Annotated in this window: 40 protein-coding genes and 4 tRNA genes; 20 read left to right on the top strand and 24 right to left on the bottom strand. The window is 42.1% G+C overall.

The features are described 5' to 3' along the window. The first annotated feature begins 296 nt into the window (after positions 1-296). The 4 genes from N473_RS05850 to N473_RS05865 all read left to right on the top strand — a co-directional run bounded on the left by N473_RS05850 (position 297) and on the right by N473_RS05865 (position 4,221). The gene (locus tag N473_RS05850) at positions 297-1,877 is read left to right on the top strand and encodes a PAS domain-containing methyl-accepting chemotaxis protein (RefSeq protein WP_063367113.1); all 1,581 of its coding nucleotides are present in this window, start codon (positions 297-299) and stop codon (positions 1,875-1,877) included. Positions 1,878-2,048: 171 nt separating this feature from the next. After that, entirely contained in the window at positions 2,049-2,384 is a 336-nt protein-coding gene (locus N473_RS05855) for a DUF3703 domain-containing protein (protein ID WP_063367114.1), read from the top strand. 67 nt (positions 2,385-2,451) lie between these two features. Continuing rightward, positions 2,452-3,198 carry a helix-turn-helix transcriptional regulator gene (locus N473_RS05860; protein ID WP_063367115.1) on the top strand — a complete coding sequence of 249 codons (747 nt, stop codon included), beginning with the start codon at positions 2,452-2,454 and terminating at the stop codon, positions 3,196-3,198. 348 nt (positions 3,199-3,546) lie between these two features. Next, positions 3,547-4,221, top strand: a complete 675-nt coding sequence (locus tag N473_RS05865) for a hypothetical protein (RefSeq protein WP_063367116.1) — start codon at positions 3,547-3,549, stop codon at positions 4,219-4,221. 124 nt (positions 4,222-4,345) lie between these two features. Here N473_RS05865 and N473_RS05870 read toward each other — a convergent pair whose 3' ends face one another. Further along, complete coding sequence (locus N473_RS05870) at positions 4,346-5,392, bottom strand: helix-turn-helix domain-containing protein (protein WP_081220976.1); 1,047 nt, start codon at positions 5,390-5,392, stop codon at positions 4,346-4,348. A 164-nt stretch (positions 5,393-5,556) separates the two neighbouring features. Between N473_RS05870 and N473_RS05875 the strand changes: the two genes are divergently transcribed. Next, positions 5,557-6,057: a hypothetical protein gene (locus N473_RS05875; RefSeq protein ID WP_063367118.1), complete on the top strand. Its 501-nt coding sequence runs from the start codon at positions 5,557-5,559 to the stop codon at positions 6,055-6,057. 180 nt (positions 6,058-6,237) lie between these two features. Here N473_RS05875 and nth read toward each other — a convergent pair whose 3' ends face one another. The 12 genes from nth to N473_RS05935 form a co-directional block, all read right to left on the bottom strand. Continuing rightward, a complete protein-coding gene (nth, locus tag N473_RS05880) occupies positions 6,238-6,873 on the bottom strand; it encodes an endonuclease III (protein WP_063367119.1) in 636 nt (211 codons plus the stop codon). Positions 6,874-6,989: 116 nt separating this feature from the next. Further along, positions 6,990-7,688 carry an electron transport complex subunit E gene (locus N473_RS05885; RefSeq protein WP_063362248.1) on the bottom strand — a complete coding sequence of 233 codons (699 nt, stop codon included), beginning with the start codon at positions 7,686-7,688 and terminating at the stop codon, positions 6,990-6,992. Beyond that, complete coding sequence (gene rsxG, locus N473_RS05890; protein WP_063367120.1) at positions 7,685-8,323, bottom strand: electron transport complex subunit RsxG; 639 nt, start codon at positions 8,321-8,323, stop codon at positions 7,685-7,687. Before rsxG ends, N473_RS05885 begins: the two co-directional genes overlap by 4 nt. Further along, positions 8,320-9,372 carry an electron transport complex subunit RsxD gene (gene rsxD / locus N473_RS05895; RefSeq protein WP_063367121.1) on the bottom strand — a complete coding sequence of 351 codons (1,053 nt, stop codon included), beginning with the start codon at positions 9,370-9,372 and terminating at the stop codon, positions 8,320-8,322. The genes rsxG and rsxD overlap by 4 nt, the downstream gene beginning before the upstream one ends. Then, positions 9,369-12,344, bottom strand: coding sequence for an electron transport complex subunit RsxC (gene rsxC, locus N473_RS05900; protein ID WP_063367122.1), 2,976 nt, complete (start codon positions 12,342-12,344; stop codon positions 9,369-9,371). Before rsxC ends, rsxD begins: the two co-directional genes overlap by 4 nt. Positions 12,345-12,353: 9 nt before the next feature. Beyond that, the gene (rsxB, locus tag N473_RS05905) at positions 12,354-12,908 is read right to left on the bottom strand and encodes an electron transport complex subunit RsxB (RefSeq protein ID WP_063367123.1); all 555 of its coding nucleotides are present in this window, start codon (positions 12,906-12,908) and stop codon (positions 12,354-12,356) included. A gap of 1 nt (position 12,909) precedes the next feature. Beyond that, on the bottom strand, positions 12,910-13,491 hold the full coding sequence (rsxA, locus tag N473_RS05910) for an electron transport complex subunit RsxA (protein ID WP_039608430.1): 582 nt from the start codon (positions 13,489-13,491) through the stop codon (positions 12,910-12,912). Between the two features lie 177 nt (positions 13,492-13,668). Then, positions 13,669-15,612: an EAL domain-containing protein gene (locus N473_RS05915; RefSeq protein ID WP_063367124.1), complete on the bottom strand. Its 1,944-nt coding sequence runs from the start codon at positions 15,610-15,612 to the stop codon at positions 13,669-13,671. 224 nt (positions 15,613-15,836) lie between these two features. Next, a tRNA-Asn gene (locus N473_RS05920) sits at positions 15,837-15,913 on the bottom strand. Between the two features lie 22 nt (positions 15,914-15,935). After that, positions 15,936-16,012: transfer RNA gene (locus N473_RS05925), tRNA-Asn, on the bottom strand. A 19-nt stretch (positions 16,013-16,031) separates the two neighbouring features. Then, positions 16,032-16,108 (bottom strand) — tRNA-Asn (locus N473_RS05930). Between the two features lie 21 nt (positions 16,109-16,129). Continuing rightward, positions 16,130-16,206 (bottom strand) — tRNA-Asn (locus tag N473_RS05935). Positions 16,207-17,281: 1,075 nt separating this feature from the next. On the opposite strand from N473_RS05935, the gene N473_RS05940 reads away from it, so the two are divergent. The 3 genes from N473_RS05940 (at position 17,282) to N473_RS05950 (ending at position 23,068) form a co-directional block, all read left to right on the top strand. Further along, positions 17,282-18,661 (top strand): MATE family efflux transporter, encoded by a 1,380-nt coding sequence (locus tag N473_RS05940; RefSeq protein WP_063367125.1) that lies wholly within the window; start codon positions 17,282-17,284, stop codon positions 18,659-18,661. After that, entirely contained in the window at positions 18,658-20,673 is a 2,016-nt protein-coding gene (uvrB, locus tag N473_RS05945) for an excinuclease ABC subunit UvrB (RefSeq protein WP_063367126.1), read from the top strand. Before N473_RS05940 ends, uvrB begins: the two co-directional genes overlap by 4 nt. A gap of 232 nt (positions 20,674-20,905) precedes the next feature. Next, the gene (locus tag N473_RS05950; protein WP_155735534.1) at positions 20,906-23,068 is read left to right on the top strand and encodes an ATP-binding protein; all 2,163 of its coding nucleotides are present in this window, start codon (positions 20,906-20,908) and stop codon (positions 23,066-23,068) included. Here N473_RS05950 and N473_RS05955 read toward each other — a convergent pair. Further along, positions 23,065-23,661, bottom strand: coding sequence for a porin family protein (locus N473_RS05955; RefSeq protein ID WP_063367127.1), 597 nt, complete (start codon positions 23,659-23,661; stop codon positions 23,065-23,067). The two genes, N473_RS05950 and N473_RS05955, sit on opposite strands and share 4 nt — an antisense overlap. A 115-nt stretch (positions 23,662-23,776) precedes the next feature. Then, complete coding sequence (locus N473_RS05960) at positions 23,777-24,625, bottom strand: LysR family transcriptional regulator (protein ID WP_063367128.1); 849 nt, start codon at positions 24,623-24,625, stop codon at positions 23,777-23,779. A gap of 109 nt (positions 24,626-24,734) precedes the next feature. Here N473_RS05960 and N473_RS05965 point away from each other — a divergent pair, with 109 nt between their 5' ends. Together N473_RS05965 and N473_RS05970 are read left to right on the top strand one after the other, a co-directional pair. Then, positions 24,735-25,388, top strand: a complete 654-nt coding sequence (locus N473_RS05965; protein WP_063367129.1) for a glutathione S-transferase family protein — start codon at positions 24,735-24,737, stop codon at positions 25,386-25,388. A gap of 75 nt (positions 25,389-25,463) precedes the next feature. Beyond that, on the top strand, positions 25,464-25,943 hold the full coding sequence (locus N473_RS05970; protein ID WP_063367130.1) for a GNAT family N-acetyltransferase: 480 nt from the start codon (positions 25,464-25,466) through the stop codon (positions 25,941-25,943). 54 nt (positions 25,944-25,997) lie between these two features. Here N473_RS05970 and N473_RS05975 read toward each other — a convergent pair whose 3' ends face one another. From N473_RS05975 to N473_RS05985, 3 genes are all read right to left on the bottom strand, one after another. Then, positions 25,998-26,372 carry a hypothetical protein gene (locus tag N473_RS05975; protein WP_063367131.1) on the bottom strand — a complete coding sequence of 125 codons (375 nt, stop codon included), beginning with the start codon at positions 26,370-26,372 and terminating at the stop codon, positions 25,998-26,000. Between the two features lie 161 nt (positions 26,373-26,533). Further along, positions 26,534-27,298: a YdcF family protein gene (locus N473_RS05980; protein ID WP_063367132.1), complete on the bottom strand. Its 765-nt coding sequence runs from the start codon at positions 27,296-27,298 to the stop codon at positions 26,534-26,536. Between the two features lie 36 nt (positions 27,299-27,334). Beyond that, positions 27,335-28,222 carry a LysR substrate-binding domain-containing protein gene (locus N473_RS05985; RefSeq protein ID WP_039608832.1) on the bottom strand — a complete coding sequence of 296 codons (888 nt, stop codon included), beginning with the start codon at positions 28,220-28,222 and terminating at the stop codon, positions 27,335-27,337. 300 nt (positions 28,223-28,522) lie between these two features. Here N473_RS05985 and N473_RS26970 point away from each other — a divergent pair, with 300 nt between their 5' ends. Next, positions 28,523-28,612, top strand: coding sequence for a hypothetical protein (locus tag N473_RS26970; protein WP_419555140.1), 90 nt, complete (start codon positions 28,523-28,525; stop codon positions 28,610-28,612). A 145-nt stretch (positions 28,613-28,757) separates the two neighbouring features. On the opposite strand, the gene N473_RS05990 is transcribed toward N473_RS26970, so the two are convergent. Further along, on the bottom strand, positions 28,758-31,127 hold the full coding sequence (locus N473_RS05990) for an EAL domain-containing protein (RefSeq protein ID WP_063367133.1): 2,370 nt from the start codon (positions 31,125-31,127) through the stop codon (positions 28,758-28,760). A 308-nt stretch (positions 31,128-31,435) separates the two neighbouring features. Between N473_RS05990 and pyrC the strand changes: the two genes are divergently transcribed. From pyrC to N473_RS06005, 3 genes are all read left to right on the top strand, one after another. After that, positions 31,436-32,476 (top strand): dihydroorotase, encoded by a 1,041-nt coding sequence (gene pyrC, locus N473_RS05995; RefSeq protein WP_063367144.1) that lies wholly within the window; start codon positions 31,436-31,438, stop codon positions 32,474-32,476. A gap of 785 nt (positions 32,477-33,261) precedes the next feature. Further along, positions 33,262-33,567 (top strand): H-NS histone family protein, encoded by a 306-nt coding sequence (locus N473_RS06000; protein WP_046358530.1) that lies wholly within the window; start codon positions 33,262-33,264, stop codon positions 33,565-33,567. A 333-nt stretch (positions 33,568-33,900) separates the two neighbouring features. Further along, the gene (locus N473_RS06005; RefSeq protein ID WP_231099529.1) at positions 33,901-35,652 is read left to right on the top strand and encodes a DEAD/DEAH box helicase; all 1,752 of its coding nucleotides are present in this window, start codon (positions 33,901-33,903) and stop codon (positions 35,650-35,652) included. A gap of 50 nt (positions 35,653-35,702) precedes the next feature. Here N473_RS06005 and N473_RS06010 read toward each other — a convergent pair whose 3' ends face one another. Continuing rightward, entirely contained in the window at positions 35,703-36,035 is a 333-nt protein-coding gene (locus tag N473_RS06010) for a ribonuclease E inhibitor RraB (RefSeq protein ID WP_063367135.1), read from the bottom strand. A 169-nt stretch (positions 36,036-36,204) separates the two neighbouring features. Here N473_RS06010 and N473_RS06015 point away from each other — a divergent pair, with 169 nt between their 5' ends. From N473_RS06015 to N473_RS06030, 4 genes are all read left to right on the top strand, one after another. Beyond that, entirely contained in the window at positions 36,205-37,926 is a 1,722-nt protein-coding gene (locus N473_RS06015; protein WP_063367136.1) for an autotransporter assembly complex protein TamA, read from the top strand. 83 nt (positions 37,927-38,009) lie between these two features. Further along, on the top strand, positions 38,010-41,657 hold the full coding sequence (locus tag N473_RS06020) for a translocation/assembly module TamB domain-containing protein (RefSeq protein WP_155735535.1): 3,648 nt from the start codon (positions 38,010-38,012) through the stop codon (positions 41,655-41,657). Then, entirely contained in the window at positions 41,657-42,475 is an 819-nt protein-coding gene (locus tag N473_RS06025) for a transporter substrate-binding domain-containing protein (RefSeq protein WP_063367138.1), read from the top strand. The genes N473_RS06020 and N473_RS06025 overlap by 1 nt, the downstream gene beginning before the upstream one ends. A 1-nt stretch (position 42,476) precedes the next feature. Beyond that, on the top strand, positions 42,477-43,355 hold the full coding sequence (locus N473_RS06030) for a peptidylprolyl isomerase (RefSeq protein WP_196766369.1): 879 nt from the start codon (positions 42,477-42,479) through the stop codon (positions 43,353-43,355). 37 nt (positions 43,356-43,392) lie between these two features. On the opposite strand, the gene queF is transcribed toward N473_RS06030, so the two are convergent. Continuing rightward, positions 43,393-44,238, bottom strand: a complete 846-nt coding sequence (queF, locus tag N473_RS06035; protein WP_063367139.1) for an NADPH-dependent 7-cyano-7-deazaguanine reductase QueF — start codon at positions 44,236-44,238, stop codon at positions 43,393-43,395. 60 nt (positions 44,239-44,298) lie between these two features. On the opposite strand from queF, the gene syd reads away from it, so the two are divergent. Then, positions 44,299-44,847 carry a SecY-interacting protein gene (gene syd / locus N473_RS06040; protein ID WP_063367140.1) on the top strand — a complete coding sequence of 183 codons (549 nt, stop codon included), beginning with the start codon at positions 44,299-44,301 and terminating at the stop codon, positions 44,845-44,847. Here the strand turns inward: syd and N473_RS06045 are convergent. From N473_RS06045 to N473_RS06055, 3 genes are all read right to left on the bottom strand, one after another. After that, positions 44,841-45,614: a Zn-ribbon-containing protein gene (locus N473_RS06045; RefSeq protein WP_063367141.1), complete on the bottom strand. Its 774-nt coding sequence runs from the start codon at positions 45,612-45,614 to the stop codon at positions 44,841-44,843. The genes syd and N473_RS06045 overlap by 7 nt on opposite strands. A 4-nt stretch (positions 45,615-45,618) precedes the next feature. Further along, the gene (locus N473_RS06050) at positions 45,619-45,879 is read right to left on the bottom strand and encodes a hypothetical protein (RefSeq protein ID WP_063367142.1); all 261 of its coding nucleotides are present in this window, start codon (positions 45,877-45,879) and stop codon (positions 45,619-45,621) included. Between the two features lie 67 nt (positions 45,880-45,946). After that, complete coding sequence (locus N473_RS06055) at positions 45,947-46,174, bottom strand: DUF2789 domain-containing protein (RefSeq protein WP_063367143.1); 228 nt, start codon at positions 46,172-46,174, stop codon at positions 45,947-45,949. A 130-nt stretch (positions 46,175-46,304) separates the two neighbouring features. Here N473_RS06055 and N473_RS06060 point away from each other — a divergent pair, with 130 nt between their 5' ends. Then, positions 46,305-46,970 carry a GNAT family N-acetyltransferase gene (locus N473_RS06060; protein WP_063367146.1) on the top strand — a complete coding sequence of 222 codons (666 nt, stop codon included), beginning with the start codon at positions 46,305-46,307 and terminating at the stop codon, positions 46,968-46,970. Positions 46,971-47,466: the final 496 nt, after the last annotated feature.

Here is a 47,466-nt window from a genome sequence, read left to right on the forward strand (position 1 = left end):
ATCCCCTAGGGGACGCCACTTTCTTTGTTATCCTTCAGCAGTTCTTGCTAATTTAATTCCCTTTGCTAAGTTTAAATTTATTATTGCAGTGCGCAATTGACTCTCGTGCTTTATGACTTTGATTAGTATTCTGTGTTTTACTGTCTATTTCGTGATGAATTAAGTTTTAGATATTGGATAAATTCAAACTTCCATTTATCTCCATAAGCTTGATTTAGAACAATTTTTAGTCATTTTTGTCATGCTCGCATTGGCGTAATCACTTACTATTGTTTTTTAATTTAGAGTGAGTTGCTATGGCTAAAGGAAGATCAACGGTAACCAACCGCGAATACGACTATCCCAGTTCTTATAATTTGCTATCTACAACCAACACCAAAGGGCAAATTAAATATGCTAATCGTCAGTTTTGTGAAGTAGCAGGGTTTGAACTACATGAACTAGAAGGTAAACCACACAATATTGTGCGCCACCCCAGTATGCCTAAACCCGCATTTCAAAATATGTGGAATTATATCGAGTCTGGTAAGCCCTGGATGGGGATGGTAAAAAACCGTTGTAAAAATGGTGATCACTACTGGGTTAATGCCTATGTAACACCGATTACCAATAATAGCGGCCAAACGGTTGAATACCAATCGGTTAGAACAAAACCAGATCGTGCAGTGGTTAATCGGGCAGAAAAAATATATCAAAAACTTAATGATGGCGCAGCGGTAGAGAGCTTTACGAGAGCTTCAATGTCCTTGTCAACGCAGATGATGTTGATCATTGGTGCATTTTATATACTAAGCATGATTTTTGCGTCTTTGCCGTCCCCTTGGTCTTATATTTTAGAGACCGTGTTAGTGGTGGTTGCTTTATTTTTGACTTTTCAGCGACTTTCACCGGTGCGGGAGTTAAGCCAAAAAGCACGAAAGGTCTACGATAACCCTCTGATGCAAAAGATTTATATTAATAAGGTCAATGACATTGCGGCGATTGAGTTGGCCTTATTAGCCAGAGAGTCAGAGCTACGCGCTGTACTTGGTAGAGTAAAAGATGCCAGTGACACGGTACGAGGTCATGCCAAAGAAACCGTTGATGAGTGCGATAAAAGTGCACAGTTGCTGAATAATCAACAAGCACAGACAGGCTCGCTTGCTACCGCGATTAACCAAATGACGGCGACAATCCAAGAAATCGCTTCGAATACCAATAACGCTGCATCTCAGTCAGAAGCCGCACTTAAATCTGTGAAAGAGGGCAGTTTAGCGGTCAATGAAAATATGGAAAATAATTACACCTTGTCAGAAGAGTTAACGCAGACTCAATCAGATATTGAAGATCTCAATGCACAAACGGTCAATATTGGCGGTGTTGTGGATGTGATCCGTGGTATATCTGAACAAACGAATTTACTGGCGTTAAATGCGGCCATTGAAGCGGCACGAGCAGGAGAGCAAGGCAGAGGCTTTGCGGTTGTTGCCGATGAAGTAAGGGCACTTGCGCAGCGGACTCAAGATTCAACTAAGGAAATTGACGATATTGTCGCTAATCTAAGACAACGTGCCGAGCGTGCTGTACAGGCGATCCAAAACGGAGTGGAAAAGTCAGGGCAATGTGTTGAAAAAGCCGAAGGCACCAAAGCCTCTTTAGATAGTATCAACTCAATCGTGAATGATATTTCAAGTCTGAATTATCAAATAGCAACTTCAACGGAAGAGATGTCAGGGGTTAGTAACGAGCTCAATAATAATGCGGTGACCATATCTCAACTTGCAACCGATTCGCTACAAAGCTCGGATAGGTCACTAGAGACCATGTCAAATACTCAAAAAGCGCTGTCAGATCAAAAATCTTTAGTTGATCAATTTATCGCTAAGTTCCAAAGTTAAGCGTGACTAAGTAGCGTGGGTGATATGCCTTACTTTTTTATGCATAGTGTGTTTATATAACGCACTATGCATATCTAGCCAGTTTATTCAATTTATTTCGTATCGCTTTATTTAATATCAAACGAACAGCCTGTAAATAATTGATATATGTATAAGCTAGAGAGGTATAGTATGAACAGCGCACAAAAGCATGCGTATGAACGAGAGTTGATGATGGCAAAAACTCTGTATCATAATGCGCATTATACGGCGTGTTTCGGGCATCTTGAAAGAGCACATATTTTAGGACAGCGGTCTATATTCAAACACACCACAGTGCATTGGTGGATGCTCAAAGTGGGGGTGAAGTTTGTAGATAAAAAAGCGGTGCTGGGTCAAGTCATGAGGTTAATTGCCTCAATTATTTTTTCACGAATTTGGGTACCTGTTGGTAATACAGGTGGCACAAATGTGAATGCATTTAAATCCATGCCCATACCTCAAGATCTCAAAAAATATTTAGAATAGCCAGGTTAAGGGTATGATTTAATTACATGATAAGCATTGAAAATCAAGTCACTTTAGCAGCGTATTCATGACAGAGAGAGAAATTGATAAGCCTAATATTTGGATAACAACGGGATGTTTGCTGACTTACGGAGGCTGTATTGATGCCTCTGATCATCGCCATATTGCTATGCAGGTTGTGTTACCTGATAGCAATACTGTGAGCACACTAAATGGACAAGCATTTCAAGGCGCTATGATCATTGACTCTAATGTCCCGCATTGTTTAAAAATGCAAAAAGGCTGGGTATTACTAGCAGAGCCGCACAGTACGTTAGGGGCATATCTGAAAGACAAGTTAAATGGCCAGAAGCAAATGCCCATTCCTGCTACGGCTAACTTAAGATTACCGCAGACAGATCCGTTTGCGCACTTTTTTACAATATTCTCAGATATTCAATTATCAGATAAGATGGGAGATAACCACTCAAACTTCGTGACAGATGCTCGAATATACAGTGTACTAGATGAGCTAAACCGATGTTTTAATGGGGAGTGCATGACGCCCCAACATTGGCGTGCGAAATATATAGCGAGAAAACTTCACTTATCAGAGAGCCGTTTTTTGCATCTTTTTTCTGAACAAGTAGGGGTTGCATGGCGACCGTACTTGTTATGGAGAAGAATGTTGTGTGCATTGCAAGCGATGCAGCGAGGTCAAAACGCAACGAAAGCAGCGTATGAAGCTGGTTTTTCTGATAGCGCCCATTTAAGTCGAACTTTTAAAAGTACTTTTGGCATGACCATTAGACAGGCGAGGTGTTTATTTACATAAACAAGTTTTATGGCTAACCCTGAACTGATAATCTTCGTCGAATACATCACACTTTCTTCACAGACATTGACTCTATGATGCGAATAATATTTTTCTTGATATGAATACGCCCGGTATTTGGAAATACTTTTGTCATTAAATGACTAAAATCTCAAGATATAATTATTTTTCTGTTATATGTTCATGTTTTGTAACACTTCTAAGGTGTCTATTACGTCACTGGTATGCCAACTTAATAAAAGCTGTAAAGTATAAAAATTAACCACGTATGGGTATGTAACAGTCGTCAGTCCGGATGGTTATTAAATTTAACCAGAGAAACCACACACAAAAACAAAAGGAGGCGTAATGCTTACAGTGCATATTGTGGCCGGTTCATTTTTACTGCTGTTTGGTATTGGTGCTTTGAGCTTTGCAAAAGGAAAGCTTAGACATAGATGGTCAGGTAACCTATTTTTCCTTGCCATGTTAATAATGACAGGAACTGCTGCTTTTTTTAATGGTGGTGCAACTATGTCACTGATGACATTTTATTACGGTGTCACGGCTTGGGCCATTGTGCTGAGAAAAGAACAAACAACCGGTATTTTTGAAATACTGGCAATGTGCTTAATCCTCTATATCAGCATATCTTTGTTCTATTTTGTACATACCGCAGTTGACTTGGATCCGACCTTCAAAGTTATTTTCACCATTCATGCCTCAGTCGCCTTGTTAGCCGCCGGCATGGACCTTAGAATGATCCTAAACGGTGGCCTCTCGGGTAAGCACCGTATCGCTCGACATACATGGCGGTCCTGTTTTGCTATGCTGGGGGCTGTGATGTCGTTTTCGGCCAATACATCAGATAGGTGGCCTGACTTTATTGATAGCAATGCGTTAATTTATCTGATGATAGGTGTACTTTTTTACTGGGTAATACGAGTGTTATTCACCGGTTGGTCAAAACGACTACACAGTATTGTTGGTGATAGCTTACTTACTAAGTGGCTACCTGTTTTTAAGCGAGAGATAAAAGAGTAATAGCGCTATTTTATATAAATTGTGATGGGCGAGAGAGTGCTCATCACAGGTTTGAGCCCGTTCAAAATTAAAATAGCGCTAGCTTTATAGTGTGATTATTTAAGCTGTTCCTGATTAAATGGGCTTACGATGCCAATTGTTGCTTACGGTATTGCCCTGGAGTGCAGCCTGTAAACTCTTTAAACGCACGACTAAATGGGGCAGCAGATGCGAAGCCACTTTCAATACCAACGACAAGCACCGGCCAATCACGTTTATCAGGTGCGCTTAATATTGATTTGGCATACTCGATACGCATTTGGTTCACATAGTGATTAAAGTTCTTTGCTTTGAAGCCGTCGAGCATAATAGCGCGGATACGATACTCGGGAAGAGCTAGCTCACGAGCAATATCGGCAACACGTAAATTTGCGTCTAAAAAGCGTTTTTCTTCAACCAACAGGTGTTGAATTTTCTGAGCGAGTAGGCGCTCACTTTGGAGAGTGCTCTCCTTTTTTACCGGCTGTTGCATGAACTGTTGTTGACGAAATTGTATCAACCAATGTGTACTGATAAAGATTAAAATATATGCGAACACGACCAACCATTCTCGTCCTCCGCTCATCGCTAACTCTTTGGGCAGAGCGACAGCAACCAACATAACACTGATGATACTCACCAAAAATGAAGACAGGTAGATCATCGTCACTTTACGCAGAGTCACATTTGCGCTTTGCAATACCCGATAGCCCTCCCAAAACGCAAGAATAAGCATGCCTGATGATAATATTGCAATTGCTTCGGATAAAACGGTTATTGAAGTTGATAGCCAATCGGTATGGAGTTGCCACATTTTTTCTGAAAATCGGAAGAGGTGCCTTAATATCAGGCATATCCCCAGTACACCTGCAAACAGGAGGTGATGGTGATTAATGGGATTGGTTTTTCGAAAAAATGCACGTGAAAAAAGCCAGTATCCACTACAGGTCGCAAACCCGAATATTCCTATCAGGTGATGATAAGGGGTCAAGTAAGTGCTTGTTAGTTGATAGGCAAGATACATCGACGAGGAAACACAAAACCCTGCAAAAGCTAAATGTAAAATGTGCTTGTGTCGAAGGCGATAATGATTGAAAGCTAATGCCAGACTTAGCAAGACGGTAAGTGATTGCGCGATTTTTAGTGGATCCAATTTTGATTCCCTCCCACTTTTATACCGATTCTACATTAATCTTGTTCTTTTTCGATAATATTCTGATTTATCGGCTTTTATTAGCATCGATTTTGAAATTCGATGCGCTTTAAAGCCTTCATATTGGCAGTATGGAGGTGAAATTTAGAAGACAAGGTATGGTTATGAAAAATAAATCTGTCAATGATAACAAGAGTGCTTGTGAAAAAAACAAGCCAGCTAACGATTACGAGTCAATACAAAATGGTGCTCCAACGGTTGCATTATGGAAAACATGGGGACTTAGACTCATATTTGCTGCAATGGTGATTGTTCTAGGCTCTAAGCAATTAAATTATATCTTAGAAGGCGCCACTGAATGGGAGCGATGGAGAGGCCTTGGGCATTCAATGTTGTTCGCGCTGGCTTTATTTGCAATAGGCGGTGTTTTTCGTCCTTTAATTTTTTTACCTATTATGCTCTATGAAATCGTTTGGAAATTGGTTTGGCTGACTGTCGTTGCATTGCCTCCATTTCTGGCAGGCCAAGATGTCCCGAACATCGTAAACGCAAAAGCATCGATAATTGGCATTGCTGTATTAATGGTTCTGATCCCGTGGCGTTATGTTTGGTGGCAGTATTTCACTCAGCCGATTGAACCATGGAGACGCAAGAAAATCGTTTGAAATAAATAAGCTGTAATTTTGATGAAGGCTGCTAGGCAATAATTACTAGCAGCTTTACATCAGCAAAACGCTCGCCTTCAAAATAAAAGTATTTAAAGCAGTTGTTTATCTTTTATTGAATAACCAGTTTAGCGAAAAGAGCAGCCTGTCCATGATAGGTTTGAACTGTAAATTGCCAATTTATGCGTCTGTTTTTTCTTTAAATTCACACAAATCTTCAATAATACAGCTGCCACATTTTGGTTTTCGAGCAGTACATACATAGCGACCATGTAAAATAAGCCAATGATGCACATCCACTTTAAACTCTTTTGGCACGACTTTTTCTAGCTTCTCTTCTACCGCGACGACATCTTTACCCATCGCAAACTTAGTACGGTTAGAGACTCTAAAAATATGAGTATCGACTGCAATGGTCGGCCAGCCAAACGCGCAATTAAGCACAACGTTTGCAGTTTTACGACCAACCCCGGGTAAGGCTTCTAGCGCTTTGCGGTCTTGAGGGACTTCTGAGCCATGTTTTTCGATTAAAATTTGGCACAGTTTAAAGACATTGTTAGCTTTTGAATTATATAAGCCAATGGTCTTTATGTACTCCTTTAAACCTTCAACACCTAAATCGACAATTGTTTCTGGCGTATTGGCAACGGGAAACAACTTGCGAGTTGCTTTGTTAACGCCCACATCAGTCGCCTGTGCTGACAAGGTGACGGCAACCAATAATTCAAACGGGGTGGTGTACTCAAGATCGGATTCCGGGTTTGGATTGTCTTCTCGCAGTCGAGTTAAAATCTCTAAACGTTTTGCTTTATTCATGACGGTTTTAAATAGTTAGCTAAGAGGGGCTAAGTGTGATTGCATCTTATGTGCCCCTGCAATCACACTTAGGGTTTACGCAGTCTAAGTGACGGCTTAGGCTGCATTTAATTGCATTAAGTTAGGCTAGTAACCCTTGCTCTTTCTGCTTTTTCAGCTGGTGCGGCTGGCTGAGCTTGTGCTTTTTGGCGCTCATCAAAGTAGTTTTTAGCTGCAATGATAAGGCCCAACCCCAAGAAAGCACCCGGCGGTAAAATCGCCACTAGGAATTGGCTATCAAAGCTCAACACTTCAATTCGCAATGCTGTGGCCCAGTCTCCAAGTAATAGCTCTGCGCCATCAAATAAGGTGCCTTGCCCGATAAGTTCACGCATTGCGCCTAAAATGACCAACACGGCAGCAAAGCCAAGACCCATCATCACGCCATCCCATGCAGACAGTATAGGGGTGTTTTTTGATGCATAAGCTTCTGCGCGACCAATAATGGCGCAGTTGGTCACTATCAAGGGAATGAAGATCCCCAGAGATTGATAGAGCCCAAAGGTATATGCATTCATCAACAACTGAATGATGGTGACAAACGCGGCAATGATCATCACAAATACCGGGATACGAATATCTTTGGGTACCCAATTTCTGACGATAGAAACGGTGACGTTAGAGCCAACTAATACAAGTAAGGTTGCGATCCCAAGGCCTAAAGCATTGGTAACAGTGCTGGTGACAGCAAGCAGGGGACATAAGCCAAGCAGCTGTACCAAGGCGGCATTGTTTTTCCAAAGTCCCTCATGGGCTAGTGTTTTGTACTCGCTCATAGCTGCTCCTCTTGGCAAACATTGCTTTGTGCAAATAGGCTGTCAAAGTTTTGATGGGCAAACCAAGTCGCCGCATTCACTGAGTGGACAACCGCTCTAGGTGTGATAGTTGCCCCAGTAAATTGATCGAACACACCGCCTTCTTTTTTAACATTAAAGGCTTGATCGTCTGCTGATTGTACTGTCATACCTGCAAAAGAGTGTACCCAGTCTGACTTTTTAACTTCGACTTTGTCACCCAAGCCAGGGGTTTCTTTATGCTGAGTAATACGCACGCCAGCAATTTCAGCATTGGCGTATACTGCGGTTAGCATGTCGATATTGCCACTATATCCCTCAGGAGTAATATGCTGCACTAATAAAGCGACAGGCTGACCATTTTGCTTAGCACGATAGATTCGATGTGGTCCATTAGGACCAAGCTCTGGTGCATCGCTCTCAATGCAATCTAAATACAGTTCATTGTTGTATTTGTCAGCGGGGAGTACCTGCGTCAAGGTACGCATGAGATGTTTCTTTTCTTGCGCTTCGATACGAGGTGCTGTGAGCTGCTGAACGAGCGCAACGCTACCTGTTGTGGCAAGGGCAAAGGCGGTGAGGATCGCGCCATTTTTTTTCATTGATGCGAGGATCATTTCTTTGCTCCATGTCCATAGGTGCGTGGCTGGGTGTAATGGTCTATTAAAGGCACCGCCATATTGAGCAGCAGCACAGAAAATGCGACGGCATCTGGATATCCGCCAAATTGCCTGATCAGATAGACAAGCAAGCCAATCAGCGCACCGTAGATAAGTCTGCCTTTATTTGTGGTCGATGCTGAGACCGGATCCGTTGCGATGAAAAATGCCCCGATCATGGTTGCACCGCTCAATAAATGGAATGCAACGCCAGCTTGTCCACCTAAAAGATAACCAAATAAGCTGCAAACAGCTAAAGAGGCGAGCATAGCCACAGGGATATGCCAATTTATAACTTTAGCTTTAAGCAGATAAAGTCCACCAAGGAGATAAGCTAAATTCACCCATTGCCAGCCCTCACCAGCAAATCGAGTAAATGCGTTATTATCCATAGCTTCTTGCACTGTCAGGCTTTGCCCCGTAGCTGTTTTAACATGATCCAAAGGCGTCGCACCGGTCGCACCATCAATGACTTGTCTTGCTTGTTCTAGTGATAAGCCGGAATAAGTTGCTTCTGTAAAAATTAATGCGATTTGATCAAATAGTGTGATAGGCGCATTCAGCAGTGATTGAACTGGCAACCATGCAGTCATTTGCACAGGGAATGAAATGAGTAGCAGGACGTATGCGGCCATAGCAGGATTGAACAGGTTAAAACCAAGACCACCATAAAGCTGCTTTACAATCACAATCGCAAAACATGCACCAATCACGACTACCCACCAAGGTGCTAAAGGCGGTACACTGACGGCGATTAAAACGCCTGTGAGCCATGCGCTTCCATCACTGAGCGTTGGCCAAATTGGACGACCTCGCAGTTTCAGCATAGCTGCTTCTGCAAGACTCACCGTCGTGAGTGCCAATACCAGTTGAATAAATACGCCGATACCAAAAAAATAGCCTTGCACCAAGATCCCAGGTATACAGGCTAACATCACGCAAATCATGAGTTTGTTAACCGATTTAAGGCTGTGGTTATGGGGCGATGAGGCCATGGTTAATTTCATGACAGATCATTTCCTTCTTGTTCTTGGGCTTTCTTTTTAGCTTTCGCACGCTCAACTGCGGCACGTATGGCGGCTTTGCGCTTGTCTTCTGGACTGAGTGTTTCGGTCTGTGTGTCTGAACTTGATGACGCATCTTCTGCATCTTTGTTATCAACGATAGGTTCTTCCACTTGCTCAGCTTCTTTGGCGGCTTTTTTTGCTTTAGCACGCGCTATGGCGGCAGCAACAGCGGCTTTGCGCGGATCTTCCGATTCGGTATCAACGACTGGCTCTTCCACTTGCTCAGCTTCTTTGGCGGCTTTTTTCGCTTTGGCACGGGCTATTGCAGCCGCAACAGCAGCTTTGCGCGGATCTTCCGGTTCGTCATCAACGACTGGCTCTTCCACTTGCTCAGCTTCTTTAGCGGCTTTCTTCGCTTTGGCACGCGCAATTGCAGCCGCAACAGCAGCTTTGCGCGGATCTTCCGGTTCGTCATCAGCGACTGGCTCTTCCACTTGCTCAGCTTCTTTGGCGGCTTTTTTCGCTTTGGCACGCGCTATAGCGGCAGCAACAGCAGCTTTGCGCGGATCTTCAGGCTTGTCATCAACAACTGGCTCTTCCGCTTGCTCAGCTTCTTTGGCGGCTTTTTTCGCTTTGGCACGGGCTATTGCAGCCGCAACAGCAGCTTTGCGCGGATCTTCAGGCTCGTCATCAACAGCTGGCTCTTCCACTTGCTCAGCTTCTTTGGCGGCTTTCTTCGCTTTGGCACGCGCAATTGCAGCCGCAACAGCAGCTTTGCGCGGATCTTCCGGTTCGTCATCAGCGACTGGCTCTTCCACTTGCTTAGCTTCTTTAGCGGCTTTTTTCGCTTTGGCACGCGCAATTGCAGCAGCAACAGCAGTTTTTCGTGGATCTACTGAATCATCTTCAACGACGGCATCTGGTGCTGCTTCATCACCCTTAGTCGCTTTTTTCGCTTTCGCACGAGCAATGGCTGCTGCCACAGCTGCTTTTCTTGGGTCATCCGTATTCACTTCATCTGAAGCACTTGCGCTATTATGCTCAGGATCTTGCTCTGCCTTCTTTGCTTTAGCTCGGGCAATCGCAGCAGCGACAGCAGCTTTACGAGGATCATCTTCTGCTCCTTGTTTTGGCTCGTCACCCGACTTTTTCGCTTTGGCGCGCGCAATGGCAGCGGCGACGGCTGCTTTGCGTGGATCTTGCTCTTGCGATTCTACGTTGTTAGCTGCTTGGGCTGCTTTTTTCGCCTTGGCACGTGCAATGGCTGCAGCAACCGCATCTTTGGGTGCACTGCCTTTATCTGAGCCGGCTTTTTCTTCTTTGTACTTTCTGGCTTGCTCTTTTCTTTTTGCTCGCTCTAACGCTACTGCGCTGTTATCAGGCTCAAGCGCAGAGGTATCGCCCTCAGCTTTTTTCGCTTTAGCACGCTCAATGGCGGCCTGTACCGCTGACTGTTCAGGGCGTTTTTGTTTAACTCGCTCAAGTGCCTCAGATACCTTAGCTTTATCTTTGGCTGGCGCACTACGAGCGGGTCGCTTATGACGGTTTTGTCTTTCTTCTTGTTCTCTTTCAAGGCGAGCTTTACGTGCTTCAAAGCGCTCTTTAGCACGTTCAGCTTTTACTTTTTCAAGTTTCTGCTCGCGGATCTCCGCTTTAGCAACTCGATAGTATTGTACCAGTGGAATTTCACTTGGGCAGACATAAGAGCAAGCGCCACACTCTATACAATCAAATAGGTTGTACTCTTCGAGTTTGTCGTATTCTTGGCCTTTCGCAAACCATTGTAATTGCTGTGGTAACAAGGTTTGTGGACAGGCATCAGCACAGGCACTACAGCGAATACAAGCTTGCTCTTGACCAGCGACTGCTAACTCTTGGTTATCGGGCGCTAAGATACAGTTTGTTGTCTTAACAACTGGTATTCTCACTGTGGGTAGTGTGAAGCCCATCATGGGGCCGCCCATGATCACGCGCTGATCATCAACCGGTGAGAACCCTTGGCTATAAACAAGGTGCTTGACTTCAGTACCAAGTAAAGCCCACACGTTTTGTGGCTTGTGTATTGTGTTACCGGTTACGGTGACAACCCGCTCTATCAGAGGCTTGCCTTCATAAACGGCTTCGCTGACAGCAAACAGTGTACCTACGTTTTGCACTAAGACACCAACATCCGCAGGGATCCCGCCGCTGGGTACTTCTTTTGAGGTCAGCACTTTGATCAGTTGTTTTTCACCACCTGAAGGGTATTTAGTTGGAATTGATCGAACTAATATCTTGCTATTGTGCTTGGCGGCTTGTTGCATCGCAGTAAGCGCTTCTGGTTTGTTATCTTCTATGCCAACCAGCGCGTATTGCGGTGATAAAATAGACATCATCACTTCCATACCGCGGATAATGTCTTGGGCACGCTCTCTCATAAGCATGTCGTCAGCAGTGATATAAGGTTCACATTCAACACCATTGACGACTAAATACTCGATGGTTTTTGCACTATCTGCTTTGACATAGGTCGGGAAGCCTGCGCCGCCCATACCTGCAATACCGGCATGATGAATAATGTCAATGAGTGCTTTGTTATCTAAGCCATCAAGGGATGAGCGAGTCTCTAATTCGCACCAAGCATCATCGCCATCTGGTGTTAAGACGATGCTTAATTCTGGCATCGCAGATGGATGCGCTGAAGGCATTGGCTTGATATCGGTAATAGTGCCTGAAGTCGGCGCATGAATTGGCAGAGACCAGTTTGTACCAGGTTGCGTTAATACTTGTCCTTTTAAAACATGATCGCCTTTATTCACAAGGAGTTGACCATTTGCGCCAATATGCTGTTTTAATGGTAAGACTAAATACTCTGGCAGGGGAAGTGAGCCAATAGCAGCCTGATTTGACAAAGACTTTTGCTCTGGTGGGTGAATACCACCAGGAAATTGCCACAGTTTGCCGCTTTCAATTTGTTCAAGTAATGTTTCCACTTAAACCTCTCAATCTAATTGTTTCACTGGAATAGCATCAATTTGCCACTTCCAAGATTGTTTTGTTTCAGCGACTGGGATCATATCTATACAGTCAACAGGGCAGGGCTCTACACATAAGTCACAGCCAGTACATTCATCTGCAATGACAGTGTGCATTTGGCGTGTCGCGCCGACAATGGCATCCACAGGACAGGCTTGGATACATTTAGTGCAACCAATACATTCATCTTCTCGGATATAGGCCACTTTTTTGATGGGTTCTGCTTCTTCACCACCGGCAAGAGGCTTGGCTTCAACACCCATTAGATCTGCAAGTTTTTTAACCGTGGCTTCGCCGCCAGGGGGACACTTATTTACTTCATCGCCATTGGCGATGGCTTCAGCATAGGGACGACAACCAGGGTAGCCACATTGACCACATTGTGTTTGCGGAAGAATAGCATCCACTTGATCAACAATAGGATTACTTTCAACACGATATTTAATGGCTGCGTAGCCTAATATCAAACCGAATACGAGTGCGAGTGCACCGACCGCTATCAGAGCATACAGTAATGTCATATTACAACTTCACCAATCCAGAGAAACCCATAAATGCAAGCGACATTAGGCCTGCGGTGATCATGGCAATAGAAGCGCCTTTGAATGGGGTAGGGACGTCAGCTACTGCTAAGCGCTCTCGAAGCGCTGCAAATAATACTAACACCATGGAAAAGCCCACTGCTGCACCAAAACCATATACGGCTGAACTAATGAAAGTGTGCTCTTTGGTGATATTTAATAATGCGACACCGAGTACAGCACAGTTGGTGGTGATCAGTGGTAAGAAAATACCGAGTAGACGATATAAAGTCGGGCTGGTTTTTCTCACCACCATCTCGGTAAACTGCACAACAACAGCAATGACGAGGATAAAGCTCATAGTGCGAAGGAAAGTCAGCTCTAATGGCAATAAAATATACTGATTAACCAAATAACTGGTGACAGAAGCGAGTGTTAAAACAAAGGTGGTTGCCAGTGACATTCCGATGGCAGTTTCAAGTTTGCTTGAAACCCCCATAAACGGACAAAGTCCGAGGAATTGCACTAACACAAAGTTGTTTACCAGCACTGTGCCGATAAGCAACAACATATACTCTGTCATTCATGCCCCTTAACTATCTATCTTCGTTTCGCAACGTGTCATAAGACTGGAAATTCTAACAATTTTCCACGCTGAGATCACAACATTTAGCAGACTTTATTTGCATTGAAATCAAAAATTGGTAGGGAATGTTGACAATTATAGGAGGGATATAAAACCCCTCCAAATTACAGGGATTTAGACTTCTTTTGGCTTTTCTATATAGTAGCCTTGTACGCCATCTAAACAAAGCGTTTCGACGATGTGTTTTTCTTCTTGGCTTTCAACACCTTCAGCAAATACACTGACGCCGATACGGTGTGCTAAATCGACCATTAAGCGCATAAAGTACTGGTTGTTTTTATCTTCTTCTAAGCCACGAGTGTAACTTGCATCCATTTTTATGAAGTCGGGTTTTAAATCTCTGAAAAATTTAAATGAAGTTAAACCAACACCAAAACGTTCTACAGTAATGCGTGCACCAACGCGGTGTACCATATCAATGAAGCGTTTACTTGCTTTAATATTTTGCTGTAAGCCAAACTCGCTGACCTCGAATATTAGCTTAGAGGCAAGATTGCCATCTTTTAATAAGCGTCGCTCAAGCCAAATCACGAACTGGTCGCTGTGTGCGCTGGATGCCGTGACATTAATACCGAAAAACTTTTCATTGAAGTTTCTGGTTTTAATTAACTCCAGTGAGCTGTCGATAATAAGCTGATCAATTTCTATCGCCATCTCAAGCTTTTCAGCCATCGCCAAGAATGAAGCGGTGGGTAGCATTTGATTATCTTCGGTTTTAAATCGAGATTGGATCTCAGCATACGCTTTGACATTTTTGCCAATTGGCATAATGTTCTGCATCATTAAGTTAACGCGACGGCTATCGATGACTTCGCGAATAACGCGGCGCCAGTTTTGGTTGCCAAATCCTGCACCGACATTATTCACAATGTCACTTTCTCGCTGTAAATGCCATGCGTTAGCTTGCTTGCTTTGCGCCATGCTCATTGCATTATCAACAACAGATAACAATTCACCGAGTGGTTTACCTGATTCATAAGAGACGATACCTGCGTTAGCAACAGATGAGAGCTCCTGATTTTGCTGATATTGGGTAAACCTAGCTTGAAGAGTTTCACCAAATTGCTCTGCTTCTTTAGAAGGGACATTAGGCAAAATGACCGCAAAGTCTGAGCTATTTAATCTGAATACTTGGCTACCTGTATACGTACCGCTTACGTGTTTTACGATGTCAGAAACGGCGCGGATATATTCATCGCCTTTTTGGTAACCGCGAGTTTGGTTGATCATTTGCAATTCACTACAACGGATCATTGCCAATGTACCAAAGCTTTTATTGTTCGCTTGTTCAATTTGATGTTCGTAATATTCCACAAACATATTACGGTTACCAAGGCCCGTCACAACATCTTTATACGCCTCTTGTTTGATAGAATGCGCTGCGGATTTGATATCTTCTTGCTTACTTTTTAAAAAGTGCGCTAAACGATTAAATGAAGGAGCCAATTCAGCCCCTAATTCCGTGACTTTACCGGTATTAAAGTCTTCTTCAATACTTTCTGTTACTTGGTTTTGCGTAATATAGACATCCACAGCATTCGCGACTGTCATGCTGACGTTGCGGTTGAGCTTCTTATATATAGCTTGCATATAAAAGATAGGAATAAACGCAACCAGTGCTGAAATGAGCAGCATCAGTAGCAATGATTGTTGCAACAGTGATGCTTGGCTTTGTGCATTAATCACAAACTCTATTTTGATGTCTTTTGTTTTATTAACCGCAAACTGTGGACGAATAGAATTAAAACTATTTGCGATGACATCAGCGAGTAGGGGAAGCTGAGTAGGAGAGCCAAGTTGTAATACTGCTTGGCCTGAAAAGTCTCTGACAATGAAAGTAGAAAATACATTGCCATTGCTCAGTGACAGGCGAATGTGCTCCGGCGTCATATCATTCATGGTTTTTTCTTGAATATAGTTACTAACCATTTGCTGTGCACTCATTTGCGCCCGACTTACGGCGCTGTCAAAGCTTGAAGCAACAAAAAAGCTGCCTACAGCAGAAAACAGTAACCAAGATACGAATTGTAAAAATATGAGTTTTTTAAAGCCTGCCATGATTTATCTTCTGCCTGAAAATGGAAGAAATACCCTTTAGCATTAGTAAATGAATATAATGCTGCCAAACACAAATATGGATTACTGAGAATTATACATACTGAAAACCACTTGGTGTTTTTTCCAATATGGTAAGTAGTCCTAATTATATAGCAAAAATTCACCAGTGAAGGTGCTTGTAGAGTAGAGCATTGAGTGGAAAAAGTCTAATATATTCTGAGAATTGGCTCCCCCTCCCCGACTCGAACGGGGGACCTGCGGATTAACAGTCCGTCGCTCTAACCAACTGAGCTAAGGGGGAGCAATATAGAAGTAAGAGTAGTTGGCTCCCCCTCCCCGACTCGAACGGGGGACCTGCGGATTAACAGTCCGTCGCTCTAACCAACTGAGCTAAGGGGGAACTACACTTTATAACGATTTGGCTCCCCCTCCCCGACTCGAACGGGGGACCTGCGGATTAACAGTCCGTCGCTCTAACCAACTGAGCTAAGGGGGAATCGTTATATGTTCAGAAACTTGGCTCCCCCTCCCCGACTCGAACGGGGGACCTGCGGATTAACAGTCCGTCGCTCTAACCAACTGAGCTAAGGGGGAAGCATGTCTCTCAACGGGGCGAAATATTAATGACGACACGGCTAAGTGTCAACAATAAAAATCACAGTTATGCAAAAAAACTGTCTTTTCGATGGATTAATCAACAATTAAGCTTTTTTTTAATCATCTATCTATCTAAAAATGACTTTTTTCTGCTTTGCTACTTTGTATTTCATCATTCTATGTGGATCTTCGTAGACTAATTTGAGAGATAGCCGACATCATCGCTGTTTATTTAAGCACGACATACCATGAGATATTAGCTGTTTTTTATGGCTAATGCCTCAAAATTGTTCGAAAGGGCTGTTTTTTGCACTTTTTTGGAGATCGTAAATTGTTAAGGTTGAGATCCCAGTGGGGATCTTAAACGTAGATTAGTTTGCAGATCTTTTACAGTTAAATTGGTAAATATTTTACTCAAATTTTAGGGTAAAACAGCATAGTCTAGTCTGGGTTTTATTTTAAATTCAATTTAAACATATAGTTACAGGTATTTTTGGTGGTTTTTTGAAAGTTGCATAATTATTAAATGAGTTTATCTGGTTGCTAAAAACGCTGTTTCCAGTCTGAGATCACCTGTTTTAAATAGAATGATCATAAACGTAAAATAAAAGCGGCGATAAGATCCCTGCTTAGGCCTTTATTTTTAAAGGCTCTACAAACTTATCCACGGAATCTGTGGATAACATTGTTTATTAATCTTTAAGAACTCTTCGAAAGCTAAGTAAACCGTGGCATTAGGGCGACGCAATAGTTTTTTTACCTTTTTTAAAATTCTTATAATTCAATGGTATAGGTGTTTTGGCTAGAATCGCATACGAATGTGTATATTTTTAAAGATTTATTTCAACATTGTTTGCCTGATGTGCAAAAAGTGAGCCGAAGAATCGGTGGATTTGAAATAAAATTGACATTTTTTGTGCAGAATGAGTTTTGACAAAGAATTGGGTAAAAAAACAATTTTTACGATAAAACGCTTTTGTATGGCTTCTATCATAATACGGACAATAATAGCGTGGCATCATCTAGAATGATGATTTAGAATGATGGGCTGTTAAAAGAGGTATCATATTTTATGTCCGCAGTACGTCAATCTAGTTCCAATAGCGATATTTTGACTGGTTCAATTCCAGCGACTTTAAAGCGTATGACTGTGCCAATGATATTTGGCATGATCATGTTAATGAGCTTCAATTTAGTTGATACATTCTTTATTAGTTTATTGGGCACAGAGCCGCTCGCGGCGGTTAGCTTCACGTTCCCTGTGACATTCACTATCATTAGTTTAGCCATTGGCTTGGGCATAGGTACATCGGCAGTCATTGCGAAAGCGCTGGGTAGCAAAGATATAGAAGAAGCTAAGTTTGATGCTTTCATTTCTCTTATATTAGCTGCGGTATTGGTCGCTTTACTCGCTGCGTTGGGTTATGTACTGATGGACCCGATATTCACCTTGCTGGGCGCTGATGAGAGTACGCTTCCATATATCCATGATTATATGAATGTCTGGTTTTTGGGCGCTGTGTTTTTAATTACACCTATGATAGGTAATTCGGTTTTAAGAGCATCAGGTGATACCAAAACGCCCAGTATGATCATGGGACTAGGTGGTTTAATCAATGCCGTCTTGGATCCCATTTTAATTTTTGGCTTGGGACCGATTCCTGCGCTTGGAGTGCAAGGCGCAGCCATTGCTTCCGTTATCGCTTGGGCGGTGGGTGTGGTCGTTATTATTTACTTATTGGCGATAAAAAAGCGGCTTTTAAGCTGCTCTAGTGCAAAGCAAAGTATATGGGGAGCGGTGACCAAAATAATGAAAATAGGCTTGCCTGCTGCGGGTGCTAATATGCTTACGCCGATCGCGATGGCTGTAATGACAGCTATTGTGGCAACTTATGGTGCGCAAGCGGTGGCTGCTTTTGGTGTGGGAAGTCGTATTGAATCGATTGCGTGTTTGGTTATTTTGGCTCTGTCGATGACGTTACCGCCTTTTGTTAGCCAAAACTACGGCGCAGGGAATTTCACTCGCGTAAAAGAGGCTTATACCAAGACATTGAAGTTTGTTTTGATGTGGCAATTTGGTATTTATGTATTTCTGATTTTAACTGCGCATTGGGTCAGTCAAGCTTTTGGTAATGAGCCAGAGGTCATTGCGATCATCAAGCTCTTCATTTATACCTTGCCGCTGAGTTATGGCCTACAAGGCATCATCATTTTAACTAATTCATCTTTTAATGCATTGCATAAACCAATGAATGCATTGATCTTAAGTATTGTACGTTTGTTTGTTTTTTATATTCCTTGTGCTTATATAGGATCTCACATAGCAGGGTTGACAGGTTTGTTTGTGGGCGCTGCAATCGGTAACTTATTTACGGCTATTGCCGCATATACTTGGTTTAGTAAAACACTCAATGATATGCAACAAGAAGGTAGTGAGGTGCACTCTTCATGAATGAATCTTTTGATTTAGTATCTGAATTCTCTCCAAATGGTGACCAACCTACCGCCATTGCTCAGTTGTGCGATGGCTTAGAAGCTGGGCTGGCTCATCAAACGCTATTGGGGGCAACTGGCACGGGTAAAACATTCACGATGGCGAATATTATCCACAAACTAAATCGCCCTACGATTATCATGGCGCATAATAAGACACTGGCTGCGCAGCTCTATGGTGAAATGAAAGAGTTCTTTCCAAACAATGCGGTTGAATATTTTGTTTCTTACTATGACTACTATCAGCCTGAAGCATATGTTGTTGCCAGTGATACATTCATCGAAAAAGATGCCTCGATCAATGATCACATTGAGCAAATGCGTTTATCGGCTACCAAAGCATTGTTAGAGCGAAGAGATACCATTATCGTCGCATCAGTTTCTGCAATCTATGGTCTGGGTGATCCGGACTCGTATATGAAAATGATGCTGTTATTGAAAGTGGGCGAGACTATGGAGCAGCGTGCCATGCTTAGACGCCTTGCGGAGCTGCAGTACACGCGTAATGATATGGACTTTTCTCGTGGTACCTATCGAGTACGTGGAGAAGTCATTGATATATTTCCTGCTGAATCAGAAACTCAAGCTGTGCGTGTCGAAATGTTTGATGATGAGATTGAGCGGATCAGCCTCTTCGATCCATTGACCGGCGCTGTCGACAAGCATTTAGTTAGAGCAACAATCTATCCAAAAACCCACTATGTAACACCCAGGGAAAAAATTCTTGAAGCCATTGAAAAGATCAAAGTCGAGCTTAAGGAGCGCCGTGCCTATTTGATGGATGCCAATAAATTGGTTGAAGAGCAGCGGGTCGCGCAGCGTACTCAATATGATATTGAAATGATGCAAGAACTTGGCTTTTGTTCTGGTATTGAAAATTACAGCCGATATTTATCAGGTAGAGCACCTGGTGAGCCACCCCCAACTTTACTGGACTATTTACCTGATGATGCTTTGATGATCATCGATGAATCCCATGTCACTGTCTCTCAGGTAGGTGCCATGTACAAAGGAGATAGAAGTCGCAAGGAAAACTTGGTTGAGTATGGATTTAGATTGCCATCGGCAATGGATAATCGGCCATTAAAATTTGAGGAATTTGAGTCTATTGCACCGCAGACTATCTATGTTTCTGCGACGCCAGGTGATTACGAATTGGAGCGCTCTAGTGGTGAGGTTGCTGAACAGGTGATCCGTCCGACTGGGTTACTTGATCCAGAGTTAGAAGTCCGCCCAGTGTCTTCGCAAGTAGATGACTTGCTCTCTGAAATTTACAAACGAGTGGCGTTAAAAGAGCGGGTTCTAGTCACAACGTTGACTAAAAGAATGTCGGAAGATCTCACTGACTATTTAAATGACCATGATGTAAAAGTGCGTTATTTACACTCTGATATCGATACGGTAGAGCGTATGGAGATCATTCGAGATCTCAGAAAAGGTGTATTTGATGTACTGGTCGGGATCAACTTATTGAGAGAAGGTCTTGATATGCCCGAGGTATCCTTAGTGGCTATATTGGATGCGGATAAAGAGGGCTTTTTACGTTCTACGCGATCTTTAATTCAGACCATAGGCCGTGCTGCTCGTCACTTAAACGGTAAAGCGATATTATATGGTGACAGGATAACTCGCTCTATGCGTGCTGCTATCGATGAAACTGAACGTCGTCGGGAAAAGCAACAAGCCTATAATGAAAAACATGGTATTACACCTCAAGCGTTAAATAAGAAGATCACGGATGTGATGGATTTAGGTGAAGAAGTAACTGATTCTGGCACAAAGGCTCAATCCAATGCGGATGATAAAGTTACATCAGTGTCATCAGCGGGCAAATCGACAGCACAGCTAACAGAGCAAATAGCGCAGTTAGAGAGTCAAATGATGGCTCATGCTCGTGAGCTTGAATTTGAAAAGGCTGCTCAGGTTCGAGATCAGATCCAGATGTTGCAGCAGCAACTGTTAAATAGCTAGATGGCATCTAGTTGTCACTAAGTAGTGCGATAACGTCGCGCTGCTTTTTTATGGCTTAATTTATAAACATTAGATGCTAAGTTGGCGAAAAACAGTTAAATTATCTAGTGTAAGAAATAGAACAAGCACAATGCTGAGCGTTTGGCCGTTGCTGCTTGAGCATTTTATGCCTTAAAAAGCCCTTTTTTGAGAGTCACGCTATACTGTGTTATTTGGTCGTAAAGTTAATTTTTTGCTGATAATTTTAATGTGGATACCGCTCAGTTATGGCGCTGATGAGCAGGTACAAACATCATTAACTCAACTTTCTACCGCTCTTGAGCAAAACCCCAAACTCACTTTAGGTAAAGTGGAAGAACTAAATCAATTGTTTTTACACCCTCAACCGAGTTCACGTTTTTGGTTTGAGCTTAAAGTCATAGAAGTTAAAGCGAAAACGAGACTGGGTTACTTCGAAGAAGCCGAACAGCATTTGTACCAATTAGAATCATATCTACCTGTAATGGGGAAGTTTGAGGATGCGCCAGCACATATCAAATTACTCCAAGCACAATTGGTCTTGAAGAAAAATGACATCAGTGTTGGTTTATTGTTACTGGAACAAGCACGCGATCTTGTGCCTAAAGAACATGTGACGCTACGCAGTGATATTCTGCACTCTTTGGCGTGGGCATTACGCTATCAAGCAAATTATAGTGAAGCTGAACAGGTAATAAAAGATGCTATCTCATTGGTGGCGCCAATAGAGGATAAGGCGCGGTTAGCGACTTATTATAACCAACTTGGGGTAATTTATGATTATATGGGAAGCTTGCAGTTGGCGCTGCGCTTTCATGAAAAGTCTCTGAATATTCAACGGCAGCTACAAAATCAGCAGGGTATTTCGAATTCGTTATATAACATTGGTGAAATTTATCGTGATTTGGAAAAGTTTCAACAAGCCTTACAGCACTTTAAGCAGGCTTTAGAAGTTGATAAAGCGTTGGGAGATCCGATCCACATAGCAAATAGTCATGGTAAGCTCAGCCAAGTATATTTAAAGTTAGGAGACATTACTCAGGCATTATCACACAGCCAAGCTGGTATTGAGTTGTCGCGTGCAAGCGGTGCAAATAGCGATTTAGCTTGGCAGTTGAGTATATTGGCCAATATTTATGTTGCTCAAGAAGCTTTAACGCAAGCTTTGGCTGTCGCACAAGAAGCTTTGACATTGGCGTTAGAAGCAAAGGCAAAAAGAACGGAGCATACTGTCAGAATAGTGATGATTGAGATTTGGCTCGCACAATCACAGTATGAATCCGCGCTGTCTGAAATTGAGTGGGTATTAGCGTTGCCTGATATAGGCACTTCCTATCGAGCGACTTTACATAAATATCAAGCACAGGCATTAGAACAATTAGGGCAGTATAAATTGGCGGTGCAAAGTTTAGAGTCATTTATAGAAGCTCGAACCCTGCTGTATCATGATTTAGATAAACAGCAAGCGTTAACCATGCAGCAAAACGTTGAGTTTATTCGGCAAGAGCAAGCATTAAAGTTGATTCAAAATGAGCAAGCTCTCGCACAAGCCACCTTAGAAAATTTAAAGTTGCAACGAGGAATGGGGGCGTCTTTGTTGTTATGTTTTATGGCGATAGGTATTTACATTTATAAGCGGCAGGTGCAAAAACAGCAGTTTGTCGAGCTCGAAGCGGATATGATGGCGCAGTCTTTAGCTCAGAAAAATCGTTTACTGGCAGATGTTTCCCATGAATTGCGTACGCCTTTGGCTGCACTTAAACTGACAGTGGAAGCGATGCAGCACAATATTGAACCTGATCCGGTTAAGGGCTTTATAAAAATTCAGAAAAAGATTAGCCATTTAGATAATCTCATCAAAGATATTTATCAATCGGCGCAATTTGACAATGATGCCATGGTGCTCGATAAGCAGCCTGTTGATGTAAGCATATTACTAAAAGAAATTGTTGAAGAGTTTCAGCCAATGTATGCCACCAAGCAGCAATCTTTGACTTATGCTGAAGAGGTCGACAATCCCTTGTTTGACTTAGATGCAGCACGGATCCGCCAGGTCATATTTAACCTATTGAGAAATAGCCACTTTTATACAAGTGTTGAAGGTCAAACTAGGGTGACTTTAAAAATGAATAAAAAAGGGGTAATGATTTCGACGCAAGACTCCTTTCCTGGTGTGGCAAGCGAGGATCTCGATAAAATATTTGAGCGATTATATCGATGTGAAGGGTCACGCAGCCGAGATCATGGTGGCTCTGGACTTGGCTTGGCGATCTGTCAGCAGATCGTCCAAGCACATGGTGGTAACATCAGTGCAGCACACAGTTCTATGGGTGGAGTAGATATTACCATTTATATACCGTATCAACCGGACGCTTAGAAGCGGTAGCTAACACCTAAACCGAGACTTGAAACATCTAGATCACCCATATCTAGGTATTGGTAGCTTATATTCATCGCCATGCCATTTTGCCAGTCATATTGCCAGCCCAGTTCAGCGACAAAACCAACACCGTCTTCTTCAACAAGTGTAGTGCTACCGCGATTAATTTCGTAATCATAGAAGTTGGCACCAAGCTTACCATACAGAGAGTTTTGCTTAGTCAGTTGGTATTGGCCTTTTGCGGCGACAATTAAGTTGCCATAATCGATGTCATTTGCACCGAGCCCAAAAAGTGTTTTATTTAGCTGAGTACAGGTGAACTTTCTATTTTGAGTATCTGTACACTCCCAATTGTCTGAGTCACTCCCGCCATTTAAACCGACTTCCAACGCCCATGTTGGATCAAACTGATAGTTGTAATACACATACAATTGACCAACGCCATCACCGTCTTGGCTAGAGCTTTTATAAGACGCTGAGCCACCAGACAGTTGTGCACCGATTCTGTGTTTTTCATCAACAGTATTCGCCATTGAAGAAAAAGAAGCTGTTGCAGCAAGGACAAGTGAGAGTAGAGATAAAGTTTTCATTACGCATATTCCATTTGGTTAACTTGTGACTCAGTTTAGGGGCAAGCCTTGTGAGAGTCTGTGTCCCCGTTGTCAAAAAGTGTAAGGCTTGGTGAGAATGTGCGTGAGATAATAATTAACACTGAAACTGGTGCTGAAATTGTTGGCATACTTGTTCAAGTTGAATGTCAGGGAGTACTGCGTTCGCACCAGTATGTTTGACTAACGCAATTTCTATATTTGGCAATAAGGGGAGCCTCGAGTCATGTAATATTGGTAGGGCGTTACGGCTTAGGTTCGCCATGGCGCTGACAGCGATGTCGTGTTTGACTAAACCACGTAATGTGCTGGCACTGCCCGAGCAAGCAATGACATGAAAAGCTCTATTTTGCTTCATTAAGCCTTCAATGGCTGCTTGGTGAAACCTGCATTCTTTTTGGAACACAGCTAAAGGTAAGCTGGTCTGTTCTAATAATTGAGTTGACTCTGCACCAACCCAAACTCCTTTATCCTGGCATAATAAATAGCCTTGTTCAGAATCCGCATTGCGGGTGATGATGGCAATATCGATAAGCCCTCTATCTAGTTGTGACAGTAGATTTGGACTTGAGGCACAGGTTACGTGTAATTCTAGGTGCTCGATATGCTGATGTAACAATTGAATCAAAACAGGTAAGACTGATTCAGTATAGTCATCAGGACAGCCAAGGTGTAGTAGCTTTTTGGGTGTCGCGGAACGCAAATTCGCCAAGGCACTTTGCTGTAACTGGATTATCTTCTTGGCGTATCCAGCTAGCGCGACGCCTTCAGCGGTTAAATGCAAGTTACGTCCTTCCTTGATAAATAATGTTTGCCCGACATCTTGCTGAAGCTTCTTCATTTGCATGCTGATTGCCGATTGGGTTTTATGCATTTGTATGGCTGTTCGGCTAAAGCTGCCAGTTTCAACAAAAGCGAGAAAGCTTTTAAGTGCGTCTATGTCCATCTATCAATTATTTTGATGTGTTGTATTTAAATTATCCGTTAGTTTTAGTGCGAATTACAACTTAGGATTAACGCAATTACACATATAAATTAAAAATTAGGGAGATATGATGCAGTTATATATAGGTAATAAAAACTATTCGACATGGTCGTTGAGAGCTTGGTTATTACTGGAAAAATTTGGTTTAGATTATGAGGAAATAAAACTAAATTTAGCCACTGAGTCGTTTTATCAGACGCTAGAAGGGATCAGCCCCACCCTGAAAGTCCCTGTGTTAGTTGATGGTGATGTGGCGATTTGGGAGACTCTTGCTATTTTAGAATATATCAATGAATCTTATCTATCTGGTGCAGCGCTACCGAAAAGTGCTCCTGAAAGGGCGCGAGCACGTGCTTTATGTGCTGAGGTGCACAGTAGTTTTGGGGCATTGAAAAATGCGTTGCCGATGAATATTAGAGCCAAACGTTATGTTGAGGCTAATTCGCAAGTACGTAAAGACATTCATCGAGTAGAGACAATTTTTACTGAACAAATGCACCGCGATGGACAAAAAGGTGAGTGGCTATTTGGCGAGTGGTCTATGGTTGATGCGATGTTTGCACCTGTTTGTCTGCGATTTGATACCTATGGTGTTGAATTAAGCGCCTGTGCACGAAAATATGTGGAACAGGTACTTGCTTGCCCTGTGCTGTCGCGCTGGCGGGATCAAGCATTGTTAGAAGAGGAGGTTGTTCAGTGCAATGAAACTGGTGTGGATAGATAGTCCAAAGGAATACTCCATAATGTTCACCTAATTTCACGATAGACTAAGGAAAATTTAATCGATGGGAAATGAGGAATGAAACTGGTTACCATTGAAGCTGAAAATCAAGCTATTTACTTTAATCTTGCGCAAGCTTATGAAGCTGAGTTTTCTAAGTTAACAGAGAAAATGCCATTGCAAAATGGGATGTTTGAATTGGATACAGACATAGCGAACGAAAACGTTGCTGCGTTTATTTGTATTGAATCAGGAATACCAGCCGGCATCGCGGCCGTTTATTGCGAACCTGATGGCAATTACGAAGTTGCGGAGTTTTATATTGTACCGGTATTTCGAAAAGCAAAGTTGGGGACTCACTTTGCACACGCGCTTTGGCGATATTTCCCTGGGGATTGGACCATTAAGCAAATAGCGGGGGCTGATGATGCAACCATGTTTTGGCGCAGCGCAATTAATAAATTTGTGGGATCAGCGTTTACCGAGGATATGTATGAAGATGATTATTGGGGCAAGGTAACAAGGCAGCGTTTTACTAGTGATTTGGTGTCAGAATAAGCAGAATAATGAGGTGCCAACATGATTACGATGTGGCACCGCATTTTTTAGTGTTTAAACAACACCACGAGGAAGACGACAATCGTGGTCTTTCTCTGCAAGCTCAACAATCCAAGCTTCTTCAGCTTTGAAGCCTTCTTCGTTTGCTTTTACAACCGTAAAGGCCGCCGTTTTTGCTTTTGCTATAGGTGCAGGCTTTTTAGCCGCTTTTTTTGCAGCCGGTTTTTGAACTGGCTTTTCTTCGCTTGCACCAGCAGAGCCTGAAGTCAGCTCTTTGGTTAGTGCAGCGACATCAGCTAGGCGCATATTTTTGCCACCATCAATGCTGTACCAGCCTGGTTTGATCGTGATTTCTGGCTTTTTGCCATTCACAGCTTCATAAGCAGCTTCAAACGCGCTTAGAACTTCAGTCTTATCAAGTTTACTCATCGTAGATCCCAGTCGTGTTGTACGTGGATACGCAGGTTAAGAATAAACGCCATTTATACCTATTTTTGAGCAATTTTTCAATTTTTTGCGTTTTTAAGCACAGATTCAAGTTTCATTAGGTGTAACTTTATTCAATTTTTGCGTTTTTATTACAATTTGTCCTAAAGAGCCTCACTATCTAGACTGCGTCTCAGTGCGATCCAAAGTAGACCAATTTCTTCATGTACGTAGGTTGTTACGGCTTGAAGCGTATTACTAGAGGCAATAAACCGTCGATAGGGGGGAGTATTGTAAAAGCTATACACTTCAACCCCTGAAGGAATGGTATCTATGCCTTGTGCCGCGAATAAGTCTTGTGCTCGGCGCATGTGGCTGGCTGATGTGACAAGAATAACGGTGCTGTCTACGAGGTGTGGAGCTAACAACATCGCTTCATCTGCGGTGTCTCTTGCCTTGGGATTTTGTCTGATTCGATCGGCTGTTATACCCAACGCTTTGGCAGTTTGAGCCATTAATGCGCTGCTGGTTGTGTGATTAAAGCCTGCCCCAGACACAATGAGTTCAGCGTGAGGATAGAAATGTGCAAGCCTGATCCCTTCAACCAATCGCGCGAGTGCGGTACTTGAAAGCTGTTTGTTTGCTGGTAGTTGAGCGTTAGGTGCTAACCCTGCGCCAAGCACGACAATGGCGTCAACGTGTTGATGGGATTTTTCTGATAGCGTCGGGAGCGACTGCTCTTGAGGTGTGATCAGTAAGTTCGCCACATAGGGAGTGCTGATCATCCATAGAGCCATGACCATCACAACGCTCAATATATAGCTTTTTTTATGTGTCTTTGAAATGAGTAGCAGCAATAAAAAAATAATAAGCAGTGAAGCTGGTAGCGGCATGAGTAGGCTACCAATAATTTTTTTTAGTTCAAACATAGTAAGCTCTAACTATTGAGTTAGAGCTAGTTTAACCTAACGACTAATAGATTGCTTGCAGGTGTTTAAAAAGTGTCGATAAACAGGATTATCTTTCATACTCTTTTTCATTGCCAAGTACATAGGTCGACTTAGACCAAGCGCTCCCAATGGAATCGATTTGATGAGCCCTTGGCTTTCATACGGTGTGACTAGCCAATCAGGCAATGCGGCAACGCCCATTCCTGCACTCACAAGTTGAAAAATAAGTAGACCTTGATCAACTGATTTTAGCGTACCATCAAAGCGTGCATTTTGAATAAAGTGCTTAAATATGTCTTGTCGCTCTTTAGGGATAGGGTAAGAAATGATTGTTTCATCTTTGAGATCTAGTGCTGTCACGTAGGCTTTTTTTGCAAGCTCATGATCAGGGGCAACGATTAACTTTAATTTGAAGTCAAAAACATGCGCGTATTCAAGTTGGTCTGGCTCGCGAATATCTGAGGTGAGTACAATATCTAGCTCATCATTTAATAATTCAGGTATTGCGTCGTAGCTAAACCCTTGTTCATAGTCGACTCGAATATCAGGCCAGAAATTATTGAATTCTTTAATTGTTGGTAACAACCAGTGAAAACATGCGTGACACTCTACACTCAATTTTAATTGTGAGATGGGCTGATTTAAGCTCTCTTTGAGGCGACATTTTGTGGCTTCAACTTTAGGTAATACTTCACTGGCAAGTTCCAGTAGCAGCATCCCTTGTGGTGTAAACCTAACTGGTTGGGTTTTTCTTTCAAATAACTGGCAATCTAATTTGTTTTCTAGATCTTTAATTTGATGAGACAAAGCAGACTGAGTTAAAAATAACTCACGTGCAGTGTTCACCAGTGATCCAGTATCTTTCAGGGTAGCAATGGTTTTTAGGTGCTTAATGTCTATCATCATTAATAAATCTCATTCTAAACGTGAGTAAAACTCAGATTACATCCATATTACGCTGTACAAGCAGGGCATTCAACGTCTGGACGTCTACAATTCCATCAGCGATTGTTCAAAATTTCACTAAATCACTATAACACTATTTTTGACAGCGTTGTCATTATTTATTTAACTTTTTTTAAAAAAAATACAAATTAAATTTGCTCATGTTGAATTTGAGAATCAATCAGTTGAGAAAAATCACCGTTGGGGCTGTTTTTTTGACGTCCAAACATCTAAGTTGAGTTTCAAATTAGGGCCATTATTCATAATTTAGGTTTTCCCCGTGTTGGCAAGCGACGTGAGTTGAAGTTCGTTGTTGAACGTTTTTGGGGGAATCCTGATGTGCTCTGAAAACGCGAAAATGCAGTGTTAGCAAAGCGAGCTAACACGATAAAATAGCGACAAGAAGAGCACGCTTAATATGGCTTTCACACTGAGCACACCATTTAATGTTATGGGGGCTCAGTGAGGTTTGACGTATTATTTATTCGACTATTTAGGTTGTTTGACCAGTTTGAGCTTGTAAAAATGCCATGGCTTTATCACTGGGCATAGGCTTTGATACTAAATATCCTTGCCCCAGCTGACATCCTTTGCGTTTTAGCCTTGCCCATTGCTTAGGTGTTTCTATTCCTTCTGCTACAACTTGTAATTGTAGAGATTTAGCCAGTGATAAAATGGCATCGATCAACGGACTGTCTTTTGTGGAAAGTTGTTCTACAAAGCTTTTATCTATTTTTAAGACATGAATAGGTAATTGATGCAGGTAGCCTAGTGCAGAGTAACCAGTACCGAAATCATCGAGATATAATTGCACGCCCAAAGGGGTGATACCATTAATTATCTTGGTGGCAAGGCTTAAGTTTTCAATTAAGCCTGACTCTGTGATCTCTAGACAAAGACTGCCTTTTTTGAGGTCGTATTCATTATAGAGGTTGTGAATAGTTTCAATAAATTCGAGGCTGGCAAAATGTCGCGAGGAGACATTGACGGTAATTTTAACGTCGGGCATTCCTTGATTTTTCCAGCTTGCTAGTTGTGTGGCTGCAAGGTGTAAAATATGTTTATCGAGCTCGATAATCTGTCCTGTGCTTTCTGCAATGGGAATAAATTTATCTGGTGCAATTAAACCATTTGTGGGGTGATGCCATCGAACTAGCGCTTCGAAGCTAACAACACGCGGTTGATTTAGGGTAAATATGGGCTGAAAAAACAGCTCAAATTCACCATTGGAAATACCATGCTGCAAATCATTTTCTATATCCGCTTGATGTTTTAGTTTGCTGCGCATGGCATTATTAAAATAGCGTATTTGGCTGCGGCCAGCCGATTTAGCTTCATACATCGCAGCATCGGCTTGTTGTAATAAAGTAATTGCGTTGTCAGAGTCGTCTTCTGTGAAAGCCACGCCAATACTACTGGATGCCTGCAAAACATGGGTATCGATCACAAAGGGATGTGCAATGGCCTGCGTTAAACGCTCTAAAGCTTTGGCTACTTGCTCCTCATCCTGAATATTTTCCATGAATATTGCAAATTCGTCGCCGCCAAGCCTAGCAAATGTGTCTGTTTTACGAATACAGGTTTGCAATGCTTGCACAATGGCAATCAGAAATCTGTCGCCCACATCGTGGCCCAAAGAATCATTGATGCTTTTAAACCGATCCAAATCTAGGTATATCAGACAGTGAATATTTGAGCTGGTTTGTCGACCAAGCGACAAGATAGCATGTTTCATACGCTCAATGAGCAAATAGCGGTTGGCAAGGCCTGTTAGATCATCGTGCAATGCTCGGTGTTCTAGCGCTTGTTTTGCAAGTCGGCGGTCAATGGCCATGCTAATTTGTCTACTGATGTAGGTGAGGATAGTGTAGTGCTGTCGATTGAAGGTCTCTTGGTGTTGATAGCTTTGTAGCACGATGACACCTTGATATTGATCATTCACGACAAACGGAACTCCAAGCCAAGCTTGTGGTGAACGGCCAATCATTTCAAAGTGACCTTGACTGATGTGCTGTTGGAATTGCTGGTGGTCACACAGCAGGGCGGACTGTGTTCTTATGACATAGTATGAAGCGGTATTTTTTAACTGAGCCTTGGATACTTTTTGTTGTGCAAAACATTTATCACCATCTTCAATTAAGTATTCAATGTCCAGAACATCTTGTTTGGTATCATAAATGCCAATGAAGCAGTTGTTAGCTGGCAACACAGTATTAATGATTTTGTATAGTTCATCATAAAACGTATCAAGCTCTTGGGAGTGATAGGTGATATTGGCTATTTTCAATATGCACTTTTCTATCATTTGTGCCTCGTTGAGCTGTGAGACGGTAGCGGTAAGGTGATCGACTGTGCGCACCTGATGTATTTTGGCACTCAGCAGGTGAGCAACCGTTGACAAAATTTGTAAGTGGCTAGATGTAAAATAGTTTTGTTCGGGGTGCTCACAATCAATCACCCCAATAAGTTGTTCTTTATAAACTAAAGGGACACACAGCTCTGATAAAGCGGGACGAGAGTCTGCAATATACATGGGCTCTTGAGTCAAATCGCCGGAAATGAACGGGGTTTTTGTTCTCGCTACATGCCCCGTGATCCCAGCCTCAATTGGGATGGACTTCTGGGCGACTTCATAGCGCTCACTTTTTTCTGCAACTCCCATACTCGCAACGACTTCTAAGCGTGCATTATCCTGATCTGCTAAATAAATCACACAGTCAACAAACCCAAGTCGTTTAACGACTTGGGCAGTGACATAGTCAAAAAGTTCTTCTAAATGGGTGATTTGTAATAAAGACGAGGAAAACTGATTGATAATGCTCAACTGTTCTGTTTTTGATTCTAATTTTTTTTCTAACAGCATAGGCAATACTCGGTTGGACATTGAACGTACGTTATCTTACATAACAATGTAATCTCAAATTATGTTGTAAAAAAGTAGATATAGCACTGTAAAAAAAAACGCACAAATTGTCCATTATAAAGGGACGTTTGAGGGAGGCTTTTCAATAATATGAATAGCAACAGATAGTTAAAATACAGTCAAAGGTTGCTGGTGTGTAAGCGTATTGGATAAAATGAAATAGGTTATAGCTGACAAAATAAGTGAATCTCTTTACTAAACGCCTGACAGGGCCTATGATCGGGCAAATTCAGCAGTGGAAATTAGCAATGACAAGTAATCAGACCCTTACCATTACTCGCCCAGATGATTGGCACGTACATTTGAGAGACGGTGATGTCCTTAAAGATACAGTACGTGATATAAGTCGGTATATGAGGCGCGCCATCATTATGCCTAACCTTGTACCTCCTGCGACTTCTACAGACGCTGCACTTGCATATAAAGACCGCATTATGGCTGCGAACCCTAAAGCAGGCTTTGAACCTTTAATGGTTCTGTATTTGACAGATAATACGACACCGGAAGAGATCAGAAAAGCGAAAGCAAGTGGTCATATATACGCGGCAAAGTTATATCCAGCAGGGGCGACAACGAACTCTGATTCGGGTGTGACGGATATTGAAAACGTATATCCTGCGCTTGAAGCGATGCAAGAAGTAGGTATGCTGCTACTGATCCATGGAGAGGTGACCGACTCATCGATCGATATTTTTGATAGAGAGAAGGTATTTATTGAGACTAAGTTAGCCAAAGTTGTTGATGCATTCCCTACATTAAAGATCGTACTTGAACATATTACTACTAAAGATGCAGTAGAGTATGTGCGCTCTGCTCCAGATAATGTGGCTGCAACGATCACAGCCCACCATCTTTTATACAATCGTAATCACATGCTGGCTGGTGGTATAAGACCTCACTACTATTGTTTGCCAATTTTAAAACGCAATACCCATCAGCAAGCATTAATCGATGCTGCTACAAGTGGTAGTAAAAAGTTCTTCTTAGGTACGGATTCAGCACCTCATGCTAAAGATAAAAAAGAAGCGGCTTGTGGTTGTGCGGGGGCTTATACTGCACATGCGGCAATTGAGTTATATGCAGAAGCATTTGAAGACGCAGGTGCGTTGGACAAACTAGAAGGCTTTGCGAGCTTATTTGGTCCTGATTTTTATGGATTGCCGCGAAACCAAGATACGATTACTTTAGAAAAAAGTGCTTGGCAGGTACCTGAGTCTTACCCTCTCGGTAATACAAACGTTGTTCCGATTAAAGCTGGTGCAACGATTGATTGGAAGGTCGTTGAGTAAGCTTAATTAAGTGAACTCACAGACAGATCTAAAGGCTACAGCTTATGTAGCCTTTTTGATATTAAAAGCCAGAACGCTTTTGAGAGGGTTTTTAGCGCAATAACTATCAGTTTGTTTAGTACCGTACTACCCAGTTAAAACTATATAAATAGATTACTTCCCTTCGTAAAGCTACTTTACTCCGTTTGAGCTTGAAAGCATGCCCTGTGTTACGCACATTTTTTGTTTCTATACTTTATTTATCAGCTCAAAAAAGATTGCTTGTAAAAGCGAACTGGCGATTAATTTTTCATATACATTATCTGTGCTATTTATCGCCACAAAACCAATTTTTATGCATGTACGTATACTTAAAAGAGAATGTTGGAAGTGGGAAATAACGGCATAAGGAGTGCAAATAAGCAGTGGTTTTGAGTCTTATTGCATAGAATTTTATCCATTCACAGCTGAAAAGCTTATTAAAAAGTGGTCTGATTACTTAGATAGATAAAAAAAATTGAGAAAGAATGTTGAAATTTTTATTAGAGAAAAAGCCTGAGTGTAACCAATCGCTATAAATTAAATCTTTTTTAAACAGGTGCTTAATTGTTTTCTTATACATTCACATTGAAAAAAATTAATGCTGTTTTTGTTAATGCTTATCTTGTACCTGTTTTTAGTAATTTATATTTTGATTAAAATAATGTCTATTAATTTGAAAATATATAAATATAATATACTCTCAGTATTAGAGTTTTTTAATACTTCAATGAAAATTGTAATTAACACTTTGTGAGAGAAATCTAATGCGTGAAATAAAATCTTTTATTAAAAATGCTAGCTTCAGTGATCTAACTAAAGCTCATGAATTACTTCAAGAAGCCATTGCTCAACAACAGGAGCAAGCGGAAGCGAAGGAGGAAGTACTAGCTCTACTAAAAGAGAAAGGATTAACGCTAGATGACTTAGTTGGTTCTGGTGCTACGGACAAGCGCAGCAAAGTCAGTCCAAAATATCGAATTGAAATCGATGGTAAAGTACATGAGTGGACAGGGCGTGGTAAAACACCGAAAGCGTTCGCAAATGTAAATTTAGATGATTATAAGATATAATTATAAAATATTTTAAATCAATATCTAAATCGAAAGGAACTATTCGTTTTGGCAGGTGAGGTAGCTAAGTTACCTCACCTGTTTTTATTTTAATGACAAGCTGAGTTTTTACAGGTTTTAGCTTTGTCGCTTTGAATACTTTATCGGCAACATTAAACTTTTCTTTTCTATTGATTAATTTAATTACCTATTTTAATAACAAGTATATTAAGGTGTACCTTTATTGGGTATATTGGTGTTGTAAATATAAACTCTATTCCATGTATAACTTAGAGTTACATAGTCTCTTAAACAAGAACGATGATATACTCTCTACCTTCATTGGGAGGTTACGTGAGGTGCGTTATTTACACGCTTAGGCCCTATCAAAAAGAAGCTGTTGAAAACACGATTTCACATTTTAGAAAAAGTAGTACTCCTGCTGTGATTGTGCTGCCGACTGGTGCAGGAAAAAGTTTGGTTATTGCTGAATTAGCGAGAGTGGCGAAACGAAAAATTTTAGTGCTAACCCATGTGAAAGAACTTGTTGAGCAGAATGCTCAGAAATATGAGAGTTATGGTCTCAAAGCGAGCATATTTTCAGCAGGTTTAAATAAAAAAGAATTAGACCAACAGGTCACTTTTGCATCGGTTCAATCTTTGGCTCGAAATTTAGAGTTGCTCAATACTTTTTACTCATTAGTAATTATTGATGAATGTCATCGCGTCAGTGGTGAAGAAGACAGTCAATATATGCAGGTGATGAAACGATTAAGAGAGTTTAATGCTGATCTTAAATTGTTAGGCTTAACCGCAACACCTTATCGACTTGGTTTAGGTTGGATATACCGCGAACATTATCATGGCTTTATCCGTGGTGAAAAAGACAGTCCATTCAATAAATGTATATATGAATTACCACTGCGCTACATGATCAGTAATGAATACCTAACTCCTCCTAAAAAAATTGATCCAGCAATAGAGAATTATGACTTTGGTGCATTAAAAGCTGACAGTTTTGGGCGATATAGTGAAAGTGATATGAACAGTCTGCTGAGCACTCACACACGTGCTACAAAAAGTATTATTGAGCACGTGTTAAATGAGGCTGAGTCTCGACAAGGGGTCATGATATTTGCTGCAACGGTATTACATGCCAAAGAAATTGTTCGTTATTTGCCAAGTGCTGAAACCGAGCTGGTGATTGGTGATACGGACAATAAGCTGCGCGATAATATTATTACACGATTTAAAAATAAGGAAATTAAGTTTCTTGTAAATGTATCTGTTTTGACAACTGGATTTGATGCCCCTCATGTCGATTTTATTGCCATATTGAGACCGACCGAATCGGTGAGTTTATACCAACAGATCGTGGGTAGGGGACTGCGCTTAGATAAAGGTAAAAAAGATTGCTTGGTGATTGACTACGCGGGCAATGCGTTTGACCTTTTTCATCCTGAAGTTGGTACGGTGAAACCGAATCCAGACAGTGAGCCGGTACAAGTATTATGTCCTGGTTGTGGGTTTGCTAACACATTCTGGGGCAAGCTAGATGAACAAGGTAAGCTGTTAGAGCACTATGGAAGGCGTTGCCAAGGTGTATTAGAAAATGACGCTGAGGGTGAGACTGTTCAGTGTGACTATCGGTTTAGGTTTAAAGAGTGCGACCACTGTGGTGCAGAAAATGATATTGCAGCGAGGCAGTGTTTGAGTTGTGGAGAGGTGATGGCTGATCCTGATGATAAACTTCGTGATGCCCTAAATCTAAAAAATGCATTGGTTTTACGGTGTTGTGGTATGGCGGCAGAAGTCATTAAATCAGAAGTGCTGAAAGTGACGTACTTTGATGAAGATGGAGCAGATGTCAGCGAGGTTTACGACTTTAGTAATAAAGGTAGTAGATTCTATTTTCATAAAAACTTTGCCAAACGACTTAAAACAGCTGAGCAAGTTGGGAAATGGAATAGCGTAAATGAGGTGGATATCACAACTTTAAATGCTCCAGACTTTGTTATTGCTAAGCAACACAAAAAATATGGCTGGCAAATCATTGACAAGATCTTTGATTATCAGGGTGGATTTAGAGTTGCGGATAAAAGCTGATTGAAGCCAAAGGAGAAGTCGCAGCTCGCGTTAGCTGCGACTTGACTGATTCACTCTTCTTCCGCCATCAGACCCCAGCCGTCGCCATAACCCTCGTGTCCATTTGCGATTGACTCTAAGTATTGCTCAGTTTGGTTAAGTAATTCATGTGCAGGCACCATGGTCACTGTGGTTAATACTTCCCAAACACCTGTATCAGGACATTTTCCTAATTTGGTTTGTGGTGCCAAGTCATCTTTACTTATGGCATCAATGAATTGCTCAGCATTATCCTTTTGCTCAAATAATATATAAAAATCAATTTTTTGCATTTGCGACAGATCGATACCAGCGGCTGCGATCTCAGATAACAGCTGACCATTGTCATCATTTGGAAATTGCATATCATCACTCAATTAGTAAAATTGTGCTTATTGTCCGTTATCCTAGCTGAAATAAAAAGCGTCATTGGTAAATTTTTGTCGAGAAACTGGGATTGCCTGTGATAGTTTGAATGTCTTGTGGTGTTTAATTTGACCACTGTGTACTGAAAGTTAAATTAAAAGGGTTTGTGTGCCACGTATTAGTCTTTATTTGATTATTCTATTTGCCTTTATTCACACTGCATACGCGAGTGAACAGCTCCTCATTGAAGCCATTGAGGTGCACTCTGAAAATGAGCAGGTCGATGAAAATATCGCATTATATTTAAAAAAATATCAAAGCAAGGTGTTCTCCCATCGTCAAAAGAAGGCGATGAAGGCGGACGTTCGATTGGCGCTTCAAGCCTTGGGTTATTATGAATTTAGTACTGAGGTTGAGTTCTCTAGTCTTTCACAACAATTAAGCGTGCAAGTGGCACTTGCTCCCCCTTTTCGTTGGCACAGTGTCGACGTACGTCTTTTTGGTGCCGCCGATACGGATCCGGTTATACAAACTTTTTTAAAGACACTGCCGATTAAAGTCGGTGATGAAGTCCGTCATGATCTGTACGGTGCTGCGAAAAATCAAATAGAGAGTATCTTACTAGAGCGGGGATATTTTGATTTTACATGGCAAGAAAGTCGATTAGAGATTAATCAAGCTTTGAAGCAAGGTGCAGCGAAATTATATTTAGAGTCGGGCCCAAGGTATATGTTCGGTGAATTAAAACTGTCAGGGCAGTCAAAAGCGACTCGCTTTATCACCGAGTTGGCGACATTTGATCAAAATACCGAGTATGATGCAAAAAAATTGAGCGATTACAGTATTGCATTAAATGAGACGCCATATTTTGCCAGTGTGACTGTTTACCCATTGTTAAAAGAGCGCCATAAAGGAAAAGTACCTATTCGAGTCGACGTGACAGATAGGCCAGCCAATAGCTTTGAAGTCGGTGGAGGTTACAGCACCGATCTTGATGCAAAGTTTAGGTTCAAATGGAAAAGGCCATGGGTGAATCAATTTGGGCACTCATTTGAAACAGATCTGAATTTGTCTGAACGAAAACAAGATATAACCAGTGCATATACAATTCCGGTTGGCGACCCTAATGATGATCTTTGGCGTGTATTAGGTGGCTATCAATTACAAGATGACTTGACGGAGGGAGTGAAACTCACCACATGGAATGTTCAGTTACAGCGACAGTGGGTATTCGATAGTGGCTGGGTCAGAACTGCGTTTTTGAAGCGAGAGCATGAACGAAGTGAGCAAACAGGATTGTTACTCGACACTGAAATGCTATTACCAGGAGTGAGTTACGCACGAAAAAGGAGCAAGGGGGGCATGACTCCTTTTTGGGGAAGTGAGCAGTTATTCACAATTGAGGTTGCACATAAAAGTGTTGTCTCTTCAACATCATTGACAAAAGTTCGTTGGAAACAAGCTTGGCTTAGGAGCTATAAAGACCGACATTTAATTTTACTCAGAGCGGAGTTAGGCGCATTAATTGCGAAAGAGTTTGATGAAACGCCGCTCAATATGCGTTTTTTTGCTGGGGGTGATCAAAGTATACGAGGCTTTGCGTTTCAATCGATTTCGCCAAAAGGACCACAAGGTGAGTTATTAGGTGCAAAATATCTAGTCACGGCAAGTTCTGAATATAACTATCAATTTTTACCAAACTGGCGTGCAGCAATATTTGTAGATGCTGGCACGGCAACCAACGATTTTGAGGAGAGGTGGTCTGTGGGGGCTGGATTTGGCTTTCGCTATATCACGCCATTTGGCCCTGTTCGTGTAGATCATGCTTGGGGGCTGAGTAAGCCCAGTAAAAGTACACGGTTGAGTATTGTGATAGGGCCAGAGATATAGTGAATCAGTTTGATGTTTTTTCCGTATTGAAGCGCAAGTGGGTGGCAGTGCTCAGCTGCATAATTTTGCTTCTGTTTTTGCTAATGAAAACGCACTTAGGTAACCGAGTGGCGATAGCCCTAGTGACTAGTTGGGTTCCGGGGTTACACGTTGCACTGGATTCAGGAAGGCTCCTCTCTGGCGGGCTAACTAATATTAGCTATGAGACGCAGGGAGTCTCTATATCGATTAATGATATGCGTTTGACAGTGAGGTGGTTTGATTGCGCGACCTTGTGTATCGGCTTAAAAAGCACAGGTATCAAGGTCTCTGTTGCTGGACCACCATCGACAAAGGACGAAAGTGTCGATTCACCTACCTCAGATGGCGTTAATGAACAAACCAACAGTTATCTGTCATTACCTGTGTCGATAGGTATTGAAACGTTGTCAATTGAGACAATTGATGTGGATACTGCCAATATGGAGTTGGTGGTGGATGACTTCGAATTTACGGCGCTGGGTAAAGGTGACAAGTTGAACGTGTCGCAGTTGAGCGCACAGTCAGTGGAAGTTAAGTCAGTAAAAGCATCCGCGAATAACGCATTGAGTGTACCAGAGCAACTGGCACCTTTGATGCTTCCTGACATCTTTTTCCCCCTCAACCTTGACGTAAATAAGGTGCTGTTATCTAAGTTTATCTATTTAGCACCGGAACAGCAGCCAATAGAGCTCAGCGCGCTGAGTCTAGCAATGAAGGTTGATCACCAATTAGTCCAAGTTGAACAATTTGAGCTCACGCATCAAGACTTTTCTTCGTATATTGACTTGAATGTTAATTTGGGTACTTACCATGTTGAGGGGATTGCGGGGGTTGGAATGCCTACGGGGGCTGCCGTTATGGCTTTGAAAGGGAATATGGACAAATTGTCGTTGCACGGGCGGGTGTCTGGTCGTGTTGATGCTAGGTTGGATTTACAGGTAACACCAACTGTCCTAAATTGGCCCTATCAGTTAGAGGCGCAATTATCAAATGCCCCGATAACCAAGACAGGAAAGTTGACTCAATTCACAATTGTAAGTGGTGGTGATTTAAATAACTATCGTGCGCAAGTAAAAGGCACGATAGATGCTCCTGAGTTATTAGGCCAGGCGGAACTGGTATCGATAGAGGCTGCTGCGTCAGGGAGTCTATCTCAGGTGAGAGTAGAGAGCACGCGCATTGCGATGGCGGAAGCTTTCACTGAATTAACAGGACAAATATCATGGCAAAATGGTTTACAGGCAAGCGCACAGGGGGCGCTATTTGAGCTGCCTCTACCGAACCTTGGTCTGAAGCGTAGCGCAGTGCTATCCGGTCAATACGATCTTGCGCTTTCATCGTTTGAAGATAGCTGGTTGATGAATATAAATGAACTCGATCTACACGGGGTAATTGCAGATATGCCATTGAATATTTCAATCAGTGGTGATGTGAATGATCAATACATCGGTAATTTAAAGCGCGCGGAAGTACAGTATGGGAAGAGTTCAATTAAGGTAACAGGGAGCTTGGCTGAAGAGGTTGATTTAAGGTTGCAGGCCAATATCAATCATAGTGCGAATACCATTTTGCCCGTTAATGCAATACTGGGTGGGCACGTCAAAGTTGTGGGCAGTGTGTTTGAACCGTTTATCGATCTAAACTTGGCAATTGATCAAATAAGTGCTGCTGACTTTTCATTACAGCAAGGCAATATTGTCGCGCAATTAGATAGTAAAAATAACTATCAAAGTAATATTGAATTGTATGCTTCTAATGTTGATTTTAGTCAGCTTAATAATGCGAAGCTACGGTTTGAACTTCGGGGAGATCGTGCCGCGCACGCTGCATCAATTATGTTTGGTAATATGCAACGCTCATTTTCGGCAAACGTATCAGGTCACATTGATAAAGACATTTGGCGAGGGCAAGTAGAGCAAAGTGCGTTTGAGTTTGATGCGCTTAATGGCGAGTTAGCAGAACCTGTTTCGCTTAAAGTGGGCTTGGCACAATTAGCGATCGCAGATCACTGCTGGCGGTTTAATCAGGGCCAAGCATGCCTTAAAGCTCAGGTGAATGAGCTGCAGGGCGATGCTGAATTACGTTTAGAGCATATAGCTTTACATGACACACAAAAGTGGATTGGTAATGGCGTAACCCTTGATGGTGAGCTTAATGGCCATGCAAAAGTGAGTGTATTAAAAGGTGATATTGACGAGTTCAATAGCCAATTTCAAGTGAACCAAGCGCGTATCACCATCGTATCCTCAGATGAAGCCGCGCAGAGTACAGATGGGTTACCAGCTAGGACATTGAACATTGATGAGTTCAAAGTATCGGCTAGCGGCACTATGGAGCAGTTACAAACACAATGGCATGTTGAATTTGAAAAATTAGGACTCTTTAAAGGTGAGCTGTCATTTGCGGATTTGCAGCAAGAAAAGCAAGCATCGGGGTACATTGAGATTGATGGGGTAAATCTAGATGAGCTTACTCCCCATGCACGCACTCTCATATGGCCTGACATTGATTTAACAGGTGAGATCGATGGCCGTGTCAATTTTTCTGGTGACGTGCTCGATCCTCTTTTTTCAGGTCAGTTGAGGGCGCAGCAAATCAGTGTACAGTCTAGTTATTTGCCATTACAGGTAACACAGTTAAATCTCTCAGCTGATTTCATAGATCGCCAAGTTAAAGTGTTAGGAGACTTAAAAACGTCTCAAGAAGGCATGGTTCAGCTGGCAGGGGATATTAATTGGCAATCTGGCTTGCAGTTTAACGCGAATATGAAGGGCAGAGATCTGTTGTTGACTCCGATGTCTGGGGTACAAGTGGCTATCTCACCAGACTTAAGGGTCAAATATGCACGGCAGCTACTCGACTTGGCTGGCGAGGTTGTGATCCCGCATGCACGATTTACCCTTGATACACTGCCGGAGGGGGCTGTATTGGTGAGTGATGATCAAGTGATTATTGATGACCTTGCAACTAAAGATGACGAGCTATTTGTTGATTACCAAGCTGATGTTGATATTAAACTGCTCGATGATGTGCGGATCTCAGCGCTTGGGCTCGATGCCTATTTGACTGGTGCATTGGATATTGAGCGTCAATCTGGTAATGCACTATTAATGGGGGGAGAAGTCTCTTTGCGGGAAGGGAAGTTTACGGCATTTGGTCAAGATCTCATCATTGAGCAAGGGCAGCTTGGTTTCAATGGCGCACCGGATAAGCCGTATTTGAATATACGTGCAATTCGTAACCCTGATACGACAGCCAATGACGTGATTGCCGGGGTAATGGCAACGGGCAGTGTCGCATCGCCGCACTTAACCATTTTTTCAGAGCCAGCTATGGATCAAGCACGGGCGTTAGAGTATTTATTAAATGGTGAACCACTTGGCGCTAGTGATGGCTCAAATAATACGCTATTAGCACAGTTTTTACTTGCGAAAGGAATTGATAAAAGTAAAGGACTGTTTACAAAAGCTGGAAAAAAGTTAGGATTGAGAGATATTAATTTAGCAGCAAAAGGAAGTGGTGACGATACACAGGTAGAGCTTTCGGGTTACATTACACCGAGCGTACAAGTTAGCTATCGAGTTGGGGTGTTTGCTTCGCTGAGTGAAATTGCAGTACGTTATCGAATATTTTCAAAGCTTTACATAGAAGCGACTAGTGGTCTATATGATAGTATTGATCTGTTGTATAAGTTTGATTGGGGTGATTAATGCGCTATTTGAGCTATTTGCTCGTTGCATTGTTTTGTTGCACAACGTTTGCTGCAGACACGAAGTATGTGAGGGTAACAGATGGAGCTCATCCTTATGTTTTAGAATTAATCGAACTGGCTTTATCTTATCAAAAAGCGCCGTACGAACTAACATACATAAAGAATATTCCTACACAAAGCCGCGCAATTCGATTGTTAGGTAAAGAAAACGGCATTGATATATTTTGGTCCGTAACCAGTTTTGAAAGAGAAAATATGGCCCGTGCTATTCGATTTCCGATTGTAAAAGGGTTACTCGGTTATCGTATTTTGCTCATTAATGAGTCACAACAGCGTCGGTTTTCAAATTTAAGCCACATTTCACAATTGCAGTCATTTCATTATGGGCTGAGGCATGATTGGCCTGATCATGATATTTTTGTTGATAATAAACTCTCTGTAAATGCATTTCATACTCTATCTGGTGCGCTTAATATGCTTAAATCAGATCGCTTTGATGCGATACCAATCAGCGTATTGGAGTTGCCTGATATTATGCGGGGGTATAAGACATTCGCGGAACAGCAGCTACTACTTTACTACCCATCGGCCGTTTATTTTTTTGTTGATAAAGAAGATCATGAACTGTATTCAGCGTTGCAAAGCGGATTGGATAAGGCTTTAAAAGATGGCCAATTTGATAAATTATTTTCGCTTCATTTTGCGAAACTAATTGACGACTTGTCACTGGAAAAGCGCAAACTGATTGAACTGAAAAATCGTCGTTTGCCACCGAGTGCACCTACAGATAATCCACAGTTATGGTATAAAAAGTAACATGATAAAAGCGAGTTCTATTATATTGAGTACAGCTGTTTTGCTGACAGGGTGTATGCAGCAAACAGAGGAACCTGAAACGCCTGTGCGTGCTCCCGCTGAAATTATTAACACCGCCCCAAGCAATGTATGGCAAACAATTGATAATAATAATGTGCTTCGAATTGAGCTAGAAAGCGGTTATGTATACGTTGAACTCAATACTCAACTTGCGCCAAATCATGCAAAGAATATGAAATTGCTAGCACAGGAAGGGTTTTATGATGGACTCAGTGTATATCGTTTTGTGGAGGGCTTTGTCGCGCAGGGAGGTGACCCTACAGATAGCAAAGTGCCCGTTTTGGCAAAGAAACGTATCGATGCAGAGCTGTCTTATAAAACAGATAAACGATTACCCATTATGGCGCTAGATGGATCTGATGGCTACGCGATCCGTACTGGTTTTCTTAATGGCTTTGCCGTGGGGCAAAATCATGGAGGCACAAAAACATGGATGACGCATTGTACGGGAGCATTTGCCATGGCACGCGGGAATGAAATAAACAGTGGCGGTACAGAGTTTTATATCACACTTTCACCGCAGCGTTATTTAGATCGCAATATCACCGTGTTTGGCCGGGTATTGGAGGGGATGCAGCATGTGCAACAGCTACAGCGCACAGCTGTGGAGGATAGGCCTTTTAACCCAATCACAGGGGTGAACGTATTAAGCGAGATTGCCGCACAAGACCAGACTGTGTTTGAGTATTTACAGACAGATTCGGCTGAGTTTGAGGAGCTGGTGGCTGCAAGAACAAATCGTCCTGAGCCTTGGTTTAAGTTTACGCCTAACTACGTTGATGTGTGTGCTATCAGTGTGCCGACCAGAAGACAACGGTAAATATTAAATGAAAGTGCCGCAATGCGGCACTTTTTGATTATTGTCTATTGACGCGCACGTTAAATCCAGTGGTGTTTTGCTCGCTGGAACGATATGGGTTGATATCTAGCCCTCCACGACGTGTGTAACGGGCATATACTTCAAGTTTACTGGGTTGAAGCGCGCGCTGAAGATCGCAGTAGATGCGCTCAACACACTGCTCATGAAATTCGTTATGATCACGAAAAGAGATTAAGTACTTAAGTAAAGATGCTCTACAGACTTGCTTACCTTCATAACGGATCACAATGCTTGCCCAATCTGGCTGAGAAGTGATGAGGCAGTTCGACTTCAATAAGTGGCTATATAGGGTTTCAGACACTTCACTCTCGTTGGCATGCATTAACATGCCCTCTGCAGGGCTGTATGTATCAATATTTACATCTAAATCATCAATACATTCACCAGGCAGTTGAGTGAATGGAAGACAGTTGTACTCATCCGGACCAAATAAAGTGACTGTGACGTTGCAGTTAGCGGCGCGTGACAAATCATCTGTCAGGTGTTTATGGACGTCATCGGCCGATTCAAATCGGGTTTGATTAAAACTGTTTAAGTACAGTTTAAACGATTTTGACTCGATAATATGAGAGCTTTGACATGGAAAAACAAACGTTGCCACAGCGACTTGTGGTTTACCTTTGTTGTTGAGCCAAGAGAGCTCATAGCCTGTCCAAGTATCTTCGCCTTTAAATGGCAATGCTTGCTCATCTACTGCAATTTGATCGCGGTTTAGCTTACGTGCAATAGGGTGTAATAACGATGCATCATACGCAGATGCATACTCAGTCGTTTTACCGAGTAGTGAAGCCTGAAGTTCAGGGGCGTTGTTGTAATCTGTCATGTTTCACCAATAGTGGTTACAATGGCCGGAATTATAGCGAATTAAAACGAGAATGGCAGTATGGCTTCTTTGACAACTTTGATGGAAACAATACATCAGCAGTATGCGGCTGCAACAGAGCACCAATATGGGCATCGGCCTATGATCCAATATGATCCAAATTACCCAAGCCGCTGTGAGATAGGTGATGCCGATAATGCTGGAAACATTCAGTGGCAAGCGGTTGTGAGAACACCTCAACAGGGACTTGAAGACCTAGCAAAGGCGCTTGAGGTGACGTTTCCACCTGCACTGCATGCCTATTATGGAGCGGTATATGCCGGTAATATTCAAGCGAAGTTTGATGGCAATGACATTGAATTGCTGCAGGTGTGGAATGACGATGACTTTGTGAATTTACAACAGAATATTACAGGTCATGTATTAATGAAGCGCCGCTTGAAACAAGATGATACGGTTTTCATTGGTTTGACCGATAGAGATGATTTGTTGATTTCAGTAAAGCTCAATAGTGGTGAAGTGTGCTTGGAGTATGTAGGAAAGCCAACACATCATGTATTGGCTAAGGACATAGAGTCGTTTTTAGCTAACTTAAGCTTTGATCACTGAAAATCCCAAGAAATATTTGAGACTAATTGACAGTTATCGCACTTAAAATCAAATAAACCAAACCAAGGCTCACTCAGTGCCCAATCGCCACCGCAATTTGGGCATTTTCTTTGTCTTTCTGCTTCCAAGCTTTCTCCGCCAACTCGATACAAATAGTAGTAGACTGGTTTTTCAGTCAGATAACGAATACGTTTTGATAAATCGAGCCCTCTGCGTGATAAATCACTAGATAAGCTGGTAATTTCTTCTAACGCTGCAAACTCACAGCGGGTCGCACCATTGATCTGTATCTGATCACATGCTTGCCAATCCTCTTGCCATTTGATCAGTGCTTTATAGTCGCCATTGGCGATAGCTGGGATGTTGTACAGTGGCACTGGCTGAAAATCATCACCACAGTACAGTGGGCTACATGTGTGCACATAGGTCGTGTAGAGAATATAACAGGACGGGGCTTGGCATTGATCTGCGCCATTAGCATGAATGTCTTGGCCAATGACTTTGACTTTTGGTGCTAACAGTCCTGCCTGTTGTAATTGTTCAATGGCATGTTTGACAAACGGGCTATGGTGCAAGGGGTGTAGTGAGTCCTCAAGAGGGCACATTACACGTGTGATGAAATAGCCATCTTTGAGCACAGTTGGAAATTCATCACCAATAATTTGGCCGTTAAAACGCAGTGCATTGACAAGGCGATTAATTGCTTGCTCTGCTTTTTCAAGCGTGGTGTCTTGATAGCAGTCAAAAGTTAAATCTACAACAAACATGATGTTACTTCTCTTCCAAAAGCGCCAACAGCTTATCTAGTTTAGCTTCTATCCTATCTAACTGGCTTTGTGGCTCAGAAGATGTGGGTGAGCTTTGCTCAGCTGCATGCTGAAGTGCCTCTGGGTTATTTTTGTAAGTGGCCAACGCGGCGATAATCGTGGGCATAGGGAGTGGCTCGGTCAATTTGGCTTTGACAGTTGCCACTGTGGGGGTTTTTCCTTCAGCGAGTAGTATGCTGATGGCTTGTTGAGCTGCAGGGTGCATAGTGAATGACCAAAAAATAAAGCTTAGTTTATCACTTTTATACTTTCAGCCCAACGCCAAGGCAAGCTTATCGTAATAAGGTATCTAAGGTGTCAATAATTTCGCTCCAATCAGCATCTTCTCGTAGCGACTCTTCGATAAAGTGTTTTTGTCCTTGATTCCAAAAAGGCGCATCAACAATTAAGGTGCTGCTCGGTAATTTATTGTTATCGATAAACTGTGAGATATGCTCGTCACTATTATCTAATCCCAGCTGTGCGAATAATGCATTTAGAGAATGGTAACTATTATCCATATGGCCCCCGTTGAAGATAAAAATGTCTACAATTATAGTAAAGCTGTTGATGATTTATTCATCAAATCAAAAACACAGTACATACATTGACTTTATGCTCAACAGCATGAGTGATAAACAAGGGAATATTATGACTAATAAAGAAAAACAAGCACTTGCGCCTTCAGTCTCGGTCAAGTTTATTGAGCCTGAAGATATCCATGTCGCTGCCAGTTTATTATTCCAAGCGTATAGAGCCGATCCACTTTTAATTGAAATTCTTAATGAACCGAACTCAAGTAAATATGATGCAAAACTCAGGGCTTTAGTTAGGCAAGAGTTAACCCGGTTTGGTAAATCAGGCCAACCAATTTTAGGAATATATACAGAGAATAACTTGGTTGCTGTGGCTTGTGCATTTGCGTCTCACTGTGAGATTGAAAAAAGCTTTGGCTGGCATTGGCGACTGACATTAATGATGGGGGCGGGTGTGTTGCAGACTCAGCAAATTATAGATAAAGAGCGCACTATTAAAGCCCAATTGAGGGATTTAGGTGAATACTACTTCTTATCTTTTATTGCTGTTGATCCCCATTATCAAGGCTCAGGCTATGGCCATTATTTATTGAACGCGCTTGATTCTTTGGTTCTTGAGAATGACTTCATGTCAGGGATGGCGGTTTTTGTGACACAAGGGAATCAGGTGAACTTTTTTGAGGCGCATGGCTATCAACTTGTGAAAGACATTACGTTTAATTCGGTATCTGGGGATTTGTTGTTTAAAGCACGTACTGACGATTTGGAAAAAGCACTGTGAGACTTTTCCTACATAGTTGTGCGTATTCATAGTAACTGACTTATGGTAATAGCCTTGTTTTTTATTTAAACTACTGTTTTTAAAGTGGATTTCCATTTGTTGCAAAGATTTTTACGAAAATTAATTGAGAATATATCCTATTTATTCGCACTGATTCGCTTAAACTTATTCGTGTTGAAGGATAAAAGGATACAGCAGCAAATATTGCTACTAGGATGGTATCGGAATCTTACACGGGATGTTCGGAGCGCTTAAGGAAATAAGTGAAGAGGAGCCAAGAGGCAGGGAAATAGCACAGGATGTGCAGACATAGGAAGTGTCAAAAAGGATAGGAGCGCCGAGGACTAGGTGAAGAGGAGCCAAGATGGCATAGGATAGCGCACAGGATGTGCAGACATAGGAAGTGTCGAAAAGGGATAGGAGCGCCGAGGACTAGGCGAAGAGGAGCCAAGGTGGCATAGGATAGCGCACAGGATGTGCAGACATAGGAAGTGTC

The organism is Pseudoalteromonas luteoviolacea CPMOR-1 (assembly GCF_001625685.1).
GTDB classification, from domain to species: Bacteria; Pseudomonadota; Gammaproteobacteria; order Enterobacterales; family Alteromonadaceae; genus Pseudoalteromonas; species Pseudoalteromonas luteoviolacea_K.

Bases quoted from the DNA above. Each gene is read 5' to 3' on its own strand.
- rsxB (WP_063367123.1), bottom strand. From the start codon at position 12,908: ATGACATTACTGTATGCTCTGATAGCGGTCGGTGCACTCGCACTCGTA.
- N473_RS06020 (WP_155735535.1), top strand. From the start codon at position 38,010: ATGAAAACGCACTTAGGTAACCGAGTGGCGATAGCCCTAGTGACTAGT.
- N473_RS05955 (WP_063367127.1), bottom strand. From the start codon at position 23,661: ATGAAAACTTTATCTCTACTCTCACTTGTCCTTGCTGCAACAGCTTCT.
- N473_RS05960 (WP_063367128.1), bottom strand. From the start codon at position 24,625: ATGGACATAGACGCACTTAAAAGCTTTCTCGCTTTTGTTGAAACTGGC.
- N473_RS06045 (WP_063367141.1), bottom strand. From the start codon at position 45,614: ATGTTTGTTGTAGATTTAACTTTTGACTGCTATCAAGACACCACGCTT.
- N473_RS05975 (WP_063367131.1), bottom strand. From the start codon at position 26,372: ATGAGTAAACTTGATAAGACTGAAGTTCTAAGCGCGTTTGAAGCTGCT.
- nth (WP_063367119.1), bottom strand. From the start codon at position 6,873: ATGAATAAAGCAAAACGTTTAGAGATTTTAACTCGACTGCGAGAAGAC.
- N473_RS05850 (WP_063367113.1), top strand. From the start codon at position 297: ATGGCTAAAGGAAGATCAACGGTAACCAACCGCGAATACGACTATCCC.
- N473_RS05985 (WP_039608832.1), bottom strand. From the start codon at position 28,222: ATGATAGACATTAAGCACCTAAAAACCATTGCTACCCTGAAAGATACT.
- N473_RS06010 (WP_063367135.1), bottom strand. From the start codon at position 36,035: ATGCAATTTCCAAATGATGACAATGGTCAGCTGTTATCTGAGATCGCA.
- N473_RS05855 (WP_063367114.1), top strand. From the start codon at position 2,049: ATGAACAGCGCACAAAAGCATGCGTATGAACGAGAGTTGATGATGGCA.
- N473_RS06000 (WP_046358530.1), top strand. From the start codon at position 33,262: ATGCGTGAAATAAAATCTTTTATTAAAAATGCTAGCTTCAGTGATCTA.
- rsxD (WP_063367121.1), bottom strand. From the start codon at position 9,372: ATGAAATTAACCATGGCCTCATCGCCCCATAACCACAGCCTTAAATCG.
- N473_RS05860 (WP_063367115.1), top strand. From the start codon at position 2,452: ATGACAGAGAGAGAAATTGATAAGCCTAATATTTGGATAACAACGGGA.
- N473_RS06025 (WP_063367138.1), top strand. From the start codon at position 41,657: ATGCGCTATTTGAGCTATTTGCTCGTTGCATTGTTTTGTTGCACAACG.
- N473_RS05940 (WP_063367125.1), top strand. From the start codon at position 17,282: ATGTCCGCAGTACGTCAATCTAGTTCCAATAGCGATATTTTGACTGGT.
- rsxA (WP_039608430.1), bottom strand. From the start codon at position 13,491: ATGACAGAGTATATGTTGTTGCTTATCGGCACAGTGCTGGTAAACAAC.
- N473_RS06060 (WP_063367146.1), top strand. From the start codon at position 46,305: ATGACTAATAAAGAAAAACAAGCACTTGCGCCTTCAGTCTCGGTCAAG.
- pyrC (WP_063367144.1), top strand. From the start codon at position 31,436: ATGACAAGTAATCAGACCCTTACCATTACTCGCCCAGATGATTGGCAC.
- uvrB (WP_063367126.1), top strand. From the start codon at position 18,658: ATGAATGAATCTTTTGATTTAGTATCTGAATTCTCTCCAAATGGTGAC.
- N473_RS05990 (WP_063367133.1), bottom strand. From the start codon at position 31,127: ATGCTGTTAGAAAAAAAATTAGAATCAAAAACAGAACAGTTGAGCATT.
- N473_RS05970 (WP_063367130.1), top strand. From the start codon at position 25,464: ATGAAACTGGTTACCATTGAAGCTGAAAATCAAGCTATTTACTTTAAT.
- N473_RS05965 (WP_063367129.1), top strand. From the start codon at position 24,735: ATGCAGTTATATATAGGTAATAAAAACTATTCGACATGGTCGTTGAGA.
- N473_RS05875 (WP_063367118.1), top strand. From the start codon at position 5,557: ATGAAAAATAAATCTGTCAATGATAACAAGAGTGCTTGTGAAAAAAAC.
- N473_RS06050 (WP_063367142.1), bottom strand. From the start codon at position 45,879: ATGCACCCTGCAGCTCAACAAGCCATCAGCATACTACTCGCTGAAGGA.
- N473_RS05980 (WP_063367132.1), bottom strand. From the start codon at position 27,298: ATGTTTGAACTAAAAAAAATTATTGGTAGCCTACTCATGCCGCTACCA.
- N473_RS05915 (WP_063367124.1), bottom strand. From the start codon at position 15,612: ATGGCAGGCTTTAAAAAACTCATATTTTTACAATTCGTATCTTGGTTA.
- queF (WP_063367139.1), bottom strand. From the start codon at position 44,238: ATGACAGATTACAACAACGCCCCTGAACTTCAGGCTTCACTACTCGGT.
- N473_RS06055 (WP_063367143.1), bottom strand. From the start codon at position 46,174: ATGGATAATAGTTACCATTCTCTAAATGCATTATTCGCACAGCTGGGA.
- N473_RS05885 (WP_063362248.1), bottom strand. From the start codon at position 7,688: ATGAGCGAGTACAAAACACTAGCCCATGAGGGACTTTGGAAAAACAAT.
- rsxG (WP_063367120.1), bottom strand. From the start codon at position 8,323: ATGATCCTCGCATCAATGAAAAAAAATGGCGCGATCCTCACCGCCTTT.
- N473_RS05865 (WP_063367116.1), top strand. From the start codon at position 3,547: ATGCTTACAGTGCATATTGTGGCCGGTTCATTTTTACTGCTGTTTGGT.
- syd (WP_063367140.1), top strand. From the start codon at position 44,299: ATGGCTTCTTTGACAACTTTGATGGAAACAATACATCAGCAGTATGCG.
- N473_RS06030 (WP_196766369.1), top strand. From the start codon at position 42,477: ATGATAAAAGCGAGTTCTATTATATTGAGTACAGCTGTTTTGCTGACA.